At 44.8% G+C, this 57,671-nt stretch carries 59 protein-coding genes and 1 pseudogene (2 of these 60 running past the window's edge); 5 read left to right on the top strand and 55 right to left on the bottom strand.

Annotated elements, in window-relative coordinates:
- From DWZ03_RS13625 to DWZ03_RS13605, 5 genes are all read left to right on the top strand, one after another.
- A protein-coding gene (locus tag DWZ03_RS13625; RefSeq protein WP_057281211.1) for a UDP-N-acetyl glucosamine 2-epimerase crosses the window boundary here: on the top strand, positions 1–688 show its 3' portion. The gene continues 407 nt to the left of window position 1, outside the view; 688 of the gene's 1,095 nt are visible here — the last part of the coding sequence; its start codon lies beyond the left edge, outside the window; its stop codon occupies positions 686–688.
- A 299-nt stretch (positions 689–987) separates the two neighbouring features.
- Positions 988–3,573: a DUF5686 and carboxypeptidase-like regulatory domain-containing protein gene (locus DWZ03_RS13620; protein WP_057281212.1), complete on the top strand. Its 2,586-nt coding sequence runs from the start codon at positions 988–990 to the stop codon at positions 3,571–3,573.
- Positions 3,574–3,585: 12 nt separating this feature from the next.
- Complete coding sequence (locus DWZ03_RS13615) at positions 3,586–4,857, top strand: replication-associated recombination protein A (protein ID WP_005828284.1); 1,272 nt, start codon at positions 3,586–3,588, stop codon at positions 4,855–4,857.
- Positions 4,858–4,947: 90 nt separating this feature from the next.
- On the top strand, positions 4,948–5,904 hold the full coding sequence (locus tag DWZ03_RS13610; protein ID WP_120130271.1) for a D-2-hydroxyacid dehydrogenase: 957 nt from the start codon (positions 4,948–4,950) through the stop codon (positions 5,902–5,904).
- A gap of 100 nt (positions 5,905–6,004) precedes the next feature.
- On the top strand, positions 6,005–7,090 hold the full coding sequence (locus tag DWZ03_RS13605; RefSeq protein WP_117719853.1) for an endonuclease/exonuclease/phosphatase family protein: 1,086 nt from the start codon (positions 6,005–6,007) through the stop codon (positions 7,088–7,090).
- A gap of 99 nt (positions 7,091–7,189) precedes the next feature.
- On the opposite strand, the gene DWZ03_RS13600 is transcribed toward DWZ03_RS13605, so the two are convergent.
- The 55 genes and pseudogenes from DWZ03_RS13600 to DWZ03_RS13330 all read right to left on the bottom strand — a co-directional run.
- On the bottom strand, positions 7,190–10,591 hold the full coding sequence (locus tag DWZ03_RS13600; protein WP_120130270.1) for a TonB-dependent receptor: 3,402 nt from the start codon (positions 10,589–10,591) through the stop codon (positions 7,190–7,192).
- A gap of 108 nt (positions 10,592–10,699) precedes the next feature.
- Positions 10,700–12,976: a PAS domain-containing sensor histidine kinase gene (locus DWZ03_RS13595; RefSeq protein ID WP_044467298.1), complete on the bottom strand. Its 2,277-nt coding sequence runs from the start codon at positions 12,974–12,976 to the stop codon at positions 10,700–10,702.
- 192 nt (positions 12,977–13,168) lie between these two features.
- Entirely contained in the window at positions 13,169–14,488 is a 1,320-nt protein-coding gene (gene nhaA / locus DWZ03_RS13590; protein ID WP_005828276.1) for a Na+/H+ antiporter NhaA, read from the bottom strand.
- Positions 14,489–14,527: 39 nt separating this feature from the next.
- Positions 14,528–16,309 (bottom strand): translation elongation factor 4, encoded by a 1,782-nt coding sequence (gene lepA / locus DWZ03_RS13585; protein ID WP_120130269.1) that lies wholly within the window; start codon positions 16,307–16,309, stop codon positions 14,528–14,530.
- 124 nt (positions 16,310–16,433) lie between these two features.
- Complete coding sequence (locus tag DWZ03_RS13580; protein ID WP_005828272.1) at positions 16,434–16,634, bottom strand: winged helix-turn-helix domain-containing protein; 201 nt, start codon at positions 16,632–16,634, stop codon at positions 16,434–16,436.
- 150 nt (positions 16,635–16,784) lie between these two features.
- The gene (locus DWZ03_RS13575; protein ID WP_120130268.1) at positions 16,785–17,255 is read right to left on the bottom strand and encodes a C-GCAxxG-C-C family protein; all 471 of its coding nucleotides are present in this window, start codon (positions 17,253–17,255) and stop codon (positions 16,785–16,787) included.
- Positions 17,252–18,016, bottom strand: a complete 765-nt coding sequence (locus DWZ03_RS13570; RefSeq protein ID WP_120130267.1) for an exodeoxyribonuclease III — start codon at positions 18,014–18,016, stop codon at positions 17,252–17,254. The genes DWZ03_RS13575 and DWZ03_RS13570 overlap by 4 nt, the downstream gene beginning before the upstream one ends.
- 32 nt (positions 18,017–18,048) lie before the next feature.
- Positions 18,049–19,314: an Nramp family divalent metal transporter gene (locus DWZ03_RS13565; protein ID WP_009036937.1), complete on the bottom strand. Its 1,266-nt coding sequence runs from the start codon at positions 19,312–19,314 to the stop codon at positions 18,049–18,051.
- Between the two features lie 126 nt (positions 19,315–19,440).
- On the bottom strand, positions 19,441–19,686 hold the full coding sequence (locus DWZ03_RS13560) for a TIGR03905 family TSCPD domain-containing protein (RefSeq protein ID WP_005828266.1): 246 nt from the start codon (positions 19,684–19,686) through the stop codon (positions 19,441–19,443).
- Positions 19,686–20,423, bottom strand: coding sequence for a YebC/PmpR family DNA-binding transcriptional regulator (locus DWZ03_RS13555; protein ID WP_005828265.1), 738 nt, complete (start codon positions 20,421–20,423; stop codon positions 19,686–19,688). Before DWZ03_RS13555 ends, DWZ03_RS13560 begins: the two co-directional genes overlap by 1 nt.
- Positions 20,424–20,468: 45 nt before the next feature.
- Complete coding sequence (gene pheT, locus DWZ03_RS13550) at positions 20,469–22,931, bottom strand: phenylalanine--tRNA ligase subunit beta (protein WP_120130266.1); 2,463 nt, start codon at positions 22,929–22,931, stop codon at positions 20,469–20,471.
- Positions 22,932–23,083: 152 nt separating this feature from the next.
- On the bottom strand, positions 23,084–23,179 hold the full coding sequence (locus DWZ03_RS20040) for a smalltalk protein (RefSeq protein ID WP_005828262.1): 96 nt from the start codon (positions 23,177–23,179) through the stop codon (positions 23,084–23,086).
- 32 nt (positions 23,180–23,211) lie between these two features.
- Positions 23,212–23,712 carry an HU family DNA-binding protein gene (locus DWZ03_RS13545; protein ID WP_035448274.1) on the bottom strand — a complete coding sequence of 167 codons (501 nt, stop codon included), beginning with the start codon at positions 23,710–23,712 and terminating at the stop codon, positions 23,212–23,214.
- Positions 23,713–24,185: 473 nt separating this feature from the next.
- On the bottom strand, positions 24,186–25,436 hold the full coding sequence (locus DWZ03_RS13535; protein ID WP_005836416.1) for a DegT/DnrJ/EryC1/StrS family aminotransferase: 1,251 nt from the start codon (positions 25,434–25,436) through the stop codon (positions 24,186–24,188).
- 106 nt (positions 25,437–25,542) lie between these two features.
- A complete protein-coding gene (locus DWZ03_RS13530) occupies positions 25,543–26,142 on the bottom strand; it encodes an MBL fold metallo-hydrolase (RefSeq protein ID WP_057087886.1) in 600 nt (199 codons plus the stop codon).
- A gap of 67 nt (positions 26,143–26,209) precedes the next feature.
- The gene (locus DWZ03_RS20390; RefSeq protein ID WP_005836411.1) at positions 26,210–26,719 is read right to left on the bottom strand and encodes an IS66 family transposase; all 510 of its coding nucleotides are present in this window, start codon (positions 26,717–26,719) and stop codon (positions 26,210–26,212) included.
- Positions 26,716–27,009, bottom strand: coding sequence for an IS66 family transposase (locus DWZ03_RS20385; protein ID WP_080597350.1), 294 nt, complete (start codon positions 27,007–27,009; stop codon positions 26,716–26,718). The genes DWZ03_RS20390 and DWZ03_RS20385 overlap by 4 nt, the downstream gene beginning before the upstream one ends.
- Positions 26,904–27,803, bottom strand: coding sequence for an IS66 family transposase (locus DWZ03_RS20380; RefSeq protein ID WP_230321222.1), 900 nt, complete (start codon positions 27,801–27,803; stop codon positions 26,904–26,906). The genes DWZ03_RS20385 and DWZ03_RS20380 overlap by 106 nt, the downstream gene beginning before the upstream one ends.
- Before the next feature lie 160 nt (positions 27,804–27,963).
- A complete protein-coding gene (gene tnpB / locus DWZ03_RS13510; protein WP_202188089.1) occupies positions 27,964–28,275 on the bottom strand; it encodes an IS66 family insertion sequence element accessory protein TnpB in 312 nt (103 codons plus the stop codon).
- A 14-nt stretch (positions 28,276–28,289) separates the two neighbouring features.
- Positions 28,290–28,712, bottom strand: a complete 423-nt coding sequence (locus tag DWZ03_RS13505; protein WP_005836402.1) for a hypothetical protein — start codon at positions 28,710–28,712, stop codon at positions 28,290–28,292.
- Positions 28,713–28,834: 122 nt separating this feature from the next.
- A complete protein-coding gene (locus DWZ03_RS13500; RefSeq protein WP_005836400.1) occupies positions 28,835–29,560 on the bottom strand; it encodes an MBL fold metallo-hydrolase in 726 nt (241 codons plus the stop codon).
- The gene (locus tag DWZ03_RS13495) at positions 29,536–29,751 is read right to left on the bottom strand and encodes a hypothetical protein (protein WP_005836398.1); all 216 of its coding nucleotides are present in this window, start codon (positions 29,749–29,751) and stop codon (positions 29,536–29,538) included. The genes DWZ03_RS13500 and DWZ03_RS13495 overlap by 25 nt, the downstream gene beginning before the upstream one ends.
- Positions 29,748–30,782: a 3-deoxy-7-phosphoheptulonate synthase gene (locus DWZ03_RS13490; protein ID WP_005836396.1), complete on the bottom strand. Its 1,035-nt coding sequence runs from the start codon at positions 30,780–30,782 to the stop codon at positions 29,748–29,750. The genes DWZ03_RS13495 and DWZ03_RS13490 overlap by 4 nt, the downstream gene beginning before the upstream one ends.
- Positions 30,783–30,784: 2 nt before the next feature.
- A complete protein-coding gene (locus DWZ03_RS13485) occupies positions 30,785–31,966 on the bottom strand; it encodes a Gfo/Idh/MocA family protein (RefSeq protein WP_005836394.1) in 1,182 nt (393 codons plus the stop codon).
- Positions 31,967–32,112: 146 nt separating this feature from the next.
- Positions 32,113–32,649, bottom strand: a complete 537-nt coding sequence (locus tag DWZ03_RS13480; protein ID WP_230321224.1) for a 3-dehydroquinate synthase family protein — start codon at positions 32,647–32,649, stop codon at positions 32,113–32,115.
- On the bottom strand, positions 32,610–32,984 hold the full coding sequence (locus DWZ03_RS20375; RefSeq protein ID WP_034523154.1) for a hypothetical protein: 375 nt from the start codon (positions 32,982–32,984) through the stop codon (positions 32,610–32,612). The genes DWZ03_RS13480 and DWZ03_RS20375 overlap by 40 nt, the downstream gene beginning before the upstream one ends.
- Before the next feature lie 47 nt (positions 32,985–33,031).
- Complete coding sequence (locus DWZ03_RS13470) at positions 33,032–33,982, bottom strand: aldolase catalytic domain-containing protein (RefSeq protein ID WP_005836391.1); 951 nt, start codon at positions 33,980–33,982, stop codon at positions 33,032–33,034.
- 7 nt (positions 33,983–33,989) lie between these two features.
- Positions 33,990–34,241: an acyl carrier protein gene (locus DWZ03_RS13465; RefSeq protein WP_005836390.1), complete on the bottom strand. Its 252-nt coding sequence runs from the start codon at positions 34,239–34,241 to the stop codon at positions 33,990–33,992.
- 15 nt (positions 34,242–34,256) lie between these two features.
- On the bottom strand, positions 34,257–35,789 hold the full coding sequence (locus DWZ03_RS13460) for a class I adenylate-forming enzyme family protein (RefSeq protein WP_005836389.1): 1,533 nt from the start codon (positions 35,787–35,789) through the stop codon (positions 34,257–34,259).
- 1 nt (position 35,790) lies between these two features.
- Positions 35,791–36,849, bottom strand: coding sequence for a 3-oxoacyl-ACP synthase III family protein (locus DWZ03_RS13455; RefSeq protein WP_005836388.1), 1,059 nt, complete (start codon positions 36,847–36,849; stop codon positions 35,791–35,793).
- Positions 36,850–36,865: 16 nt separating this feature from the next.
- Positions 36,866–37,612 (bottom strand): SDR family NAD(P)-dependent oxidoreductase, encoded by a 747-nt coding sequence (locus DWZ03_RS13450; protein ID WP_005836387.1) that lies wholly within the window; start codon positions 37,610–37,612, stop codon positions 36,866–36,868.
- Positions 37,613–37,617: 5 nt separating this feature from the next.
- A complete protein-coding gene (locus tag DWZ03_RS13445; RefSeq protein WP_034523153.1) occupies positions 37,618–37,848 on the bottom strand; it encodes an acyl carrier protein in 231 nt (76 codons plus the stop codon).
- A 36-nt stretch (positions 37,849–37,884) separates the two neighbouring features.
- A complete protein-coding gene (locus DWZ03_RS13440; protein ID WP_005836384.1) occupies positions 37,885–38,520 on the bottom strand; it encodes an acetyltransferase in 636 nt (211 codons plus the stop codon).
- 14 nt (positions 38,521–38,534) lie between these two features.
- The gene (locus DWZ03_RS13435) at positions 38,535–39,143 is read right to left on the bottom strand and encodes a sugar transferase (protein WP_005836382.1); all 609 of its coding nucleotides are present in this window, start codon (positions 39,141–39,143) and stop codon (positions 38,535–38,537) included.
- A gap of 88 nt (positions 39,144–39,231) precedes the next feature.
- Positions 39,232–39,612 (bottom strand): acyltransferase, encoded by a 381-nt coding sequence (locus tag DWZ03_RS20415; RefSeq protein WP_207805212.1) that lies wholly within the window; start codon positions 39,610–39,612, stop codon positions 39,232–39,234.
- Positions 39,613–39,627: 15 nt separating this feature from the next.
- Positions 39,628–40,602 (bottom strand): hypothetical protein, encoded by a 975-nt coding sequence (locus tag DWZ03_RS13425; protein ID WP_227980183.1) that lies wholly within the window; start codon positions 40,600–40,602, stop codon positions 39,628–39,630.
- A 199-nt stretch (positions 40,603–40,801) separates the two neighbouring features.
- Positions 40,802–41,839 (bottom strand): glycosyltransferase, encoded by a 1,038-nt coding sequence (locus tag DWZ03_RS13420; RefSeq protein WP_227980182.1) that lies wholly within the window; start codon positions 41,837–41,839, stop codon positions 40,802–40,804.
- Positions 41,840–41,937: 98 nt separating this feature from the next.
- Positions 41,938–43,671 (bottom strand): thiamine pyrophosphate-binding protein, encoded by a 1,734-nt coding sequence (locus DWZ03_RS13415; protein ID WP_005836375.1) that lies wholly within the window; start codon positions 43,669–43,671, stop codon positions 41,938–41,940.
- 5 nt (positions 43,672–43,676) lie between these two features.
- Positions 43,677–44,507: a hypothetical protein gene (locus DWZ03_RS13410; RefSeq protein WP_005836374.1), complete on the bottom strand. Its 831-nt coding sequence runs from the start codon at positions 44,505–44,507 to the stop codon at positions 43,677–43,679.
- Positions 44,508–44,541: 34 nt separating this feature from the next.
- Positions 44,542–45,378 carry an SDR family NAD(P)-dependent oxidoreductase gene (locus DWZ03_RS13405; RefSeq protein WP_005836373.1) on the bottom strand — a complete coding sequence of 279 codons (837 nt, stop codon included), beginning with the start codon at positions 45,376–45,378 and terminating at the stop codon, positions 44,542–44,544.
- A complete protein-coding gene (locus DWZ03_RS13400; protein ID WP_005836371.1) occupies positions 45,375–46,544 on the bottom strand; it encodes a polysaccharide pyruvyl transferase family protein in 1,170 nt (389 codons plus the stop codon). Before DWZ03_RS13400 ends, DWZ03_RS13405 begins: the two co-directional genes overlap by 4 nt.
- 24 nt (positions 46,545–46,568) lie before the next feature.
- Complete coding sequence (locus DWZ03_RS13395; protein ID WP_005836370.1) at positions 46,569–48,032, bottom strand: lipopolysaccharide biosynthesis protein; 1,464 nt, start codon at positions 48,030–48,032, stop codon at positions 46,569–46,571.
- A gap of 61 nt (positions 48,033–48,093) precedes the next feature.
- Positions 48,094–49,086 (bottom strand): glycosyltransferase family 2 protein, encoded by a 993-nt coding sequence (locus DWZ03_RS13390; protein ID WP_005836369.1) that lies wholly within the window; start codon positions 49,084–49,086, stop codon positions 48,094–48,096.
- Positions 49,087–49,393: 307 nt separating this feature from the next.
- Positions 49,394–49,861, bottom strand: a complete 468-nt coding sequence (locus tag DWZ03_RS13380; protein WP_034523150.1) for a hypothetical protein — start codon at positions 49,859–49,861, stop codon at positions 49,394–49,396.
- Positions 49,862–50,135: 274 nt separating this feature from the next.
- Entirely contained in the window at positions 50,136–51,188 is a 1,053-nt protein-coding gene (locus DWZ03_RS13375; RefSeq protein ID WP_120130265.1) for a DegT/DnrJ/EryC1/StrS family aminotransferase, read from the bottom strand.
- 3 nt (positions 51,189–51,191) lie between these two features.
- The gene (locus tag DWZ03_RS13370) at positions 51,192–51,587 is read right to left on the bottom strand and encodes a hypothetical protein (RefSeq protein WP_051013209.1); all 396 of its coding nucleotides are present in this window, start codon (positions 51,585–51,587) and stop codon (positions 51,192–51,194) included.
- Positions 51,588–51,654: 67 nt separating this feature from the next.
- Complete coding sequence (locus tag DWZ03_RS13365; protein WP_227980181.1) at positions 51,655–52,134, bottom strand: 3-hydroxyacyl-CoA dehydrogenase family protein; 480 nt, start codon at positions 52,132–52,134, stop codon at positions 51,655–51,657.
- 78 nt (positions 52,135–52,212) lie between these two features.
- Positions 52,213–52,665 (bottom strand): 3-hydroxyacyl-CoA dehydrogenase NAD-binding domain-containing protein, encoded by a 453-nt coding sequence (locus DWZ03_RS13360; RefSeq protein WP_005836364.1) that lies wholly within the window; start codon positions 52,663–52,665, stop codon positions 52,213–52,215.
- Positions 52,666–52,702: 37 nt separating this feature from the next.
- On the bottom strand, positions 52,703–53,200 hold the full coding sequence (locus DWZ03_RS13355; protein WP_005836363.1) for a hypothetical protein: 498 nt from the start codon (positions 53,198–53,200) through the stop codon (positions 52,703–52,705).
- 10 nt (positions 53,201–53,210) lie between these two features.
- Positions 53,211–53,729 (bottom strand): hypothetical protein, encoded by a 519-nt coding sequence (locus DWZ03_RS13350; RefSeq protein ID WP_005836361.1) that lies wholly within the window; start codon positions 53,727–53,729, stop codon positions 53,211–53,213.
- Between the two features lie 22 nt (positions 53,730–53,751).
- Positions 53,752–54,156 (bottom strand): annotated as a pseudogene (locus DWZ03_RS20460) (acyltransferase family protein); the annotation flags it as partial.
- Positions 54,157–54,253: 97 nt separating this feature from the next.
- A complete protein-coding gene (locus tag DWZ03_RS13345; RefSeq protein WP_005836359.1) occupies positions 54,254–55,342 on the bottom strand; it encodes a DegT/DnrJ/EryC1/StrS family aminotransferase in 1,089 nt (362 codons plus the stop codon).
- A 17-nt stretch (positions 55,343–55,359) separates the two neighbouring features.
- Positions 55,360–56,430, bottom strand: coding sequence for a polysaccharide biosynthesis protein (locus DWZ03_RS13340; protein ID WP_005836357.1), 1,071 nt, complete (start codon positions 56,428–56,430; stop codon positions 55,360–55,362).
- A 4-nt stretch (positions 56,431–56,434) separates the two neighbouring features.
- Positions 56,435–57,442, bottom strand: coding sequence for a glycosyltransferase family 2 protein (locus tag DWZ03_RS13335; protein ID WP_005836356.1), 1,008 nt, complete (start codon positions 57,440–57,442; stop codon positions 56,435–56,437).
- 217 nt (positions 57,443–57,659) lie between these two features.
- Positions 57,660–57,671 carry the 3' end of a UpxZ family transcription anti-terminator antagonist gene (locus DWZ03_RS13330; protein WP_005828187.1) on the bottom strand. It continues 477 nt past the right edge of the window, so only the last 12 of its 489 coding nucleotides appear in the window; its start codon lies off the right edge, out of view; its stop codon occupies positions 57,660–57,662.

Below are 57,671 nucleotides of genomic sequence, written 5' to 3'. Positions count from 1 at the left end.
GAACCGCACCATCGTGGACGCCATTTCCGACTATCTCTTCACCGCCGGCATGGTGGCCAACCGCAACCTCAACCAGGAGGGCATGATACCCGAATATATCCACTACGTGGGCAACATACTGATTGACACCATCCGTTTCAACCGCCACCGCCTGGTGCAGCCCATGTGGTTCTCCAGCCTCGGCCTGCGGAAAGGGAACTACCTGCTGCTCACCCTCAACCGCCGCGACCTGCTGGAGAAGAAAGCCGTACTGCACTCCCTGCTCCAGACCGTCATCGAGAAGGCCGACGGCATGCCTATCGTCGCCCCGCTGCACCCCTACGTGCAAAAGGCGGTGAAGTCGCTGGAAGTGAATGCTCCCAACCTGCACATCCTGCCTCCGCAGAGCTACCTGCACTTCGGATTCCTCATCAACCAGGCACGGGGCATCGTCACCGACTCGGGAAACATCGCCGAAGAAGCTACCTTCCTCGACGTCCCCTGCATCACCCTCAATACCTATGCCGAGCATCCCGAAACCTGGCGCATCGGTACCAACGAACTGGTAGGCGAAAATTCCTTCGCCCTCTCCGCCTCGCTCGACAAGCTGCTGCACGGAGAATGGAAGCACACCACCCTGCCCGACCGCTGGGACGGACGAACGGCGGAACGCATCGTACAGACACTACTGAACGGCAACAATTCATAATCCTCCATAAATTCTATCCCAAGCTTGCAAACGTCTATCCCAAACCTACGGACGCTTATCCCAAGCTTGGGTCTTTCTATCCCAAGGCTTGGGATAGAACTTTCTCCATACGTTGTGCAACTTTATCCTTTATATCCGGCAACTTTTCTATAAGGATTCTGTACGTTTTTTATCTGTATCCGGCAAACAAGACATACGACTTTCACGTTCATTTAACCATATCTCCCGTTTCTTTAGTCTATATTTGCTTCTTGATTAACCTTAATTTGTTAACTTTGCGCCCGAATTATCTGTAACTTATGAAGCAAAGATATACAATTTACGCCCTTTTCCTGCTGTCACTGTTCGTCTCCATCAGCGCATCCGCCCAGATAAAGGGTGTCATCACAGACTCCCTCACGAACGAACCGCTGATGTACATCACCGTACAGTATGAAGGGAAAGGTGTAGGCGGCATCTCCAACGCAAACGGTGAATACCAGGTGGAAACCCGCAAAGGCTGGGATGAGCTGACGTTCTCCGCCGTAGGCTATATCACCAAGAAAGTAAAACTGAAACCCGGCACCCGGGTGCTGAACGTCAAACTGCAATCGGATGACATCATGCTCTCCGAGGTCGTGGTGAAGCCCAAAAAGGAGAAATATTCCCGCAAGAACAACCCCGCCGTGGAGTTCATGAAGAAGGTCATCGAGAACAAGAAGGCACTGAAACTGGAAGAGAACGACTACTACCAGTACCAGAAGTACGAAAAGATGAAGATGTCGCTCAACGACGTCACCCCTGACAAAATGGAGAAAGGCATCTACAAGAAATTCTCCTTCTTCAAAGACCAGGTGGAGGTATCACCCAAGACCAACAAAATGATTCTACCCATCTCCATCAAGGAGACGGCCAGCAAGACCATTTTCCGTAAAAACCCCAAGAGCGAAAAGACCATCATCGAAGGTATGAACTCCACCGGTATCGAAGAGTTCTTCAACACCGGAGACATGCTGGGGACCATCCTTACGGACGTATTCTCCGACATCAACATCTACGACGACGACATCCGCCTGCTGCAACGCCGCTTCGTCAGCCCCATCGGCCGCGGAGCCATCAGCTTCTACAAATACTATCTGATGGACACGCTCATGGTGGATAAGCAGGAGTGCGTGCACCTCACCTTCGTTCCGCAGAACCCGCAGGACTTCGGCTTCACGGGGCACCTCTACGTGGTGAAGGACTCCACCTATGCCGTGAAGAAATGTACCATGAACCTGCCCAAGAAGACAGGTGTCAACTTCGTGGAAAACCTCGACATCGTGCAGCAGTTCGAACAACTGCCCGACAGCAACTGGGTGCTGACCGACGACGACATGACCGTGGAACTGCACTTCGTGAAAGGTATTCAAGGCCTGGAAGTGCAACGGACCACCAAATACACCGACTATCAGTTCACGGAGATAGAGCCCCGTCTCTTCCGCCTGAAAGGAAACGTCATCAAGGAGGCGAACATGCTTGCCAAGAGCGACGAGTATTGGGCGAAAGTGCGCCAAGTGCCCCTCACCAAGAAGGAGAGCACGATGGACGTATTCATGAACCGCATCGAACAGATTCCCGGCTTCAAGTACGTCATCTTCGGGGCGAAAGCCTTGATTGAGAACTTCGTGGAAACGGGCAGCAAGAACCATCCCAGCAAGTTCGACTTCGGTCCTATCAATACAATGATAACCAGCAACTACGTCAACGGCACGCGCTTCCGTCTGAGCGGTATGACAACCGGTAACCTCGACCCGCATTGGAGCCTGAGCGGTTACGGCGCCTACGGAACCAAGGACAAGAAATGGTTCTACTCCGGGCAGGTGGCCTACTCCTTCAACAAACGCGAATACGTATTGTGGGAGTTCCCGAAGCACTACATCGCCTTCAAGTACACCTACGACGTGATGTCTCCCATGGACAAGTACCTCGCCACGGACAAGGACAACTTATTTGTCGGCTGGAAATGGACCACGGTAGACCAGATGTCCTACATGCGCGATGCCACGCTGACCTACGAGCTGGAGACCAATACCGGCTTCTCCGTCCAGGCCATGGCACGCCACCGCAACGACCAGCCTGCGGGGCAACTGCAATACTGGAAGAACAACGGAGAAACACCCGGACAGTGGGATGAAAAGAATACGCTGGTGCACGACATCACCACTACCGAGCTGGGTGTGACCCTGCGTTACGCTCCCGGCGAAACCTTCGTCAACACCAAACAGCGCCGCGTGCCCGTATCGTTGGATGCGCCCACCTTCACCCTCTCCCACACCGCCGGATTCAAGGGCGTGCTGGGTGGAGAGTACAACTTCAACCTGACGGAAGCCAGCATCCGGAAGCGCTTCTGGCTCGGCTCGTGGGGCAAGCTGGACGTAACGGCACGTGCCGGTGCGCAATGGAACACCGTTCCCTTCCCCCTGCTGAACCTACCGATGGCAAACCTCTCGTACATCACGCAGAACAACGAGTCCTTCAACCTCATCAACAACATGGAGTTCCTGAACGACCGTTACGCCTCCCTCAACCTAAGCTACGACATGAACGGAAAACTCTTCAACCGCATCCCGCTCATCAAGAAGCTGAAGTGGCGTGAGATGTTCCGCATCCGTGGCCTGTGGGGCACGCTGACGGACAAGAACAACCCATACAAGAGCAACAATCCCGACTTGTTCCTCTTCCCCATGCGCGACGGTGTACCCACCAGCCACGTCATGGGCAAGACTCCCTATGTGGAAGCCAGTGTAGGTATCTACAATATCTTCAAGCTGCTCCACATAGAATATGTACGCCGACTGACCTATACGGATATACCGGGAGTGAAGAAGGGCGGTATACGCTTCATGATATTAATGATTTTTTAAGAGTTACATACTATGCAACCATTAGCAGAACGGCTTAGACCAAGAACATTAGATGAATATATCGGTCAGAAACATTTAGTGGGACCGGGTGCAGTGCTGCGTAAGATGATTGATGCAGGACGTATCTCTTCGTTTATCTTATGGGGCCCTCCGGGAGTGGGAAAGACAACCCTGGCACAGATTATCGCCAACAAGCTGGAAACCCCTTTCTATACACTTAGTGCCGTGACCAGCGGTGTGAAGGATGTACGCGACGTGATAGAGCGTGCCAAGAGCAACCGCTTCTTCTCGCAAGCCAGTCCCATCCTCTTCATCGACGAGATACACCGTTTCAGCAAGTCGCAGCAAGACTCGCTGTTGGGAGCCGTGGAGCAAGGCACCGTGACGCTGATAGGCGCCACCACGGAGAACCCTTCGTTCGAGGTCATCCGCCCGCTACTATCCCGCTGCCAGCTCTATACCCTGAAGTCACTGGAGAAGGACGACCTGCTGGAACTGCTGCAACGCGCCATCACCACGGACACCGTGCTGAAGGAACGGAAAATAGAACTGAAAGAAACCACTGCCATGCTCCGCTTCAGCGGAGGAGACGCCCGCAAGCTGCTCAACATCCTCGAACTGGTGATAGATTCCGAAGCCACCGATCCTGTCCTCATCACGGATGACATGGTGACCGAACGCCTTCAACAGAACCCTCTTGCTTACGACAAGGACGGCGAGATGCACTACGACATCATCTCCGCTTTCATCAAATCCATTCGCGGCAGCGACCCGGATGGCGCCATCTACTGGCTGGCACGCATGGTAGAAGGCGGTGAAGACCCTGCCTTCATAGCCCGCCGCCTCGTCATCTCTGCCTCCGAAGACATCGGACTGGCCAACCCCAACGCGCTGCTGCTTGCCAACGCCTGCTTCGACACGCTGATGAAAGTGGGATGGCCCGAAGGACGTATCCCCCTGGCAGAAGCCACCATATACCTCGCCACCAGTCCTAAGAGCAATTCAGCCTATATGGCCATCAACAATGCCCTGGAACTGGTACGCGAAACGGGCAACCTCCCCGTCCCCCTGCACCTACGCAATGCGCCCACCAAGCTGATGAAGCAGTTGGGCTACGGCGAGAAGTATAAGTACGCCCACGACTACCCCGGCAACTTCGTCAAGCAGCAATTCCTGCCCGACGAACTGAAAGACCGCCGCATCTGGGAACCACAACTCAACCCTGCCGAGCAAAAGCATAAGGAACGGATGCAGCAACTCTGGGGAGAGGAAAAGAAATGGTAAACTATCAATTCAAATTAAAAATTGAAAATTAGAGATTAAAAGTCGGATACAGAAAATCCCCACAACAAATAACTCATAACTCATAACTCCATGAATATAGTAGTATTAGACGGCTATGCCGCCAACCCCGGCGACCTCTGCTGGGACGAATTGCAAGCCTTGGGCGAGTGCACCATCTACGACCGCACCGCCCCTGCGGAAGTATTGGAACGCGCTGCTGGTGCAGAAATCTTGCTGACCAACAAAACTGTACTCACCGCTGAACACATGGCGGCACTGCCCGAACTGAAGTATATCGGTGTGCTGGCCACCGGATATAACATCGTAGACACCGCTGCCGCCAAAGAACGCGGAATCATCGTCACCAATATTCCCGCCTACAGCACCGACTCCGTAGCCCAAATGGTCTTTGCCCACATCCTAAACATCACCCAGCAAGTGCAACACCACTCCGAAGAGGTGCACCGGGGCCGCTGGACAGCAAGCAAGGACTTCTGTTTCTGGGACACGCCGCTCATCGAACTGCGCGAAAAGAAGCTCGGAATCGTAGGCCTGGGTCACACCGGCTTCACCACCGCCCGCATCGCCATCGGCTTCGGTATGAAGGCATGCGCCTACACCTCCAAGACCCACTTCCAGCTTCCTCCCGAAATCCGCAAGATGGAGCTGGACGAGCTGTTCCGCGAATGTGACATCATCAGCCTGCACTGTCCCCTCACCGACTCCACCCGCGAGATGGTAAATGCAGAACGGCTCCGACTGATGAAGCCCACCGCCATCCTCATCAATACCGGACGCGGCCCGCTCATCAACGAACAAGACCTTGCCAATGCACTTAACAACGGCACCATCTATGCCGCCGGCGTAGACGTACTCTCGCAGGAGCCTCCCCGTGCCGACAATCCGCTGCTCTCCGCCCGCAACTGCTATATCACTCCGCACATTGCCTGGGCAAGCACCGCCGCGCGCGAACGCCTCATGCAGATTATGCTCGAGAACATCAAGGCCTACCAAGACGGCAAGCCGGTGAACGTAGTGAATAAATAACAGACATTACAGCATCTCTTCGCTGTATATCCCGGTGGAAGAGATACTGTAACAAGCTCTGCATGGCAGGGTACCATAACAAAACAAACAAGCAAACAACATGGGAAAGTCTGCCGTAAAAGGTCTGTTCTACATCTGTCTGATAGCAGCGACATTCGTCTTGGCCACCATCACCATAGTAGCAGCCTTCTCAGGAAATGTAGCTCCGGTCGATTCCGTCATCATGCCATTACTGGGGCTGGCAGTGCCCGTACTCCTGATTGTCAATCTGATAACGGCACTCTGCTGGGCATTGGCCCGTAAGCGCTGGGCACTGGTTCCGCTGGTGGCATTCTTCTGCAACTGGGGATATCTGACGTCTGTCTTCCAGCTCCACCTGCCGAAAGACAAGACCCCGGCAGGCAAGTATCTGAAGATAGCCACCTACAACATACACAACTTTGGAGGTGAGATTACCGGTTATTCCTGCAAGGAGATAGCCCGGTACATGCAGCAGGAGGGCGTGGATGTGCTGTGCTTCCAGGAGTTCGGAGACAACAGTGACTTCCCCACAGACAGCATACGGCGCGTACTCTCGCATTGGTCACACGCACTCATCCCTTCTGAAGACTCCGTCAAGGGCGTACTGCCTATCGCCGTATTCAGCCGCTATCCATTGGCGAACCACCGTTTCATCACTTACCAGCACAGCTCCAACTGTAGCATGATGTGCGATGTAGTGATGGGTACGGATACCATACGTCTGATAAACAACCACCTGCAGACCACCAGCGTTAGCCAGAAGCGCAGGAAGTGGGAACGCGAGCTGGCCACCGACGACACCCGCCGCGAAGTCCAGGCAGCCAAAGATGCCGCAGGCACCCTGCACGAAAACTTCATGAAGCGGGCCACGCAGACTTACGTCATCAGCCACTACGCCAAGACCAGCCCCTATCCCGTGCTGCTATGCGGCGACTTCAACTCAATACCTTCCTCCTACACCTACCATCATTTGAGGAAAACCCTCAAAGACGGATTCCGCACTGCCGGAAACGGATACATGTACACCTACCGCTATGCTAAACGCATGTTGCGTATTGACTACATCTTCCACTCCCCCAGCCTAAAGGGTATCGAATACTACTCTCCAGACCTGGATTTGTGCAGCGACCACAATCCAGTGATTATGGAGGTTGAAATACAATAAAGTAAAGAAAGCCAAAAACAATAAGGGCTGTCCCGGAAATCCCGGAACAGCCCTTGCCTTATCATATTCCGCCATTCAACGGAGGTTATCTGCACCCGATTAGTTGAACACGTAACGGATACCGACTTGCAGTTTCCAGCATTCGCTGTAGTTCTGATAGGTGTCGTAAGTCTTGGTAGGATATTCACCGTTCACCTTATACATGGAGAATACCGGAGTCAGGTCAGTGGCGCTCTTCACCCCTTCATACTTCAGGATTCGGTTGCTGTTGGAAACGGTGTTGGTCTTGGAGATACCCCATTTGGAGTTGATGAGGTTACCCACGTTCATGATGTCGAAACTCAACTGGAAGCAATGCTTGGTCTTGCCAATCTTGAATTCGAAGTCCTCCAGCAGACGGAAATCGAAACGGTGTACCCACGGAGCGCGAGCGGCATAAGCCTCAGCATACTGTCCTTTGTGATTCTTCAGGTACGAATCCTGCTCTACGAATTTCCAGAAAGCAACGCGGTCTTCCTCTGTCTTGAAGTTGATTTCACTATCATCTTTCGGAATATACATCAGGTCGTTGTTGATGCCGTCGCCGTTCATGTCGTTGGTGTAGCAGAAGCTGTAACCGCCGGAAGAATAACCGGAATAGAACAGATTCAGGTGTGTGCCGCGAAGCAGGCCTTTGTGTCTGAAGGGAATGTAGTAGCCCACAGAAGCAATCACCTTATCGGGAACCACATACTGTGACCGTTGTGCATCCACATAATTGGAACCATCAATCGTGTTCAATCCCTGCCAAGTGGAGATAGGGTCGCTGCCCGGAAGACCGGAAACTTCTTTGGACTCCGTGTGCGTATAGGCCAGCATCAGCATCAAGTCATCCACCGGCTGGGCATTCACCGTGATGTTTGCCGTATAGCCGTAGCCTTTGGATGTATTGTCGAGTACCACGGCATTCTTGCCATTGTAATGCACGAAGTCGCCTGCATATTTCACATTCTTGTCGGGGTTGTCATAAAGAGAATAAGAGTACACCATGCGGTTATCCGCACCATTGAAACGTTGCATACCCGTATGCAGCAGTTCCGTAGTTGTCACGTCTTTTCCATCAGCGCCCTTGACGGTGGTCAGCTTATTGTACTTCCATTCGTCGGGGTTCTTGATATTGATGTTGTTGATGGTAACGGCATTCACATTCTTCGTGAACATGAACTCTCCCGTCACGGTCAAGGGGAAAGATACGGGTACCTGATAGTCCACCGCGATAGACGACTTCCACACCTGCGGCATCTTGAAGTCCTGAGCCACACCGGAAATCTTGCTTCCCGCCACGTGTTTCTCAATCGTGGTGGGGAGGTTGAACTTGTCGATTATCTGGTTCATGTCCGTAATCATGCCGCCTGCCAACTGGTCCAGACGGGAATCATGGCCCACCACCTTTCCATTGTCATATTGGGTCTTAAAGGTAACGGAGTTCTGTACCATAGAAGCATTGGTCGGCATATTGGTGAAGAAAACCAACGGCAGACGTCCGGTAAACACACCCGTACCTCCACGTACTTTCAGCGACTTGTCCTTGAACACGTCCCAAACGAAACCTATACGGGGAGAAATCTGCCATCTGGAATCCGGCCACTTGCCAGTGTCGATGTGCTGCCCGTCGAAGTCAAGCTCATAGATGGCATCGTTTCTCTGGAGGTCGTCGTTGTCGAACATCAAGTTGTCGAAACGGATACCGTAGGTCAGTTTCAGACTGTTGCCGAGGTTCCATTCATCCTGGGCATAGAAACCAAGCTGGTTGAAGGTAACCTGAGCATTGGGGTTGGCCACACCGTTGAAGCCATAAGTCAAAGCGAATGATTCGGGAGCTGCGCCACTCAGGAAATCTTCCAGACTGTTATAGCGGTAATATCCCGTACCGTTACGCATATAGGCGTTGTTGGCAAACTGGTGCTCGTAGCTAAGACCTGCCGTCAGCTTGTGGTTACCGGTGAAGAAGGTGAAGTTATCGGTAATGTTCGTAATCTTGTTCTTCACACCGTTGTTGTAGGTGAACAACTCGTAACCGGCGCTCATATACGGTTCCAGAATCTGGTTTCCGTTCTCGTCCTTGCCTGCCATGATGTCGATGAAGGGGAAAGGAGAAGAATTGGTGCCGCGCATGTCCTCTATATTGGTGTAGGTGAACAGCAACTGATTGGAAATCTTATCGGTGAAGCGGCTGTTCAAATCTGTCGCCCAAGACTGCACCTTGTTGTCCATGGAATACATGCTGTTGGCAAACGCCATAGACTGCGTACCTACGCGATAAGTATTGTTCAAGCGATATCCCGTATCGGAAGAGTTACCGTTCGGGGCATTCCAAGCCGTATTCTTCGTATTGTTGTAGCGGAGGCTCAAGCGATGGCGGTCCGTGATGTTCCAGTCGATGCGGGCCAGCAGCTTGGTGTTCTCCTCGTCGGCAGGGAAATTGGTGTAGGAGCCTGCATCATAGCCGTATTTGTCCTTCAGATGGTTGTACACCTTCTCCATGTCCGACTTCAGTGTACGGGACACCATACCTTTCGCATCTTCACCGTCCTCGCGCGCGCGATACTTTATAACCTCTCCCGGAGTCTTCTCTTTTTCGTAGTTCACAAAGAAGAACAACTTGTTCTTGATGATGGGACCACCCAGCGTGAAGCCGTAGGTAGTCTTGGACTCATCGGAACGTGCTCCCAGGTCCTCGCCGTTGATGCGGTTACCGCGCATGTCCTGGTTGCGGTAATAGGTATAGGCAGTACCTCTGAACGTGTTCGTACCACTCTTGGTAATGGCGTTGATGCCGCCGCCTATGAAGTTCGTCTGGCGCACGTCGAAGGGAGCCACCACTACCTGCACCTCTTCGATGGCATCCATGGAGATAGGGTTGCCGCCGCCGGGAAGGTTGGAGCTAAGTCCGAAGTTATTGTTGAAGTTGGCACCGTCGATAGTGAAGTTCGTGGAACGTCCGTCACCGCCGGCAAAACTCATGCCATTAGCATAGGGAGAAAGGCGGGCAATGTCACTGATGCTGCGGTTCACGGTGGGAAGCTGCGTCATCTGTGCAGACGAGATATTGGTAGTGGCACCCGTCTTTTCAGCGGTGAACTTGGTCTTGGCAGCCGTCACAATCACTTCGTTCAGCAACTCGGAAGATTCACTCATCTCTACGTTCAGGTTGTATACCTCACCCAGCTGAAGGGTGATGTCCTTATAAATAACCGTCTGATAGCCGATGTAGGAAATCTCCACCCGGTAGGGACCACCGGTGCGCATACCCTGGATGGAATAGCGTCCGTCAACGTTGGTCACGGTTCCGTAGCGCGAACCGGAAGGCTGGTGAACAGCCTGGACAGTGGCGCCGATAATGGGCTCATTACTTGCATCCGTCACCTTACCTGCCATAGAGGCAGTGGTGACCTGCGCATCTACACCCACGGTGGCCAGTAACAGCAGCACCGTCAGTATAATTCTTACTCTCTTTAACATAATGTCTTTTAAATTAGTTTCTTAAAACGTTATATTTCTTAAAACATTGGCAAAGATACACAAAATTATATATAAAGGCATTACAACGCGATTACATTTTTTAAGGATTTATTCAATACAAGGCAGTACCACTGTGAAACGGCTTCCACGGCCTTCCTCGGACTGGAGTTCGATGCGTCCTCCCATCTTTTCGACAATGAGCACACAGATGGACAAGCCCAGCCCGACGCCTTGGGAAAACTCGCTGCGCTTGTAGAAACGCTCGAAAATCATCTTCTGCTCGCTGTGCGGAATGCCTATGCCGGTGTCTTCCACATAAAGATGTACCTCGCTCATGCCGGACGGACAGCAATACCCCAGCCGGATGCTGCCTCCTTTCGTAAACTTGTTGGCATTGTTCAGGAAGTTGGTGAGTACCTGTGTCAGTCGCATGGGGTCTACATTCACCTGCACATCTTCGGGAGGGAAATCCTTGAGGAACTGCAACGGCGGCCGGATAAGCAGGCTATGCGTCTGATAGACGTCATCGAGCAACCGGCACACGCTCTCCCGCTGAAAGGTGAACGAGAGGTTACCCGACTCGATGCGCGACAGTTCCAGCACATCGCCCACCAGCTTCAGCAGCAGTTTGGTATTGGTGTTGATAATGTCCACAAACTCCTGCCGCTCTTCGTTTGAAAACTCCGGCTCATTGGCCAGCATGTCCGAGAAGCCGACAATGGCATTGAGCGGAGTGCGGATCTCGTGGCTCATGTTGTTGAGGAACGACTGTTTCAGTTCGGCCTGCTCCGCCAGCTCGCGGGATTCTATCAGCTCCTGCTCGTGGTCTTTCAGTTCCTGGATATTCTGCAGCAATCCGGCTATGATGGGTGCGTGTCCGGGGGTGTGGATGGTATTGTAGCTGAACTCCCACCACTGGAACTCACCGGTGAAGTTACAGCGATACTGCCCCTTGTGGTGCGTGCGTTCATGCCTTGCCGCTATGTTCTTGCGGAAGGCGGGTAAGTCGTCGGGATGGATGTAGGGAGTGATTTCATCGAGCAGAAGACGGCCGGGGCGATGATGAATAAGCTCGCAAAACTGCGAGTCGCAGGACACGGAATCTCCCTCCAGTCGCCAGGCGTAGGTAGAATTTCCTTCGATGGCCAGGCAGAGGGTCTCATGCTCGTAGAGGAGGTTTCGCAATGCCTCACGCTTGCGCCTGCGTTCGCGCAGCAGGCTGAAGGAGAGCAAGACTATCACCGTCAGCACGAAGACTGCGCCCAAGATGGAACCGATAAGTATAGGATAGCGGTAGCGCTCCGAAAAAGGGATATACATCACAGTGTACTCTGCCGGAATGCTCTCGAGCGGGATGCCATACTTCTGCAGCACATGCCAGTTCAGCACGTACTGCTTGGCGCATTCCGTCACCTGCTGCCGGGGCATCCGCCCTTCGAGGCGTTCCTTGATACCGGTCGCCATGTATCTTATCTGGCTTTCCAGTGGAGTGAAATATCCTCCCAGCAAGTAGTCGGCAAAGCCGAAGCCCTCGTTGATGGTCTGAAACGTGGGATTGTCGAAGAGCATGCCCACACGCTTGGTGGTATAGTCTCGCTTGGTGTAGAGCAGCAACGTATTGTCGCCGCGTCCCAGCCACATCAGATGGCGTATCGCTATGGAGTCGCTCGTCATGCGCACAATCTTCGTGGTGTCCAGCAACACGTCTATGTTCTGCCGTTTCAGTATAGGGCTGATAGTCTCCCTCTCGCGCACACGGTGATAGGAGGAACCGGCAAAGTAAGCACCCTCGGTAGAGGTCACGATGGCGAACCCCTGCCCACGACACTGCTCATTCAACGCATGCCATATCTTGCGGTCCAGAAACACTTGTCCGTTCATCAGGCAGATGCGCGACTTTCCCATGATACTCTCTATCATGCGTATGGTACGCAAGTAATCGGGCGTGTCGGCATAGCCCGTGATGTTGGGGTATTGCAGGAGCAGAGATATGTTGGGATAGTTCACACCGCTGAACACAACGGGTATTTCATGCGCCAACGGGTGTCTGCATGCCATCAGCGCATAGGCAGCCTGGTCGTCGAGCACGGCTATCAACTCGGCTCCCCAGGCAGAAAGGTCGTCCACGAAACCGGCCATACGGAGGTTTTCTGCCTCCTCCATGTAGCGGTCGCAGTCCAGATAGTATTCGCGTACATCGCAGTCCAAGCCGAGAAGGCTGAACTCTTTTTGCAACAGTTCCAGAGCCTTCGCAGCAGGCGGATAGCCCGGCTCGAAAGAGTGTATCAGCGCAATACGCCGTGTCTCCGCATGGGCAGGGTGTGCACACACGAGGCAGAGAGAAAGAATCAATATGTATCCGGCAACTGCCTTTATGTGCTTCATATCCGGAAGGTCCTTTTCGACTTGTATCAGCAAAGATACGAATGTTTTTTAAGAATAATGGACTATTTCTTCTGTTTCTGTAACAAAGAATACGTTTTCTTAAATCATTGACACATCCCAACTTATCTTTCAGAGGATTTACCGAATATCCCTAAAGAACCGATTCTTCGTCCAGTATTCCAAAGTGGAGATCTATTTGTTCTTAACCTTCGGCAACACCGCATTCAGTACCATATATCCCAACATACCGGCAACAATCGTTCCCAGCAATACACCAAATTTCGCCTGGTTCAGCAGATCCGGATATTCTCCTGCAAAAGAAAGGTTGGCAATAAATAAAGATACCGTAAAGCCAATACCCCCCAACAAGGATACTCCGGCAACACTTCTCCAATTCATTCCCGGAGGCATTGAGGACAAACCACTCTTGACCGCCAGCCAGGTAAACAGAAAAATACCGATAAACTTGCCAAGAAGCAATCCTGCAGCCACCGCTATACTAACAGCTCCAACAACGCCACCGCCTCCACTGAACACCACACCGGCATTGGCAAAGGCAAAGAGCGGCAATATCACAAAGTTTACCGCACCATGCAAATTGTCTTCCAAGGATTGCAAAGGACTAATTACATGATCAGAAGCGCGCTCCACTTGTTTTAGAGTGGCAATCTGCTCATTGGTCAATATAATATTATCTGATTTGGTAACCGGAAAATCACCGATAATGTCGCGGATGCGTTTAATGTATTTCCCGGCATCCAAACGGGGACGGGCCGGTATTACAAAGGCCAGTATCACTCCGGAAATAGTGCTGTGAATGCCCGACTGAAGGAACAAATACCAAATAATTACCCCGATAAGCAGGAAGAATATCTTCTGTGTCATACCGAATTTCCCCATATAGTAAAGGAAGAAATAAAGGACAGCAGCTACAATAAGATATCCGTATGCCACTTCGGAACTATAGAAAATGGCAATAACCAGAATGCCGCCAATATCATCGACCACTGCAAATGCCGTCAGGAAAATTTTCAGACTCAAAGGCACCCGTTTACCCAGCAGACTGAGTACACCCAATGAAAAAGCAATATCCGTAGCCATCGGTATAGCCATACCGCGCGTTTCCGGAGTACCCTGAACGACCAAAAGTGAATAGACAATGACCGGCACCAACATACCGCCACATGCCGCTACAAAGGGTAAAGAAGCCTTACGAAAGGAAGAAAGTTCACCCACCAGCAGTTCCCGCTTTATCTCCAACCCCACAGCCAGAAAGAAAACAGTCATCAAGCAGTCGTTTATAAACTCAATCATTTTCAACGGATGACCGCCATGGGAGAACAAATTAAAGTCTCCGATGCGCAGATGCAGTTCCTGCAAAAGAAAGCCCTGATACAACGGAGCCATTGGTGAATTAGCAATAACGGCCGCCAAAATAGCCATCAAAAACAACAAGATACTCGCCGCTATATTCAGCGACGAGAAGTTTTTCACAGTACGCAAAATAATCATAAAGAAGTATATTTGATTTAAGATTTCATCCTTTCGACATCAATCCAGCTTCAGGACTGCCAGGAAGGCTTTCTGAGGTACTTCCACATTACCAATCTGTTTCATACGCTTCTTACCTCTCTTCTGTTTCTCAAGCAATTTTCGTTTACGGCTCACGTCACCGCCATAACATTTGGCCGTTACGTCCTTACGCACAGCCTTAATCGTTTCCCGGGAAATAATCTTGGCACCGATAGCAGCCTGAATGGCGATATCGAACTGCTGTCTCGGAATCAGGTCTTTCAACTTCTCGCACATCCGGCGTCCCAATTCGTAGGCATTGTCAAAGTGTGTCAAGGTAGAAAGAGCATCCACCGGCTCACCGTTCAGCAAAATATCCAGCTTCACCAGTTTGGAAGGACGAAAACCGTTGGGATGATAGTCAAAAGAGGCATATCCCTTAGAGATACTCTTCAATTTATCATAGAAATCGATAACTATTTCGCCAAGAGGCATGTCATAGTATATTTCTACACGGTTACCTGAAATATATTCCTGCTTCACCAGCTCGCCACGCTTGCCCAGACAAAGAGTCATGATAGGGCCAATGTAATCAGTAGTGGTAATCACCGAGGCACGGATATAGGGCTCCTCAATACGGTCTATCATGGTAGGGTCGGGCATGCTGCCGGGGTTATGCACTTCGGTCATATTTCCCTGCTTGTCATAGATATTGTAGGAAACGTTGGGCACGGTGGTGATAACGTTCATGTCAAATTCGCGGTCAAGGCGTTCCTGCACAATCTCCATATGGAGCAGCCCAAGGAAACCGCAACGGAAACCAAAGCCCAAAGCTAATGAAGACTCAGGCTGGAAAGTCAGCGAAGCATCATTCAACTGCAACTTCTCCAAAGAAGAACGCAAGTCCTCGAAATCTTCTGCCTCGATGGGGTACACACCGGCAAAAACCATCGGCTTCACCTCCTCAAAACCGGCGATGGCCTCTTCGCAAGGACGGGCAATATGCGTAATCGTATCACCTACTTTCACTTCCTTAGAGGTTTTGATACCCGAGATGATATAGCCCACATCCCCCGTACGCAACTCCGGACGTGGCATCATTTCCATTTTGAGCACTCCGATTTCATCCGCATCATATTCCTTGCCTGTATTGAAGAATTTCACTTTATCCCCTTTACGAATCACACCGTTCACTATCTTGAAATATGCAATGATACCACGGAAAGAATTGAAGACAGAATCGAAAATCAACGCCTGCAACGGAGCTTCCTCGTCACCCTCCGGATGAGGGATACGCTCAATGACCACAGCCAGAATCTCTTCCACTCCCATGCCTGTTTTGCCGGAAGCACGGATAATCTCATCACGCTTGCAGCCCAACAGTTCAACGATTTCGTCCTCCACTTCCTCGGGCATGGCGCTTGCCATGTCACATTTGTTGATGACGGGGATAATCTCCAAATCATGCTCAATCGCCATATAGAGGTTTGAAATGGTCTGCGCCTGCACTCCTTGCGAAGCATCTACAATAAGCAACGCTCCTTCACAAGCGGCGATGGAACGTGACACCTCGTACGAGAAGTCAACGTGTCCCGGAGTGTCTATCAAGTTCAGAATATACTTTTCGCCTTTATATGTATACTCCATTTGTATGGCATGGCTCTTGATGGTGATACCTCTTTCCTTCTCAAGGTCCATGTCATCCAGCATCTGTCCGTTAGTTACTTGTATAGTATTGGTAAATTCCAGCAGACGGTCTGCCAAAGTTGATTTACCGTGGTCGATATGGGCAATAATGCAAAAATTTCGTATATTCTTCATTGTCAATAACTATCTATTAATTGGGTGCGCAAAGATAGTGAAAACAGAGCAAATAAAAAAAATGCGTTGATAACATATTCATGTACCAACGCATCTTTTTATAACATTCCAATCAATTCCTCGCTTAGTTCAGCTTTACAAACAATTCGCCTTCCACTTCAGAAGTAGAGACCTTGTCTTCTCTTAACAACCAGCCCAATCCCAGGAAGAAGTCCTTGTCGATCAGTTTAGTTGCTTTCTTGATTTGCTTGTGAGTCAAGCCATCTGTGCCATTCAGTGCAGTCCAAATCTGTCCTGCAACATTACCAGCTTTTTCTTTTAACATTTCTATTTGCTTTTAGTTAAACGTTATCCTCATCTCCAAAGATAGAGATGTCGGTGTTTTTATATCGCTGCAAAGATAGGTATATTTATGTTATACAACACGTTATTAGGCACTTTTTTTCTTACTAAGGGGTAAAAAAGTTCTTTTTTCTTACTTTGAGGACGTTTTTTCCAGGTATTCGGTCCAAATTTGGGCAGCTACCTCTACCATCTTGGCACACGGGCGTTTAGCATAATACTGCTCGGTACGGGCTTCCGGAACGGACGAACCTTCCGGTTTTCTCAATCCCAACAGTTCAGCACATATCAAAGAGCCGTTCCGTTTCTTGAACTCAGCAGCCAGCTCCTGCACCAACGCATAGTTTGCCGCCTTACCTTCACGGTCCTTGCCTTCCACAGCTCCTTTTTCCAATCCGGCCAATAGGAACATGCCGCATGCAGCACCGCATGTCTGCCTCATACGACCTATGCCACCACCAAAAGAAGCGGACATCCGGAAAGCCTGCTCTTCTGTAAAACCATACATATCTGCAAAAGCTCCCACTACCGATTGCGAACAGTTATAGCCACTCTTGAAAAGCTCCACAGCTTTTTCGATTCTGTCTTTTGTTTCCATAATCATTCTGTAATTTCCAACAACATCGGGCAATGATCCGAGTGGACAACGTCACCCAATATTCTCGCTTCCTTCAACATCGGGCGCACCGGCTCACTCACCATGCAATAATCAATACGCCACCCTTTGTTCTTGGTACGTGAATTAAAGCGATAGCTCCACCACGTATATTCCTGCTTGTCGGGATGAAGCCAACGGAAGGAGTCTATGAATCCCGCATTGAGAAAGCGCGTCATCCACTCCCGCTCTTCAGGCAAAAAGCCGCTGTTGGTGGCATTCCTGACAGGGTCATGAATATCTATTGCCTCATGGCAGATATTATAATCGCCGCAAAGAATGAGTTTAGGACGCGTACGTTCCAGCTCCAATACATATTCCTGGAATTTCTCCAACCAGACCATCTTGAAGGCCTGACGTTCATCACCGCTGGTACCGGAAGGATGATAAACACTCACAACAGACACATCACCGAAGTCGGCACGGATAAAGCGCCCTTCGTTATCATATTCTTCAATGCCCATGCCGTACTCCACATGGTCCGGTTCTTGCTTGCTCAGAATAGCGACTCCACTATACCCCTTCTTCTGTGCAGAATATAGATAATGCTTATACCCCAAAGCATCCAGCGCCTCTGCCGGATACTGTTCCGGTTGCAGCTTTGTTTCCTGCAAACAAAGCACATCCGGCTGCTCTTGTGCCAGCCACTCGGGAAAACCTTTTGTCACGGCAGCCCTCAGCCCATTTACGTTATATGTAATAATCTTCATACTACTTATTTGATTTCTTAAAAATGAATTATTCAAGATGTCAACTCGGATACCAGCAGCATGATATTCAGCACAGTGACCACCGCAGCAATGGCATAAAGTACAAATGTACTCCATTTGCTGTTTACATACTGCCCCATCACTTTGCGCGAAGAAGTCAATCCTACTTGCAGGAAAACCGTGAACGGCAGCTGGATGCTCAGTATCATCTGTGAAATCAGCAGTCCTTTGAACGGGTCTCCGATAAAGAAAATCAGCAGCAGTGCAATGCCCAGCGACAGAATCACACCCACCTGCGAGTGACTGTCTTTGATATGATAGGATTCTCCGAAAATACCGGCAAAGATAGAACCTGCCGCCATACCGCTGGTTATCGTGGAAGATATACCCGCCATCAGTAATGCCAATGCAAAAACCACGGCAGCACTGCTCCCCAGCAACGGCTCCAGCAAGGATTTGGCCTGCTGCAACTCTTCCACCTGAATACCGCTTTTAAAGAAAGTTGCCGCTGCCAGCAGTATCATGGCACTGTTGATGGCCCATCCCACAATCATAGAGAACAGCGTGTCGAACAATTCATATTTCAACACCTTACGGATGGATGCATCATCTTTCTTATTATATTCATGGCTCTGTATCACTTCCGAGTGCAGAAACAGATTATGCGGCATCACCACCGCACCGAGCACACTCATGATAATCAGCATGCTCCCATGCGGGAACGAAGGTGTCACCCACCCTTGTGCAGCCAGCGGCCAATCTATCTTCACCAGAAACAGCTCATAGATAAAGGAGAGCCCGATGACCGAAACAAAAGCAATGATGGAACGTTCTATCTTCTTGTAGGAATTAGTGAAAAGCATGACGACTACAAATACGGTAGTCAAGACAGAGCCCCATATGATGGGAATGTCAAACAGCATCTGCAAAGCGATGGCACCTCCCAATATCTCTGCCAGCGAAGTCGAGATGGAAGCCAATACCGCTGTGCCCAATATGGGACGCGACACCCAGGAAGGAGTATATTTGGTAGCGGCTTCGGACAAGCACAAGCCGGTTACAATGCCAAGATGCGCCACATTATGCTGCAATACAATCAGCATGATAGTGGATAAAGTCACGACCCACAGCAATGAATAGCCAAATTCAGACCCTGCCGCAAAATTAGATGCCCAGTTCCCCGGGTCAATAAAGCCCACAGTCACCAGCAGTCCGGGACCTATATATTTAAAAACGTCCAGACCGCCCAGATAGCGTTTGTGGTCTCTCCGTTTCAAGTCTTTAAAAATATTCTTCATTGTATCTGTTCAATTAAGAGCGTAAAAATACTCAAATAATAACAAATACCTCCATGTTAGGTTCAAAAAAAGCCCCTGGCATCTTTCAATGTCAGGGGCTCTCATCCATTCTTTCAGGCAGGAGGCTCAATACCCCATCTCGTGCAATGCCTTGCACAATTGGTCGGGGCAGGAAGTGGAACGTCTTCCGCAGCGAATTCCTTCCAAACGGGCAATCACCGCATCTACCGGCATGCCTTTCACCAAACGTGAAAGTCCTTGCAGGTTTCCATTACATCCACCCCAAAATGCCACTTCTTTCACAATACCATCTTCCACATCCAGTTCGATGTTACTGCTACACGTACCTTGCGTCTTGTATGTATATGTCATTATTCTCCGCCTTCTTCCGGTTTCATGTTAGTATAAACCGTCTGTACATCATCAAACTCTTCGAGACGCTCTATCATTTTGTCGATGGTTTCGCGTTGCTCGGGAGTCACATCCTTCATATCGTTCGGGATATAGGTAAACTCACCGCCGACATCTTCAAAACCGCACTCTTCCAAATGTTTCTGGATAGCTGCATAGCTTTTCGGATCACCATAAATAGTGATAGTACCTTCTTCTTCATCCTCTTCGTAGTCTTCCTCTACGTCATAGTCTATCAAGTCAAGAATGAGTTCCTCCATATCGATACCGTCTTTCTTCTTGAAAGTGAACACACACTTGTGGTCAAACAAGAAAGCCAGTGAACCCATTGTTCCCAAGTTACCGCCGAACTTGTTGAATACGGAACGCACATCGGCTACTGTACGGGTAGTGTTATCGGTCAGTGTATCCACAAAAACAGCTACACCGTGAGGACCGTATCCTTCATAAGTCATACCCTTATAGTCGCTCTGGTCCTTACCCATCGCATTCTTGATAGCACGTTCAATATTATCCTTCGGCATGTTTTCACGCTTACAAGTAGCGATAACCGAACGCAGTGTCGGGTTGTTTTCCGGCTCCGGACCACCGGCCTTCACCGCAATAGCAATTTGTTTACCCAGTCTTGTAAAGGTCTTTGCCATGTGACCCCATCTTTTCAATTTGGCAGCTTTTCTATATTCAAACGCTCTTCCCATTGGAACTGTATTTTAAATTATGAATTATAAATTCTGAATAATGAATCAACGCAGCTTGGCATTCAACTTGTCCTCCAGGTTCTTCACCAGTTTGGACATAATCTTGTCAATCTGCTTATCGTTCAACGTGGCATTCTCATCCTGCAGCAAGAAGCTCACCGCGTAACTCTTCTTACCGGCTTCCAGATTCTTACCCTCATAAACGTCGAAGAGAGAAACCTCCTTCAGCAGCTTTTTCTCCGTCTCGTAGGCAATCTTCTCAATTTCCGCAAACTGCACTTTCTTGTCAAGCAGTAACGCCAAGTCGCGTTTCACGGCAGGGAACTTGGAGATTTCCGTATAGCTCACCTTCACATTGCGGATGGCCTTCAGCAATTCTTTCCAGTTGAAATCGGCATAGTAAACCTCGTTGTCAATATCGAATGCCTTCAGCAGCTTCTTTGTTACAATACCGAAAGTAGCCAACCGCTTTCCACCCCTTGTCTGTACGGATAAACCGGCAGCATAGATGTCATCAGTCAGATTGCCGACAACCAAATCATGCATGTGCAGCCCCAATCTGGCAAAGACATTCTCAACGTATGCCTTCAGCTCATATACCGAGCTGTTCTCATCCGGATGAGCCCATGAGTTTACAACCCTCTTGCCAGTCACCCACAAACCAAGATGATAGTCTTCGGAATAAGCGGCAAGCACTTTCTCCGGATTCTTCTTTTCCTCGTTGAAGTGATAACAATTACCGAATTCAAAGAATTTCAGGTCTGCATTCTTACGGTTGGCGTTGTGCGAGATGCTTTCCAATCCACCGAAAAGCAGTGTCTGACGCATGGCATTCAAGTCTGCACTCAACGGATTCAGCAACATTACCAGATTCTTCGACGGATAAGACTCCAAGTTGTCATAGTAAGCGGCACGCGTCAACGAGTTGTTCAGAATCTCATTGAAACCACAGCCCACCAGCTGCTCGGCAACCAGGTTTTGCAGTTTGTTGGATTTATCATATTCACCCTTGGTAGTCAGACAAGACTTCAAGGTAGTCGGAATCTCCACATTATTATATCCGTAGATACGCAGAATATCCTCTATTACATCGCAATCGCGCTGCACGTCCACACGGTAAGGAGGAACATCCAGTGTAAGCCCTTCGGCTGTCTCGTCTACAATCTTCATTTCCAGACTTGTCACGATGCTCTTGATGGTATCCACCGGAATAACTTTGCCAATCAGTGAGTTCACTTTCTCATAGGCAAGTTCCACACGGAAATCCTTGGCAGGAGCGGCGCACACATCTTTTATTTCAGAAGAAATGGTACCTCCGGCAAGTTCCTTTACCATCAAAGCTGCCAGCTTCAGGCAGTAAATAGTGGCATTCGGGTCAATACCTCTTTCAAAACGGAAAGAAGCGTCTGTGTTCAACGCATGGCGACGGGCTGTCTTGCGCACCCATGTGGGATGGAAGTAAGCACTTTCAAGGAACACATCCTTGGTGGTTTCCGTAGAACCGGAATCCAGACCGCCGAATACACCGGCAATACACATCGCCTCTTCCTTGTTGCAAATCATCAAGTCGCGTTCGTTCAATTTACGCTCCACGCCATCAAGAGTTACAAACGGAGTACCTTCCGGCATGGTCTTTACAATCACCTCACCGCCTTTAATCTTATCTGCATCGAAGCAGTGCAGCGGCTGGCCGAAAGCATGGACGATATAGTTGGTAATATCCACCACATTATTGATAGGACGCAGGCCGATAATACGCAACTTGTTCTGCAACCATTCGGGGCTTTCTTTCACTGTAACCCCTTTCACCGTAACGCCGGCATATCGGGGACATGCCTCGCTGTTCTCTACAGTTACTTTAATATCCAAGTCGTGATTTTCTACCGCAAAAACGTCTACCGAAGGTTTCTTCAAGGTAGCCGGCTTACCGTTCTGTATCAAGTAGGCATACAAGTCGCGTGCCACCCCATAATGTGAGCAAGCATCGGCACGGTTGGGAGTGATGTCCACTTCCAGCACGTAATCGCTCTTGATGTTATAATAATCCTTGGCAAGCATACCCGGAACAGCTGTTTCCGGTAGTACGATGATGCCCGCGTGGTCCGTACCGATACCTATTTCATCTTCAGCACAAATCATGCCGACAGATTCCACGCCACGCAGCTTTGACTTCTTGATGGTAAAGCATTCGTCACCGTCATACAGTTTTGTACCCAACGTGGCTACTACCACTTTCTGTCCGGCAGCTACATTCGGAGCGCCGCATACAATCTGCACGGGTTCACCTTGTCCCAGGTTCACCGTAGTGACGTGCATATGGTCTGAGTTGGGATGAGCTTCGCATGTCAGCACTTCGCCGATGACCAGTCCTTCCAGTCCGCCTTTAATGGTTTGCACCTCTTCCACACTTCCCGTTTCCAGTCCGATGGAGGTCAGTGCCGCAGCAACTTCATCCGGTGTCAAATCGAAATCGACATACTCTTTCAACCAATTATAAGAGATATTCATATCATTATATTTTTATTGTTTCCAAAAGTGACCTGCAAAGGTAATAAGATTTTTTGGTTGGCAGGGAATTATAAATGAAGAAAATAACAAAAAGGCGATGAAGTGCTTTTCCTTCACCGCCTTTCTCCTAATATTCTATATAAATCTACAATTTATACATTCATTGCATTGGCGCCTAAAGCTCCCAATATGGCGGAAGCAACAGCTATCACTACCTTCAAAATCTTGTCCCAAACGTTCTTTTTCATAGTTTTAATCTTTCTAAATTAGTAAATACATCTTATCCTAATGGGTTCTCGCCTTGGTCACCGTCAGAACCACCACCGGAATTGCCACCATCACCGGCATCATCCTTACCGTCAGTCACCACTCCCGTCCATTTCTCAAACTCCACACCCTGAATCAGGGCACGCGTAGTGCCGATAGCAGCTGGGCGCGTGTATTCCGGAGTAAACTGGCAGCGTAGAGCAGTCACCTGATTGGGATTCACGTCTTCAGATTTTGCCACTCCCTTACCTCGCGTACGGGCCTTCATGGTGAATGTGCCCAAACCATCCAGACGCACCGTACGGCTGTTCAGCAACTGACTCCTCATCACCGTCATCAGGTTACGGATCACATTATGTACGTCACCCGGAGTCAGGGAAGACTTCTCGGCAATCACCTCAGCCAGCTGTTGTGCATCCACGGCTCTTCCCACTTTCTTCAAACTCAGATGCCAAAGTTTGGCACCCTCTTTTGTCGCCAGAGACGACTGTCTTGCATAATAAAATAAAGGCATACTTTCTTTCTCCTTTTTACATTTTTAATTCAACATGGTTTTTAATCTCGTTTTGTTGATCAACAATGCAAAGGTGAGGATATATTTGCCTGTAAACAAAGAAAACAGCCTCGCTGAAGCTGTTTTCTGAGATAAGTTCATAAAGTATTGATTTACAATCTAACAGATTAGGCAAGCCAACTTAATCAAGATATCCTACGATGATGATTGCCTGTACTGCCATATAGGTCGAAGATACTATGACATGGGGAATCTTCAGCTCATTCGCCATAATCTGATAAGATGTTTGCGATGCGGTAGTCCAATATTCTCATGAAGCATCAGGCGGTGAATATTTGGCACGCTTGCAGAAATTGAAGAAGCAGAAGACTAGAACGGAACAGACAACGTATAGATGAAATCCGCATTGACAAACGTATTGGCAACCGACAGCGTTGTCAAGGTCGTAGTTAAAAAAGCTGTATTTTCATCTATTATTTTACTATGGCCTCTTTTATACACTCCACGATATAATATACATCTTCATCAGTCACCCACGGCCCGGCAGGAAGGCACATACCGATTTTAAAAATAGCTTCGGATACCCCATTGATATAAGCCGGAGCATCCTTATAGACCGGCTGCTTGTGCATCGGTTTCCAAACCGGGCGTGCCTCTATTTTTTTGCCAAGCATAAAAGCACGCAAAGCCTCCACATTCTCGTTGGGCTGGCAATCTGTTGTAGCACAATCTACGGCATGAATCACACCTGCAGCACCACCTACGGCAGTCCTGACAACATCCTTATAAGCATTTTCCTGCCCTTTGATGCGAAGTGAAGAATCCAGAGTGATTGTACAAAGCCAGAAATTAGAGTCATAATCAGCCGAAGGAGCTTCATGCAGCAATACCCCCTCCACATCCTTAAGCAGTTCCTTATAGAGAGCCTGCACATGTCGGTGATGTGCAATATGCTTATCGGCAACGGTCATTTGACCACGACCAATACCTGCACATATATTACTCATGCGATAGTTATACCCTATCGCCTCATGCTGGTAATAAGGATAAGCCTCACGAGCCTGCGTGGCATACCACATGATTTGATTCTTGCTTTCGGCATCTTTACAAATCAACGCACCACCGCCACTGGTAGTAATCATCTTGTTACCGTTAAAGCTCAGCACCCCGAACTTGCCGAACGTCCCCAGTACTTGTCCCTTAAAACGGGAGCCAAAACCTTCGGCAGCATCTTCCACCACTGGAATAGCATACCTATCGGCTATCTCCATGATACGTGTACAGTCATAGGGCATGCCGTACAATGCCACAGGAACAATAGCTTTTGGCTTTTTTCCAGTCTTGGCAATGCGGTCCTTGATGGCTTCTTCCAACAGTTCCGGAGACATGTTCCAAGTTTCTTTCTCAGAATCCACAAATACCGGAACAGCCCCCAGATAAGTGACCGGATGCGAAGACGCACAGAATGTGAAGCTTTGTACAATCACTTCGTCACCCTGTCCCACTCCGCAAGCCAACAGAGCCAAATGTACTGCCGCCGTACCGGCCGAAAGTGCCACCACTTCCTTGCCTTCGCCTACAAAACGTTTCAAATCCTCTTCAAAAGCATTCACGTTAGGACCGAGAGGAACCACCCAGTTCGTATCGAAGGCTTCTTTTACATATTTCTGTTCAATACCCTCCTCGCTCATATGGGCAAGGCAGAGATAAATAGTTTTATCCATAAATATATATGTGATTATTTAATGATCAGACTTCGGATTCCTCACATAGTGGGGAATAAAAAGAAAGGAAACGGCTTTATAAATCTTTTCCAGATATCGGGATAATTTACTCATAAATGTTTCCATGACCGGAATACAGACTGCAATCCTTTGTTAATTCCATGATACGTTCTTTCAAGATCCGTGCATCTTCCCTATCGCTATTAGGGAATGAGGCAATGAGTTTAACACCAGGGATATATGAATCACCCGAGAAAACATTGTTCTCGACTTTATAGGTAAGGCAGCTTTTATCATGTCCGGGAGTTTCAAACACTTCCACGAAAATTCCCGGAAATATTTCCACTTTATCATTCTCATGTAAAACCGTCACATTATCTCCCATCCATATTACAGGATCATTGTGATAACGGGAAAAATTAAGTTTATCCGAACCTAAAGCCTCCTTGTCGAAAGAGGAAGTGTAAACTGTGCAATCAGGATACAATCGTAATAAATCTTTTATACCATAAATATGGTCGTAATGAGTATGAGTCAGAAACAAGGCTTGTACCGTTCCGCACTTTTCCTGAACACACTGCTTTATAGGAGCAATATCCCCAATATCTATCAATACATGCCCATCTTTCCCCTCAACAGACAGTATATACGTATTGGAGGTGAAAACAGAATTGACAATCTGAGGATGTTTTTCGTAAGCACTCACTGTACGGCTAGCCTGGTTTTCACCGCCTCTAGCCTACTTTGAGTTATTTTTTATTTAAAAATTATGTTTATTTCGCTATATTGATAGGTAAAAGTGCGGCGTAATTCGTTGCGCCGGCCACCAACTTCCTTAAAACATCCGCAATGTATTTAACAGGCCTTAGCCCATTCATTTTGCAAGTCTCAATAATTGAGTATAATAAAGAAGTATTCTTTGCACCCGGTTCTGCCCCGCAAAACAAATAATTGTTACGACCCAGGCAAATAGGCTTCATCATCCGTTCAGCTGTATTGTTGTCAATCTCTGCTTTACCATTATTCACATAGCAGCATATTGACTCCCATTCGGCAACAGCATACCGGATCGCCTTGATAAAGAGATTGGATGCAGCATCTTGGGTCGCATCAAAAATTGGCTTTATTATTTGCCAAAGTTTATCAAGAACAGGTAATGCTCTTTGTTGCCGTTCCTTTCTACGTTCATCTTCTGATAAAAAGTGTATTTTGCAATCAGATTCTATCCAGTAAAGTTCGGAGATCAGGTTCACTACTTCGACAGAGCGTTCATCCGTATTCAAGCATCTACAAATTTTCGCCGCACATGCGCCATACATCCATAACGGGTAACTCCCTTTCGATGCCGGTCAAAAAGTTTATAAACATTGTAACCATCCGTGGTAATATTACCAAAAAAATCTTTGAAATGGTTCTCGGCAACTGCCATACTGCGGCTACCCCGGTCATACAGGTAATAAGCAACCTTCAAGGCCGGATTCTTGCTGCCCCAGATATACTGCTTCTTGTATTCCATCTTTCCCGTTTCCTTGTTTTTGATTCTGACCAGTTCAGTAGTCCCATCACAGAACAAAAACTGTCTTTGCTCAAAAGAAGATTCCGCAACGGGGTTTCCTGTTTGCCCAACAGATCTGTGTGTTTTTGTATCCAACTCAGTACAGTGGAAGAGGAAAACTTTGCACCGGCATCTGAAAAACGAGCTACACCCCGCTCCGAAGAGAGGCTATACTGATATTTATCTACCATGATCTGTGCTATCATATCCATACCTACATGATGTCCCGGAAGAACATTCTCAAAGGGGTGCAAGGCTTCATCACCTTCAAACGGGGCATAATAGTTACTGATAGCGCCTTCGGAGTCAATCAGTCTGGGAATTTCGAAAACATGCTTACACACATTCCAATCCATTTTATACAGTATCCAATGACGAACATTGATTGGGCGGGCATCAGCAGGGACTTGATCACGGTTACAGTAGTGCATCACGGTAGATTCTATCTGAGTGGCATTCTTGCCATAATCCGAACGGTGGGGTTTGGACTTTGCTGCCTGGCCCACAAGAGCATCAGATGATCTCATAGTATCAAGGAGGGCATGTCCCTCATGAGGAGGAAGCCCAGGGGGATTGAAACCATCAAAATCATCCTTATCTTCTTTCACGCTTCTTTCCTGTAGCTTCTTCAGGCTTTTAACCTTTCCTGAACTCCTACCGTAAAGTTGCCGTTTTTGTCTTTCAAGTTCAAACAGGTCATCCGCACGAGTTTGCTGCAAAGCTTTCAAGGCTTCCCTCAGATCAGACTTTTCCTGTTCAGAGTTAGCCAAACGGAGTCTCCAGACGGGAACGTTGATGGCGTAACTCATCATCCTTGGAAAGTAATTGAGAGATTAATATGTTGATAATATCTTTGTCTTGCATGAAGTGAATATACTCATTTTTAATAAATTATGCAAATAAAAAACTGCGCTGTTTATCTGACAACCAACATATTAATCAACACTCAAAAGAGCGTTTTTTGTATTCATTTTAACCAACCAAAAGCCCTTTACGAACAGTGCCTTGAAGAAGCACTACAAGCTTATCCCAACTGATTTCGTATTGGTTTAAATCGGAATTGAAAACAGGAAGAAGGAAGCGTTCACGGTTCAGTTTCTGCCAGTAAAGCACATATCCATTATACTCATGGCGCAGAATCTTTATATTACGACGGTCTTTTCCAAGGAAAATAAATACATCACCCGACTCAGGATCCTTATGCAATTTACGGCGTACCAACTCCGAAAGGGTGGCGATACCTTTACGCATATCAACAAAACCTTCACAAAGGTAGAAATTCATGTGAGAGCTCAAACCTAACATACGCGTGACAAACTACTTAAAAGGTTAGTAATATCTTCCAGGTGGGAATCTGGTTTATGAATCTCAATGCCATTGGAAAGTTTCAAATGAAACTCGCTAACAGTGCAAAAAGCAATGGGGGGATTTACTGGAGCAGTCAATGCTGGAGCTCCGGTCACTTTGATAGCACTAATACGAATATCAGCCATTTCACTTTCGCGTAAACGTTTCTTGTTATCACGATACCAACGGATAAAATTGCGGTACTCAACACCTTCGCGCAAGCAGAAGCTATCAATAGATACGTTCAAAGGCGCTGCCTCGGTTTGATAGCGATATAAAAAATCGCTGTAGAATTCAGACATGTTCATGACTTGGAATAATTTTAAGTTTAAGTCACGAAAGTAAAAATAGAAGATATACAAATCAAGAGCCATACAGTGAGTGCTTACATATCTTAGTTTTTAAATCAATTGCAAACAAATTATGTACAAAGCACCAACTGCCACCATGGCAGCAAGCAATGTAATCTTCATCTTCTTACTCATAGCACCAATATTTAAAGGAATTCTGCTTCCCCCAACTTAAACGGCTCCCCGTGCCCAGGGAAAACCATCATATCTTTGTCTAGTGACCGCAAATATGGCTTGGTTTCCTGCTTATAGGCTCTTCTGTCACTCCCTGGCAGATGCACTATGGTCGGTGTATGCTGTATAAGGGAATCGCCTGAAAAAAACGCTGTCTCACCCAAGAAATACAAGGCACTCCCCGGGCTGTGCCCAGGTGCCGGATGACATCTCAAAACCAGTTCACCTACTTTCAACCCACAATCACCGTCAAATGCCTCGTCTGCACGAAGCATATACCGCTTAGCGGTAGCCAGAAAGTTCTCTCTTCTGTGTCCACCGTCAACCGCATCACGTAGCGTCAGTATATACCCCAGTGTCTTAGGGTCATTCCCTTTCTCAGTGGCAATAGCTTCTGCACAGGCGCGATGGCAAAACAGTCTCGTCTCTATCTTCGACTGTAACCACTTTACCCCCGTCGTATGGTCATAATGCTCATGCGTAAGGACTATTTCCACGCTCCTTGTCCCCAGTTCCTGAAATACTCGGAGCAACTCTTCATTCTCATTTGGGTCAAATACAATCCCAGTGTCCCCTGATGGAATAAAGAACATATTGGAATCCACCAACTCATAGGGGAACCGATAGATTGACACCTCGCGTTCCTCTATAAAAGCCTTATAAGAGTTCATACTCAGTGTTCCTCTATCATCACCCATCCATTTCGGGTGTGTTCAAAGGCATCATACAGCACCTGACCGGCTTTACCATAGTCCGACGCTTCAAACCAGAATGTCTTGTCTTCACACTCGTATGGCTTGATGATGACAGGGTACGTCACTTTTCCCAATGCCATTTTCGCCTCCGGGTAGTTGTCAAAACAGAATATCTTCTTCGGTCGCTCGCTCATTTCAGTCCCTCTAATTTTTCGTTAATGTCATATATTAGTTGTTTGGACTTCTCCCAACCAAGGCATGGGTCAGTCACAGACTTTCCATACACTCCTCCATCAATGGGCTGGTTGCCATCTTCCAGATAGCTCTCTATCATCAGCCCCTTCACCAATTTTTTAATCTTGGGGTATTCCTTCATCAGGCCCAGCACCTCCATTGCGTTGTCTATCTGACGCATATACTGCTTGTCGGAATTGCTGTGGTTGCAGTCCACCACCACCGCAGGATTTTCAACATTCCTTACTGCGAAACGGTCACAAATCTCCGACAGGTGCTCATAGTCGCAGTTTCTGGTTGCGGCACCGCCTTCTTCCAGATAACCTCGAAGTACGCCGTGTGCATACTCATTGCCCTTTGACATCACTTCCCATCCATTGAAAATAAAATGGTGCGGATGCTGGGCGGTCTCAATGGCATTCAGCATTACGTTGATACTGCCACTTATGGGATTCTTTAGGCCAACAGGAATATTTAGTCCACTGGCCACCAGCCTATGCTGCTGGTTCTCTACCGAACGTGCTCCAATAACAGCATAGCCCAACAGGTCTGCCAGATAGTGAATAGTTTCAGGGTACAAGAGCTCATCCGATGGGAACAATCCAGTCTCTTCCACTACTTGCCGGTGTACGTTCCGCACAGCCGCCACACCCATCGACAGGTCTTCACCCTGCCCGATATAGGGTTGGTGAATCATACCCATATACCCTTTACCAATGGTTCTGGGCTTGCTGGTATAGACACGAGGCACAATAAGAATATTCTCGACCACCTCTTTCTGTATCTCTGCAAGGCGTGCAGCGTACTCCAGTACGGCATCCATCCTGTCTGCAGAGCAAGGACCGATATTCAATAGCAGTCTTTTTGACTCCCCGGAGAATATCTTTTTTATCTCTTTATCGTGCTCCAACTTCTTTTTGGCCATTCCCTTACTCAACGGGTATATCTTAGCCAATTCTTCCGGTGTAGGAAGTTTCTTCAGGAAATCCATAATCAGAATGCGTTTAGTTCCACTTTGTTGCCAAGTTCTGCTGACATATAGGCTGCATAAATAATCTTTATGGTATCATATGCCAAAGTGAAACCCGACTGAGGCTCACGGTCATAATACACGCACTCCATAAAATCACGCATCTCGTCAGTATAGCCTCGTATTATCTCATCCTCCAGGAAGGGGTTGTTCCATCCTGTCTTGGAAGGAAGCATCTCTGAAATATAGACATCATCCAAGTTGTCCTCATCCAGGAAGTAAGTGCTCATCAGGTTGGACATGGTGAGGTTGCAGTTGATGGCAGCATCGTTACAATACAGTTCCACATAGTTCTTCGAACCGCCAAGCAGGGTGTCGGTAGCTATCACCACGGCCTTGGTGCCGTCGGTAAAGTCCAGTATGATAGTCCCGAAATCTTCTACGTCATGCGGTCTGGCGGCAATATGCCGGTGCTCGTATTCATTCAATTGGGGTGTGATCCGATCCATCACGCCCAGCACGCTCTTTACTTTAATCTCTACTCCACGGGCTTGGGCTTCCTGCTGTTTCAGCCAGAGGATGGCCGAAAGAGGATGTGCACCGGTACGAATCATGGTGCCACCGCCGGTCTTGCTCCATTCTCCGGCCACGGGCGAACTGGATCCCTTCAGGCTCTCCTCTCCTTTCATGAACAGGATACGGCTCTTCTTGGCCTTGATAATCTCTGCGGTCTTTCTCACGGCAGGGGCATACACGAAGTTCTCTGCATACATGAACTTCTTGCCGGTTTTCTTGATAACAGTGCGCAGGTAGCGTATCTGCTCCAACATCTTCAGATACATCACGCGTTTCGGCACCTTGTCACCGATAGGCTCTTCATCGCCGGGAGTTCCGAAATAGCCCGTCAGCGGCTTTTCGCATATCACGTGCTTGCCTGCCATCATAGCCTTCTCTATCATCTCCTCGTGAGCGTAGGGAGGCGTACAGATGTCTATGACATCTATCTCAGGGTCGTTGATCATATCGTCAAAGCTGTACGAAATCTGCTCAAAGCCATAAAGACGCTGGGCTTCCTCCAGCTGTTCCTTACGTCTTGCAACGATGGTCTTCAACCTGACAGGCACACCTAAAAAGCGCTTCAATGCCATAATGTGCAATTCCGTAGCGCGTCCGGCACCCGCCATTCCAATGGTTACTTGCTCCATATTCAGATATTTAGTGTTTTGATAATATTCATTAACTCTTTCTGTTCTAGTCTTCTTTCCTCCCATTTACTGTACTCGATAGGGAATACGAAGTCTATCCTGCTGTCGTCATTCTTCTTGTCGTTTTTCATGGCTTCCACCATATTCTATACGGTATAGGGTACGTCGTAGTAGAGTTGGTAGGCATCCACCGCAGCGCGTATCTCATCAACAAGCCCGGAAGCACACAGTTCCAGATGACAAGCTATCTTAGCCTCCCATACCAGTCCCGTTGCAACAGCAACACCATGTGAAATACTATAGTTGGAGAGTTTCTCAATAGCATGGGGAACGGTATGTCCCATGTTCAGCACTTTCCGGAGTCCTTTGGTCTCGTACTCATCCTGTTCCACCACGTCGCGTTTCATCTTGATGCAACTGGCCACCATCTGGTCTATACGCTCCTTGATTGTGTTCTGTCGTATCATCTCCACAATACCGGCATTAGCTATCAGGTCGCTCTTGATGACCTCTGCCATGCCTTCTGCAAAGATGTCTGCTGGTAGGTTGGTTACCACTTGTGTGTCTGCCACCACTAATGAAGGTTGCCAGAAAGCGCCTATCAAGTTCTTCCCTGCCTGCAGGTCAACAGCTGTCTTGCCACTTATTGAGGCATCAACCATAGAGAGTAGCGTAGTAGGCATTTGAATAAAATGGATGCCTCGCATATACAGTGCAGCGGGCACTCCCGTAATGTCCCCCCTATCACACCACCACCAATGGAGAGGAAAATGTCCTTTCTCGTAAAATGACAGGAAGCAAAATACTCCAAAATACCTGACAGAGTATTTATGTTCTTGGAACTCTCTCCGTATGGGATGACGTATTTACATACATCATATCCGTATTGTTCCATTGCCCATACCGCCTTTGCAGCATACAGGGCATCTACGGTATCATCCGTGATGACCCCCACCTTCCCTCCTTTACAGAATGGCTCTACCAGCCGGGGCAAGTCAGCAATGACTCCCTGCCCCAACAGGACATCCTACTTCCTTGAGGTGTTTACCACTATCGTTTCCACGCTTACTTGTATATCTGGAACTTATACTGCTCCACAAAATTAGTATCTTTTTTCTTTGTGGCGGCAATAGCATCCCTCGGATGGGCATTGGCCAGTCCGGCAATCAGATACGATGTATTGTAGCCCCAAGTGGGCTCCTGGTCTTTCATGACCAACATATCACTTCCCACCAAGTCCAACACGGGCTCCACATGATACTTCTTGCCGTTAAAATAGCCAAGCAATGCCTCCAGGTGACAGTTGCCAGCACCTCGTCCCATGCCATAATAGGTGGCATCCAGCATCTTGGCATTCAGGTCGTGTGCCTCTATGGTGTTGGCGAAGGCACACTGCTGGTTGTTGTGGGCATGGATGCCTGTCAATTTGCCGTAGGGTGACAAATGGTCTTGGAAGTGCCTGGTCAGTTTACGGACTTCCTTGGGATAGAGCGCTCCGTAACTGTCCACTATATACACGCCCATCACTGGTGTCTGGGCCAGTGCATCCAAGGCTTTCGACAACTGCATCATCGTACATTTTGAGATGGCCATAAGGTTACAAGTCACCTCATAGCCTTGCTTGGCGGCAAATTCTATCATCTCGATAGCTTCCGAAAAGGTCTCTATATAGGTAGCCACACGAATAAGGCTCAGCGGACTATCCGACTTCTTGTGGATATCGTTCTTGAAGTCACAGCGTCCAACGTCTGCCATGACACACAGTTTCAGCCCCGTCGGGTTGTCACCCACAATGCTGAAGATGTCCTCGTCCGAGGAAAATTTCCACTTACCGAACTTACTGGGATCAAACATCTTCTTGTCTGCACGATAGCCAAACTCCATGTAGTCAACACCTGCAGCCACATTGGTTTCATAGACCTTCTTTACAAACTCATCGGTAAAGAAGAAGTCGTTCACCAGTCCCCCGTCACGGATAGTGGCATCTACTATTTTTATTCCTTCTATATTTCTCATGACGGTCTTAATGCTGTTCGTCTATCTTGGCTTGGATAAAATCAATCAACTTGCCTACTATCCTCAGTTTAGGATTCTCTATGTCCTCCACCTCAAACTCAATATCATACTCGTCTTCGATGGTAGAGATAAACTGAATGAAAGCCATAGAGTCAATATAGCCTGCCTCAATATAGTTGAGAGTCATAATATCGACGTCTTCAGGTACGGTGTATTCGCGCTGAATATATTCTGTCACGAATTCTTTAATATCTGTCATAGTCGTAATTTCTTTTTATTTGTCTATTCCTACATTTCTTATATGGTCTAGTATGCGGTTGCGCTGCAGCTTACCCATTGTGTTCTTCGGTAGCATATCCACAAAGAAAATCTTGTGTGGCTGCTGGAAGTCTGCCAGGTTCTTGGCGCAATAGGTTTTGATGGTGCGCTCTGTCAGTTCGCAATCTTCCTTCACCACCACAGCCAGTGCCACTACTTCACCAAGCCTTTCGTCAGGATAGGAGAAAGCTGCGCATTCTTCCACAGCGGTCAACTGGTTCACTACGGCATCCACATCATTTGGATATACGTTGATGGCTCCTGTGATAATCAACTCCTTCTTGCGTCCGGCAAAGTAGAGATAGCCATCCTCGTCCATATAGCCTAAGTCACCAGTACGGAAGAACCCTTCGGTGGTAGCCATATCCATCATGTTTTTCAGCTTATAGTAGCCCTTACAGGTCAGCTTCGACTTCACGGCAATCTCTCCCACTTCGCCCACAGCGCATTCGGTATCCTCGTCGTCACGTAGTATCTTCACTTCCGCTTCATCAAAGGGCAGGCCAACACTCTTTTGCTTGTTACGGGCCTTCTGGAAGCAAATATCAGTAGCCGTAGATGTCTCTGAGGTGCCATACATCTCGTGAAACTCGCACTGCAAACGGTCTATCAGTTCCAGCTTCACCTTCTCCTCCAGCAGGGCTGATGAAGAAACGATTGTGTGGAAGCTGTCTATACTTTCGGTATTCTCCTGCTTCAGCAGTTCAAGTATCTGCGCCAACTGGGCAGAAACCGCAATGGTAAACGTCGGTTTCTGTTCTGCGGCACACTTCAGCCACAAGGCCGGAGTGAATCGTGGCAGCAGGATAGAGGTCGCACCCAAAAGCAACGGCATAATCACCAGGCGCTCTGCCAAGGAGTGGTACAGCGGTGTAGCAGCCAGTATTCTGTCTTCCTTCACCAGTCCATACACTCGGATATGAGCCAGCGAGCGGTCTATTTTGTTCTGCTGAGAAATGTCAATTGGCTTCGGTGTTCCCGTAGAGCCGGAGGTCATGGTCAGTATCAGACTCTCATCGCCCTTGATATTCTCACAGGCAGGACGTGTAGTAGGCATCGTTGCCACCTCACTGAAAGGGAATGCTCCTTCAAACTCTCCGTCTAGGCATACGGTGATGCCAGGCACGTCCACTCCACCTTTCTTCTCGCATTCGTTCAGGAAACTCTTGCGGGCTATCAGGTGTTTCATGTCGCCCGACTTCATGGCCACCTTAATTGACTCCAAAGGGAGTGTAGGGTTCAGCGGAACCAGACATACGCCCAGGTCTGCCGCACTGAAAAACAGCGCAACTGATTCTATGCTATTGTTCATGGGGATGGCCACATGGTCACCATACTGAACACCTTTCGCAACAAGGTAGTTCGAATAGCGGCTCACCCGATTTGCCATCTCTTGATAGGTGGCTGTTTTTCCGTCGCACCAGATAGCCTGCTTATCAGGCATCTCTGCTGCGTTCTTATAAAACAAATCTGCTAACTGACTTCTCATATTAATCGTATATTTGCAGTTCGGGTATCACTAAGTTTTCTGTCTCAAAGCACAAGCTTCCCCATGAAAGACCCACGCCAAACGAACAGCCCACATTGGTATGCTTTCCGTTGCGCAGTTTCTCTGCGCAACCTATCACCATCGTAAAGGGTATACTGCAAGCACCTGTGTTTCCGAAGTCTTTCATCACTATGGGTGCCTTCTCCGGGTCTATCTTCAGCTTTTTGATGATTTTCTTCACCATATAGAAGTTGGCCTGATGGAAGAAGAAGTAGTCAATCTCGTCCTTTTCCTTACCTGCAAACTCCAGCACTGCATTGGTGCTCTTGGGGGCAGTCTTCAGGGCAAAGGAGAACACATCCATTCCCTTCATAAAGGTGTGCAGACGGTTTCGCTTCACATTCTTTTCATACTCCACCAGTTTCAGACTCCCTTCTGTCACGGGATTCCTGCGACCTCCGTCAGGAACAAGAATGGCATCAAACTGTTTACCTATGGTGCCCAGTTCACAATAGATGGGTGCCGCTGTTGGATCATATTCTAAAGCAGTAGCAGTGGCCACATCGCTGAACAGCGGGTAGCCGGTCTTGTCGTAGTAGCAGCTCTCCGCAGAACCCTGTATACCATTGAGTAACAGTACACGCTTGATGCACCCTGTCTGCATCAGTGAACAGGCATTGGTCATGCCGTATGTCCAGCCTGTGCAGCCCAGAGTCATGTCGAATGCCATGCACGATTCCGGCAGGTCAAGCTTGCCTTGCAGCACACAAGCCGTGTCCGGCTGGATATAGTCTTTGGAAGGGGAGCCAAAGATGAGCAGGTCTATGCTTTCTTTCTCCCATCCCAACTCTTCCATCAGTTTCTCAGCGGCTCGCTGGGCAAAGTCAGCACACGTCTGACCTTCCTTAGCTACATGGCGACGTTCCACGCCTATACTTGGTATAATGTTTTCGAACTCGTTCTCGTCAAAGTAAGGATATTCGCTGTTCTCCTCCACCTTCGATGGTGCACAGGCTGCGATGCCCTTGATTCTTACGTTGTTTATTTTTATTTTTGCCATAATAGTAATCCTTGTTTCAACAACTGACGGATAACCCTCCGTCAATAATTACATTTGTTCCCGTAACCCACTTGGCTGCATCTGAAAGGAGGTATGCTATTCCCAATGCAATGTCTTCAGGCTGTCCATAGCCGAGAGGATATTTTTTTGCATCTTCACTCAACTGTTCATCAGTAATGCCACCACTATGAATAAGGGGAGTGTCAACAGTGCCCGGACACACTGCATTTACCCTGATTCTCTGGGCACTCAATTCCAGTGCAGCATTCTGGATGAAAGCACTAATGGCACCTTTAGATGCACTGTACATCGTATTACCGGGTGTGCCTTTTCCAAGTGCAGCCATGCTGCTTGTGAATACAACAGAAGAGCCCTTGCCTAATATTCTTTTCTTAAGTAGTCTTTGCAAAAGTAGAATAGGGGAAACCGTATTTACTTGTAGCAATCCTTCGAGACTATCTTCCTTAATAAATTTAATAGGAGCTATTATTGTAGTTCCAGCATTGCTCACAAAGCCTTGTACTGGAGGAAGGCTTGCAACAAAGTCATTCAGTTTCTCCGTTTCAGACAAGTCGAAACAAATCATCTGATGTCCTTCACCCTCCAGCGTATCAAGCGTTTCTTTCAGCCTATCCTCATTACGGGCTGTAATGACAACCTTTGCTCCAAGCTTAGCACATTCGATAGCCGTTGCACGGCCTATGCCGGACGAAGCACCGGTCACCAGAATGGTCTTCCCTGTTAGAGAATATGGATTATACATATTGTTTATGCTTTGGCTTTTATAGCGTTGAACAAGTCCTCAACGGTATTGGAATTCCAGATTTCATCACCCTTGATGGTAATATCATATTCCTCGTCCACCATAGCTATCACGCTCAGAGCCACAAGCGATGACCACTCGTCCAGTTCCTTAAAAACGGTGTCTGCCTTAATCTCGCTGGCATCGGTGTCGTCAAACTGCTCTGCAAAATTCTCAATAAATTCGTTTAATTCCATAATTTTCAATAATTCAATTATTATTACTTGTTTTATTTAATATTTCAACAGTTTGGCTGGATTACCGAAAACGGTAGTTCCAGCCTTGACCTTTCTAACCACAAAGCTTAATGCAGCTACCACTGCATCTTTCTCCACTACTACATGGTGGTTCAATATGGCATTGGTATGTATAGTTACATTTTCTTCTATTCGTACGCCTCCAACAAGAAATGCCCTGACATCAATGCGGCAATAATCACCAACCCTACAGTCGTGACCAATTCCAGCAAACGTCTGCACCAAACAATTCTCGCCTATAATCGTATCTGATCCTATGTGGGCGTGACTATCGATGATACACCCATCACCAAGTTTCACATTTTCTCCCAATTGGGCTGTCTCATGTAGCAAGGTAATGAACTTCCCCCCCCTGTCTTTTATCATTTCGCAGAGCGTTCTCTTTGTTTTCACATTACCGATAGAGCAGGTAAATACATCATCTTCTGAAGGCTGATAGTTCTTTATTGTATCTAAGACTGGCGGATACCCCTCACAACCATCCAAGGAATTCAGATTGTCATCTATGAATCCTTTTATGTCATACTCTGTTCCATAACCAATGGAATGCTTGGCTGAATGGTAAATATCCTTACCCATTCCTCCGCCGCCTATTATTACCAAATGTTTCATTATGTTATTCCATATTAGTTTGTTCCATCAAATGTCTCTACTGTAGCCTGACCTTTCTGGGATATTCCTTCTCTTTTGAAAATTTTGACAATGGTCATAAAGAATATTTTCAGGTCTAAGCCAAAGGTCAGATGATCCACATAATACACGTCATACTCGAAGCGCTCGGTAAAAGGCAACTCATTACGCCCGTGTATCTGTGCCCATCCGGTAATGCCTGGTCTTACCTCGTGACGGCGCATTTGCTCAGGCGTATAAAGCTCCAGATATTCCGGCATCAGAGGTCTGGGGCCTATCAATGCCATATCACCTTTCAACACATTAAGCAGCTGTGGCAATTCGTCTAATGATGTTGAGCGTACTATTTTTCCCACTTTGGTAAGCCTGACCTCATCAGGTAACGGTTCGCCTTTTTCGTCAAACTCATCCTTCATTGTTTTAAACTTGATCACCTTGAATATCTCAGCATCCTTACCGGGTCTGGCTTGAATAAAGAATGCTCCAGCCCCTTTGTTGGCAAAATGAAGCCAAATGGTCACAGCCAACAATATGGGGCTAAGACAAATCAGAGCGACCAAACTGATAATAAAATCAAATGGACGTTTAAAGAAGTGCTTATACATATTTATATTTTTTCTCCGCGTTCAATAATTTGCCCTCCATCACTTATCACAACGCCCGTCTTAATAACTACCGCAGGATTGCCGGCTATTATGGAGTTGGGGGGGCATTTTTGGTTACAACAGCACCTGCGGCTACAACGCAATGATCTCCAACGGTTACACCGGGCAGAATGATACTGCGAATACCAATCACACAATTCTTTCCAATCCGAGTGTCAAATAACCTTCCTTTCCCATTTTTGCCTCTGCAGTGATCATGTGCCAGAATAATAGCATCTCTCAACACCCATGTATTTTTACCAATATGAACACCTTGGGGGTTAATGTTTTTATCCAGAACTGCGGTCCGTGCTATTACTGCATTCTCACCTATATCCATCTTAAAATGCCATTTAAGATATTTGGGGTATAAAGATGTCATCTTACCCCATAACCAAGCACGAAGATTAAAAGAATTATTTTTATCCATTTTTTTATATCCATTTCAGGCTTTCAATGTTCCTGCAATATTGACTCTTTCCTTATTAAAAATATACAATGCAAGATATACTCCTATGTAAAAGATTAAATTATGATAATAAGTCAAATCAGCAAAAAACAGCAATCCCGTGTATAGAGATGTACACACCTTTACAAAGATGTCCGCTTTGATTATTAGCATGCCAAGGAATAGTAGCAATAGTGTCGTTCCTATCAAACCGTAACAGTATAATAGTTTCATAAAACCCGTAAAATAGACTCCATCAGGTAAATTATCCAAGCCAAAACCTGTTAAAAAATCAGATACATTAAAATCACCAAAATATGTATCCCACCAAAACAGCCTCCCATTAATGGCATTATAATCATCACCTGAGGTTGAAGTAAAACGGTTTATAATATTATGTGTAAAACTAATATTGTCTAATAAAAAAAACACCAAAAAAAGTGCGATAAGGATTACAGGTAAACTCCTGATAAAGTTTTTCTTAGTTTTTTGCCTTGAAAGAGCCCAGGCCCCCCAAATAGCAAACACTGAAACAAATCCCATTCCTGAAGTACTTGCAAATATACCAAGAGAAATAAAAAGAGCATTCTTCGTCTTTGGTCTATGGGTAAACAAACAAGACCCAAGACCGATTGTACAATATTGTGAATACTGTGCAGGTTCTAAGAAAAATGCACATGGCCTATACATTCCCTCAACAGCTCCGGTAGTAATCGCATTGTTGTATTGTTCCAACAAATCATTTGCAAAAAAAGGAAGGAGGTAAAAATGGAAATGTATGCCTGTCAGGATATGAACGATTTGCTGGAAGATTACACAGAATGCAGCGACAATTGCGACCTTTTCCAGTACTTTTCTTAATAAAAAAACATTTACTATACCTGTACAGATTGCCGATATAATAATTATCACACTGCCGCAAAGAAATGCAAGTTGTAAAGAACTCTTAAACATCACATATGTCAAGTACATGAACAATGGTAATAACATATAAATTGGCACTCTCATATGCCTATTGGCTAACTGCAAGAGAGAATACAACATTGCAATTGCTGTCAAAAGCGTAGGAATCCGTATTCCAGTACCAGGCACACTGTACATCATTACTAACGGGAGAAATAATAGATAATAAGTGAACCACTTACTGGTTTTAACAGGTATAATCATCTTATTAACTAATCAGTTCTTTTAACATGCTTTCAAGTCTCTTTGCCTCATGCTGTATATTGTAACAATCTGGAACTATTGCATTGGTTCTATCATAAGATTCACAGCACGAATCTAAAAGATTAACACTTTCAGCAGCCCAATATGCAGATTTTTCGCTAAGCGGTAAGAGCTTTATTCTATCAGAAATCACTGCCTCTTTTGGTATAACGACTTCTGAGGAAACAACGGCAAGGCCTGTTGCTTGAGCTTCAACAAGTACTATTCCTAAGCCTTCAAATACTGACGGCTGTAACAAAAGATCCATTCCTTGCATCAATCTATTGACATCCTCTCTTCGTCCAAGCCATTTTACTGATGAACATATCCCTTGCTCGTTTATTTCTACTTCCATTTTTCCTCTCAAAATTCCTTCTCCAATTATCCAAAGCTCACTATTCGGACGAAGTTTATGAATTTCAGCGAAGACTTTAAGCATGAACAAAGGATTCTTCTGGTCTACAAGTCTACCAACAAATCCTATTACCGTCTTGCTCTGACAGTCCAATTCTTTTCTTATACAATCTCTATGTTCTTGTTTAAAAGCGAACTTCCCAACATCAATAGCATTATATATAAGCTTCGAATTAACACCCTTCCCAAACATATAATCTGAGGACAACTGGGAATTTGTGAACATCACAAAACCACAGAATCTCGAAAGAATTTTTCCTAAATTGTGTGCCATCAAATACATTCTTCCGCCTTTCTGTAGTCCATTATTATGAGCATGTAAAATTACCTTATATCCCCTAAGTTTTGCAATAACATCTGGTATGAGGTTAGACATTGTAAATAGTTGATGATATAATATATTTGTGCCAGACTTCTTCTCTTCACCAAAAATACGCCACAATTTGTTTATATACCCAAGAGGATGTCTTCTTACCCAAGGAACAAAAAATATTTTTCCACCTCTTTTCGTTATCCGTTCTCTATATGCACATTCATCCCCGTCAACAATATAATCAAACACACAATCATCAGACATGTATTCGCTCATATTGAGGGTATATACCTCAATCCCCCCTAAAACGTTTCCGGTAAAACCGTATATTAATACACGCATTAATCGAATAATACTAAAAGATTATATTACTTTTATCTATGTAAGAATTTTTTTATCGCATATTTAGTCCTACAATCTAGGAACTTGTTAACGAACCCAGCTATCAGCCTTTCTGGTGTCATTTTTATATTATTTCGAATAAGTTTTTTCAAGGAAGAACCATCGAGTTCAGGGTTGGTAAAGACCTCCATTAAAATTGGATTTTCACTTTCCCGCAAAAAAAGTGAAAGTTTTTCTTCTAATTCGCCTTTATTATGAACAGCTATGTATTGAAAATTAGATAAACCAATAGCATCTTGTATTTTTGTATGATGTCCAGCCGCTATATGCTGTTCAAGTGTGGATATTTTTTTCTTCCCAATATTAAAATGGAATTCGCCCCCCGCAAAATTATTAATGAGTAAAACTCTAGTGTTATTTTTAAAGTCATGGATAGCTGCATTTAGATCATACAAATAGCTCAAATCCCCTATAACAAGCAGCGAGAGACTATCAAGCACTTCGGCTTGGCCAATAAAAGTAGAGAGAGCTCCATCTATTCCATCTGCACAATTGTTACCTGTTGCAATAGTATTTTGTGGGAGCTTACTCATATTTGTGAATTTCATACTATTCAGAACACTTGCATGAACATTACTGCCTTCGGGCAAAGATTCCAAAACCTTTTTTGCAACATAATAATTAGTAAATTCATCTATAGAATTATCTCGGCTTTCATTCAAAGCCCTCCACAATTTATCATACTGCTTATCGTTTGTCGTGATATTATAGGAAACTTTGTCAAAAAATTCCTCTGGAGTAAACTCGAATATTTTAGTAAGCGACCTGCTTGTGTCAAAAATACGACCTTCAAAATTGATTTCCCAGTGTTCAATTCCCATTCCCGCAAAACGTGAGACAATGTCTGAGAAATATTTTGTTCCAAATGTAATAATAAGATCTGGTTTCAAACTTAGCAGTTCCTTCTGATTAAGTGTTATTGACAACAACATTGTTTGAATAAAGTCTTTGTCTGCAACATTTGAAAACGCATCAAATGATACCGCACAATTATATTTCTCATAAAACTTTCTTATACTTGACCTTAAACACCCTGTAAACTCCTGATACTGACCACAAACAACAAGAATTCTTTTTTTTGCTGCAAGTACATTTTTCCACTCATTAATTTGTGACCAATCCTCAATTCTATTTATTTTTCGACACACAGGCATATTACCATCGTAAAAGATGGATAGTTCATCAATGCTACTGGGCTCTAGAAAGTTTATTTGAATAGGGCCTCTTCCATGATGATCCATTTCTAACAATGCTTCATTAATACAACGATTGCAGAACCATTCATCCATGGAATCATTCACTTCGGGCAAATCTACAGCATATCGACAATATGGTGCGAACATATCAACTTGGTTTATTACTTGACTAACACCATGAAATCTCTGATATCTTTGCTTGTCTGAAGTTAATGCTACCAACTGAATATTTCTCTCATAAGCCTCCTTCATAGCCGGCATATAATTGCATGATGCAGTAGCTGATGTACAAGCAAAACCAACGGGTTCATCTAATGCCTCAGAGAGTCCAAGAGCAAAAAATGCGGCACTTCGCTCGTCTACGATAGAATAACACCTAAAAAAGGGATCCATTTCAACAATATGTACAAAGGCCACATGTCTCGTCCCTGGCGAAAGGACAAAATGTCGTATATTATTTTGTTTTAATAATGATACAATCTGCTGTACCTGTTTTATCTTTGTCTTCATAACCTCTATTTTACTAAGATTGCATAATTGGGCTTAAAATTCATTGTCGTATATTCAAACGAACGACCGTCTACAACATATGTGTTGATGTTATTCCTCTGCATCCAAGTATTAAGACGCCCCCAACAAACACCGTCGGAGTATTTTACAATTAATTTGAAACCGTCAGGAAAATCCCTGAAATTAAATATATTTGTATCCAATGCCAATAAGTATTCTGGAATACATAAAACCGATTGCTTTCCTCCTATAAGTTGTCCTACATATTTTGAAATAACACCATATTTATACTCTGGTGGTATAAATTCATAGTCTTTATTACCATATTGAGGATTATAACATAAAACTTTTTTATCCTTCGCGCACAAATCTATAATTGAAAATAGATTGGTATAATCAATCTTTTTTTCTTCGTTTACCTCCTCCTTTATTTTTATAAGAGAAGGTCCATGATGTTGAATAGCATTACATACTACACCTTCAATTGTTTCCACATTATCGATTAGGATAGATGCATCAACGCACCTATTCAAATAGAACGAACTATCCAAATTCATACTATTCAGTGCCAATACAATCACTTGCACTCTTTGAAGCCATGCTTCCGTGAGTGCAGTATATGTATTAGGTAAGTAGGCCTCCTCCACTATAATAGCAACTGGAGAATGGCTAATCTTTGACATTCCATATGCGTTAAAAACAGCACTTCTAACATCTTCAATATAATACCATTCTATATTGGAAGGGTATGATATTTTTTCTTTTATCTGTGTAGTTGTATTAACAAATCTTACTACACCTTTAGCGTTTAAACACGAAATAATGCTATCAATCATAAAAAACCTATTTGATGTTCATGTTTTTCCTATACTAATCGATTACACTCTGATGTCTCCCAAAATCACAATGAATAGTCTCTCCACTAATACACGATGCTTCATCACTGAGTAAGAAGCAAGCAACATTAGCCATTTCTGCCGGATGAAATATACGGCCGTTTGGGCTGTCATCAGTTTGAAAATCTCCGTTTTCACTATATCCTGTCATTTCAGATGAGGTTACTCCTGGGGCAATTGCATTTACTCGTATACGTTCATTAAAACAATAATAACGACACAATGCACCAACATAGCTTTTTAAAGATGACTTAGTAAGGCCGTATGGTATAGAAGTACAAAAGCTTCCACGTTCCGATGTAACGAATAGAATATTAGCAGAGCCTATCTTTTCATTTTCGATTTTTTCAACGAAATATTTAGCAAGAAAATATGGTGCCTTAAAATTAACTTTGAACTGAGCATCAAAACCACTCTCCGTTACATTTTTAAAAGAGCCCTCATGTAAAGATATACCCGCATTACTCACAAGGCTATCTATACCATTCATTCTTAAGAACGCTTCATTTAAAAAAGATGGTATGTCAATAATACTAGAAACATCAAACTTAATATATTGACAAGATTCGCCTAATTCCCGGCAAGCTCTGCGGAGAGTTTCTTCTTGCCTTCCGCAAATCAACACTTTTGCTCCTTCAGATACGCATTTTTTGGCAATCCAATAACCTATTCCCTTGCCACCACCAGTTATTAAAATTTTTCTTCCTTCAAGACGTCGTGTCGTAAAATTTTTTACCGCAATACTAATATGTGGCCGTGGTATTCCCCGAAAAATGTATCTAAACGCCCTTTTAACAATTGCCGTATTCATATAATATTTCTAAAAATCTGTTTGCAAAAATTGTCATACTCTTGTCTATAAGTCGATAAAACTTCATCTACAAGCGAATAATTTATATTATTATTATCAATATGAATTGTATTATATCTATCGGATAAATTTAGTAATGCCAACAAATCTGTTATTCTTGATGACTGAGATTGTTTATGCACATATTGCCTATCAAACACATAAAAATTTTTATGAAATAGTAAAGCGAACACTGTGGCATGGAAGGAATCCGTCATCACATATTCCGCCCCATCAATCATAGAAAGAAACTCCCATGGTCCACCATCTATATGATTCTCTATGTTTTTTTGCATGTAACCGAAACTAACAACACGATATCCTGTCTGTTGTGCCAACTGCATTGTGGAGTCAATAGCTAAAACCGAAGGATGGTCAAGAAAAAAATACAATATATATTTATTCCCTTGATTTAAAGTATTCGCGTTTTTTTTATATAGCTCTCTCCACATATCTTTATTATGAAGAATTACTGGATCTGCGAGACAAGTCGCATCTCGATTAGAAAGTTGTTTTACCATCTTGACTGCACTTGGCTCTCTTACTGAAATCGCATAGTATTCTTTAATAAATTTTGCATATCTTTTTTTATTATAAGGTGCAATTACACCTCCTCCAAAACTAGCAGCCCAGGAAACCCTTTTGTATTTGGGTGCAAAGCGCAAAAAGTAATGATTATACAAATTGATACGATTTGCCTTCCATACCTGATCGCTTCCAGAAAGAAACAATAAAAAATGCTTTTTCCTTGCTTCTCTTTTCAATTTAGAATAAGAATAATTTACAACATTTAAAAAAGAATCATTAAATCCTGTAATCAAAGATTCTGACTTATCTGTTATTCTCAATGCCCCCCGTCTTTCCGATGTAAATATTGAAAGGATTATTCTAAATGATTTCGGATTCAATAAACATAATGAAAAAAGACTCCATGCAGTAGAGATATAGCCCAAAATTCTAACTCTTGGAGGCTTTCTTTCAATAATTTCACAATCAAAACCTTTTAATCCAAGATATTTTTGAGTCGCAAAACATTGAAGAGCTGATCCATAATTAAAGTCATGAAAAGTAACTAAACCAATTTTTGCATAACTCTTACTATTCTCTATAATTATTCTTGTATTCATTGGGTTACATATAATCTGCGTATATTATCTCTTGATGGAATACTTATGTTTCTTTGCAATAACATACAAATAATTGAACGCCTCGATTTTAAAAAGCCAAGAAAAAGCAATGTAACATATGGCTCCTGTAAAAATTTGCATCAGAAGAACCAAAATATTATTCAATTCTATTTTCCCCACGATTAAAACCGCTACAACCATTATTAGCCCTATCATGCCGCAGGATAATAAATCACTCAATTGAGCCTTCATTTTATATCCTATCAAGTTCTGCGAATAGAAACCATATAGAATCACGGCTATTATCTGTGTCATCAACATACTAACTGCTATGGCAATTGTAGTATCGAACAATACGATCGAAGAAAACAGAAGTATCAATCCACATATCTTCGCTATTATCTCCACTTTCAGATAGATATCCGAGCGACCTATTGCCTTGATTCCTTGAACGGAACAACTTTGCGTGGGCTGTAACCACCAGGAAAAACACATTATCTGTATAAAAGGTACACATGGCAACCATTTATCAGTCAGCAGCAAATGTACAATGGTGGGCGCAGTAATGGCCAGACCAAACAGAATCGGAGTCATAATATATGCACTCGTCTTTGCTGAACGTCTTGTAATCTCCTTTAGCCTTATGCGATCATCCTGCTGGTTCGATAATGCAGGGAAAAGAACCCGGTTTATTGTGCTGTCAACATTGGATGCTATAAAATGTGGAAATTGTGTTCCCTTGTCATAATAACCTAAATCGTCAGCACTGTATCTCTTTCCTATTATCAATTTACAAAGCTCCGAATAGCCGGTAAACATAAGCCCCGTTGCGAGAAGCTTCCATCCATAATTTATCAATGGTAAAAGCCGAATAAATGAGAATTGCAATTTGGGCAACCATTTCACGATAGTCATCAGAAACACTGTATTAAACAGGATGTTGGAAATAACCTGTACTACCAATGCCCAAATGCCATAACCTGTATAGGCCATCACAATTCCAATAGCCCCAGACAATATTGTGCTACCGAAGGTGGACATGAACGACTTTTTAAAATTAAGATCATGCGACACCTTAGCCAACTGTATGCTATTGTAAGCAGACAGCGGTATCTTCAAGGCCAGCACCCTAAGTACAGGTGAAAGCAAGGGAATATCATAATAATTGGCGACTGTAGGAGCAATAACAAATAGCACAGCAAACAAAAGAAATGATACCACGATATTGAACCAAAACATAGTTTGATAATCAAGATCGTCTGCATCGTTCTTTTGTATGAGGGCGAAACTAAAACTGGATGTTACAAATACGTTGGCGACATTGACAAATACCATCACCAATGCGATAATTCCATAGTCAGCTGGCGAAAGGAGTCTTGCCAGGATGATGGTGACAACAAAAGTCACTGCCTGAGCGCATATTGTCTCCAAATACACCCAGAACAGCCCAGAAAAAACTTTTCTTCTTGATACTTGTTGCTCCTCCATTTAATTTAACTTATTTACTTGATTGCGATAGAGTTTCCTTTTTAATTCAGACTCATGCAACTCAACTACGGAGTGACAAAATCAAGTTATAAAACGCAGGCACATGATAGAAAACGCCCCATATCGTCCGCTGCATTTTAGGCATCATTTCAAAATAAGATGTCTCCTTGGCATATTTGAAATTTTGCACAAAATCATCCCTAAATTTCTTCAATAGCTCTTTCTTCTTCAGTTCTTTAATTTTTCCACTCCTCTTCACGTTAGAGTATGCCCACAAGGCTGTACTGGCAGTTCGAAACGCTGGGTAGTCAGAGAAAATAGGCCAATTCTTACTTATATACGATATATAAAAATCATTAGCATAAATTGTATCAGATATTCTCCTCTCAGTAACTTCTGCACGCGAAATACTATTAGGGGCCATATATGCGTAGTAAAGAGGTTCCGTAGTGCATACATATCTCTTACACTTTCCCACCATCTGCAGCATTGTCAACGTATCTACAACCTGACGTCCTTCAGGTATATCAACTTCATCAAACCATGATTTATTGAATAACTTTACTGAAAGATTATTTGTTATATGCCTCTTCATCAAGAAATCTTCCCTTATATTCAGCTCCGAGTCTAGCACAATGACTGCTGGTTCTACCTTTAGTCTGTTTTCTATCTCGCTCTCATCAATATAGCACAAGGCCTCTCCCTGGGCTATATCAGCTCGATAGGATTCTTTGAGCTCGACCAACCGTTCAATCATCAACTCTGAGATATAGTTATCGCTATCCACAAGTGTCACATATTCTCCTATAGCTTTTTTCACTCCATTGATAATTCCACAGGCAATTCCTTTATTAACCTCGTGATGCAGAACTGCAATCTGCGGATATTTTGCAGCATACTCATCAGCTATCTTACCGCTGTTGTCCGATGACCCATCATCAACAACAACAATTTCCAAGTTCTTGTATGTCTGTTTTACAAGACTGTCCAAGCACTTACCTACCAAGTCTTCCATATTGTACAATGGAACAACTATACTTACTTTTTTATCCATACTCATTTATATATTAACTTCCAGAGTTTTGATAATCCAATAGTTATCAAGAATGCTGCTATTCCAACAATCCATTTATTCTCAACGACTTGAGCAACAAAAAACAAGATAGGGAAATGTAAGACATGTAACTCATATGACAATCCACCAAGGTTTGCGATTTTATTATTTGTAAAAATACAGTTTTTCTTAATTGACAGGCAATAGCGAATCAATGAACATGACAACAATGTCATCACGGTAAAGATTTGCATCGTAATAGGGCTTTCACCATAATTGTTTGACGTAGAGAACATGGTTATAGCCCTTACCCCCCGACATTGTTTGCCCTCATCATAGAAACCACACAAATTATAAACAGTAAAACAGCAACAATAGCAGATATATGTCCTGTCTTCAACAACGGTTTCTTTTCCTTAGTTCTTATTGCAAGAATTCCTCCAACTGAAAACGCATCAAACATTCCCCAAGGCATCGTATATGCTAATATTGCATTACCTGTTATTTGCGGTATAACACACCGATACACAATACTGAACACGAGCATACACCAGAAAATCCTCAATAACCTATCATTCTTAGTATATTCAATCACTCTTGTCCAAACTATGAATAAATAAAAATCTAATATTAGATACCCAAAATGGTAACTTGCAGGCACTCTTGTCCCAACATCACCTTTTATTGCCCAATAGAAGTTCTGAGCATATACAAAATAACTCCAAAAATCTCCTGGAACATTTTGGTTTAAAACCCAGTAATAAATGGTCAGCAATATTACTACTGTAAGATAAAACGGAGAGAGCCTTTTCCAACGCTTTATCGCAAGTGCTTTTACGTTAATATTATCTTTCTTTTCTTCAATTAGCTTCCTTGTAAAAAAAAGGAGGTGATTGACAAATAGATAGTTACCCCCATTCTATGGGGCAAAACAGCCCTGCATGATGAAATAAAAAGACTCCTATAAATAGGTAAAACTTCAAGCTATCAATATTCAGGTTCCGCATATCAAGCCGATATTTTTAATGTTCTACACCATTATCTATCTCCTACTCCAACCACCACCCACAAGGCAGTGCTACATATTTACTGTAAAACTCCAGTACTCCTCTCAGCTCCGGCTGCTTACCGAAAACTGAGTAATATGTGTTAGGAAGGTGAACACCAGATACGTAATAGCCCTTCAATCTCCACTCTTCCATAAAAACACGTTTATTTTCAGCCAACACTCCATATACCCAATAATTGGGCTTGGTTCCAGCTACAACGGAAACTGGCTTTACCTCTTTCTCATCTAATAGCACATCCCATTTTCTTGCCTGTTGTTGCTGCTTTTCAAGTAATTCATCAATTACTTCCATTTGTATACAACCCACGTAGGAATTGATTTCAGAGGGTGTGGCTCCATAACCAGGCAATGCTATATCACACAACGGGCTTATTTCCTTCATATCATCTCGGAATCGAGGACGGTCAATACCATAATCACGAACAAGCACAGCCTTATCATAAAGAGCCTTATCCTTGAATGACACAGCTCCACCATCAATGGTATTGGGCAATCTGACAGTCTGGAATGAATAGACAGTTACATCTGCACTAAGATTTCCCACTTTTTTTCCTTTGTATTCAGCCCCAAACCCCTCTATGGCATCTTCTATTACATACAGGCCATATTCTTTTGCAAGTGCCAAAACCTCATCCACATAGCCAACATAGCCGCAGAAATGATTAACCAGTATAGCCTTTGTACGTGGAGTGATCTTCTTCCTCACGTCCCCTACATCAAGCATACCGGTAGCAGGCTCAATGTCAGCCCAAATCACCTTTACATGCTGTGTGGCAAAAGGTTGGTTGGAAGCCAGACATGTCATCGGAGAACCAATTACCTCATCTTTTGGCTGCAAGCCCAACGTTGTAATTGCCAGCTGGTATGCCGCATTAAAACTATTGGTGGCAAGTATTTGGCTATTGTAAATATACTCACCTAATCTCTTTTCAAATTCATGTCCCCACTTGCCATACGCCAAAGCACCCGAATGTAGAATATAATCTAGCTTAGGTAATTTCTCAGGCATGTAGGGTTTAAACAATGGAATCATTTATTATGTGATTTTTCTTAAAACTCTTGCAGGTATACCGGCAACAACCTCACCTTCAAACACTTCTTTATTGGCAAAAGATATTGCTCCAACAAAACCATCATCATGAACATGAACACCATTGAGTGTTACAGCATTAGGAGCAAGCCAAACATTATTGTCCAATGTGGTAGAGCCCATCAACAATGAACAAGCTGTGATAAAACAGTTCTCGCCGCACTTGCAGTTATGGGCAAAATGTACGTGATTATCCAACTTTGAATAAGGACCAACCTCAGTAACTCCTTCAAATAGAGCATTGCCTACAGTCGTATTATTACCCACATAAGCATCATGACATAAATGGATTACAGCTGAGGGGTGTATATCGCAATTATCCCCTATTATTGGTATACCCACGTGCTCTGCTATATAGAGGGCATATACAATATATGCGAAGCAAGAAACGCAAGCAAATATCTGCCTCCTAACTTTTGTTGTTAATCAGCACTCGGATAGCATCATCATAGTCACCGTCACGCAGGTACTGCTTCATCTGCAAGGCAAACGGGAAAGTATATTTTATCTCGTCACGGTAGATACCCAGCTTGATGTCATACACCATCATGCGGTTGTCACCACTACCGTTCTTGATGAACTTATACAGACCCTCACCCGACTTGCGACCCAGTTTCTTCTGGTCAATCAATTTCTGCACATAGTCGGGCAGTACAAACTTCTCGTGTACATAGTCGTTCGTATTCTCATAAATATTGTCCACAATGGCTTTATGCACATCCAGCCCAGCAAAATCTGCCGTAGTGATAGGAGGCATAGTGCGACCAGTAAACGGACCAAGCAGGGCGTCAACATAGTCAATGCCACCATTATCTGCATAGCGTTCTGCATACTGCAATGCCTCATTCATTACATAGAAGCCTATGCGGTTGCCAAGGAATGCAGGCAAGTCTTTGCTCTCTCTGCAACGGTATGATGCAGCACGTTGGTCAGATAGTCCTTCAAATCTCCATACAGCGCCATATCACTATAGGGTGATGCCGTCAGCTCGCAGAGCGGAAGCTAATATGTGGATTCCGAAGAACTGCCCTCGAACATCTTCAGGATAGCATTCTGCCAGACGGGTAATTGACAGTCCGGAAGAACCAATGCCAGCAATAGCGTCTTTCCTCAACGCCTTTCCTATCTTTGTGTGGAGGTAAATCTTCAACTCCAAATTCTCCGCAGCACTCTCAAACACAAGGTCGGACTTCGATACACACTCTTCAAGCATCGAGTAGTCAGTCGGTATCAGGTGACCCACAATGCTACCTGCCTTCACTGTCTTTCCGGCCTTCAAAGCGGCCTTCTTAGACTTCTCTTTGTCACGGCTTATCATGTAAACCATGGCGTCGCCAAATGATGCAAAGATACCGGATACATTCGTATCCATTGTGCCGTTTGCGCCAACGACGGTAACTGTTTTTATCTTTAAATTCATATTCAAGTATAACGTAGTGCGCTATACTCGAATAGAATTAAAAAAGTTTATCTTTATATTCTAAGACCCCATCAACATGACAGTTAAATAACATAGTGTTTATGCTATCGTGCCCGGGTTCAAGTATCAGCGCCTGTTTGGGTATGAGCTGCCAACCGTATTTACTATAAAACTTTACTAGTTCATTTTTACAGAATAATAGTCCTAAAGTTTTTCTTTCTTTAATCAGTTCATTAACATTAAGCATAAGCATTCCCCCCCCCCCCATTCCGGGCTTGGCAGAACAAACGCAGCCCACACCCAAAAAGGATGCAAGTGAGCCGTTCAGCATACCCGTAACTGGAGAAAGTGTCATATAAGCCATATCTTTATCACCATCTTTCAGGAAGACATGTTCATCTTCATCGTGCATATTGTCCACAATCCACCTAACCTGACTCTCCAAAGAATAAGACCAACCGACGGACTTCATGGCAATAGCACGAAGAAGGTCCCTAAAGAGGATATCTCTGTGCTTAATAACTTCTAAATTCATCAAGTATTGTTTACTTAATTATCTTTTTAAAAACAGGCATAGCATACCTACTCCACAACAATGTAACTATACATGTTGCAATTAGTGCTGCTATAACCATCAAATAATCATTCTGAATAAGATGCTTTACAAAAACTTTTATCGGATAATGAAAACAGTAGAGCTCATAAGTCATACCACCTAATGCCACCAAAGGTGCTGATGATAAAATTGGATGATGGCGTGTTGTATCAATACAGAACCTTAATATCCCAACAGATAACAACGCAATGACAAAATGGATGTTTCCTGTCAGAATGTTGTGCACATATCCTCCTGAGCTATGCCACAACTGATAAGATTCTCCTATTGAACAACCTGAAAGAAATGCATTGTAAATGGTTAATCCTACAATGCCTAATATTCCCAGAGTAATCTCCAGCAACATCACGACATTGCTTTTCCCTTTCTCTTTGATGTTCAATGCCAACAAACCACCTAAAGCCCAACAGTCCAATTGTCCAATAGGTATCACATAGGATGCAGCCATATTTGCCCATTAATATGAAAGATGTTCGCCATGCTATACCAAAAATGACAGAGATCACAAAGGCTACCTTTAAGTATTTTCTCGGAACCATCCGCATGATGACCACCCACAACAGGAACAGCCATACATCCAGACCAATATACCAGAAATGACCAAGGAAACCATCAAGATCATATGTTGCATGATCAAAAAGAACCCGAAAATTCTGTAACGAAAGAATATACCAGAGAGACTCTGGGTTGACTCTACGGGTATGAGCAAATAGAACAACTGTAAAGAGAAATACTATTGTCAAATAAGCCGGATAGAGACGTTTTATTCTATGCAAAAAAACTTCACCTACGGCAATTTCGCTCTGCTCAGTTTTTAAGAACTTACTAGTAAGGAAATAGGAGGCTATGACTAAAAAGGCTTCTACTACCAACATATTTGCATCCAACGACTTACACAATGAAAGACGAAAATTCCAAGGAAGAAGAGGAATCTCAAGCCCTCAACGGCAGTGAGATTTCGGGATGACATTTTTACCAGCCTTTTTTGATTACTTCAACTATCTTTTCTCTATCTTCTTTGCTTACCCACCAGCCACAAGGAATGTGAACGAAGTGACTGTACCACTCTTCCATATTTGGCAGCTCTCGTTTTGACTCCTTGAAGATGCTATGGGTATCACTGCGATGATGTAGCTGCGAAGCGCTAATGCCGTTTTCTTCCATCATGCGACAGAAGTCATCCCTTCGCTCTACCTTCATGGTATAAAGCCAGTATGAGGGTTCTGTATTATTGTTGTACTTCACCATCTCTATTCCGGGGATACCTTTCAGCGCGTCATCATAATACTTACCATTAGCAATGTACTTGCCTATGGTTTCTTCAATATGCTTCATCTGACAGAGGCCAATGGTGGCGTTTACATTGTTCATAGCATACTTATACCCAACCTCAGTAATGTCATTCTCCAGGCGGCTCTTATCCTTGGAAAGACCGAACCAACGCAGACGCTTGGCACGCTCTAACTGTAAGCCATCTTTCATAGCCAGGAATCCTCCGTCAACAGTGGTCATGTGCTTAATGGCCTGTAGGGAGTAAATGGTGTAATCGGAATAATTTCCCACTATCTTGCCATTGTACTTGCTGCCCATTGCATGGGCAACGTCCTCGATAATGGGGATATTGAACTCCTTGGAGATTTTGTAGAACTCGTCCATGTCGCACACCATACCGGCATAATGCACCAACACAATTGCTTTGGTCTTTTCAGTAATCAGAGAGCGAACGCTATTCGGGTCAAGCAGACCGTTCTGAGGATCAACATCTCCCCAAACCACTTTAGCGCCTACCATAGCAATGGTGGTGTTGGTAGGTTCTGCGGTCATAGGAGTACTGATAACCTCGTCTCCCGCCTTAATACCCGCAAGTATATAAGCTAGATGTAATGCATCAGTTCCTGAATGGACGGAAATAATATTAGGATTGCCTATATATGCCTTAAATTTATCTTCAAAGTCATACACAGGCTGGCCTGTAGCCACATAGCCGCTATAGATTATTTCTTCAAGAGCGGGCATCAATTCCTCGCGTGGAGGAAAATAGGGTTTTACTAAAGGTATCATAGTCGTTTAACCGATTTTTATTTCCCTGCTTTCTTAGCCAACTCCGCTTCATACTCCTTCAGCTGCTCCTGAACATAATCCAGCGAGAGCAGCATCTTCTTCATTCCTTCGAGGTCAAGGCGGTGGGTATTGTCCGAGTTATACTGCTCACAATCCACACGATGACCGAAGTTATCAATATACTGGTCGTAGTTGAGGTTGCGCATGTCAGCTGGCACACGATAGAAGTCACCCATATCCTCTGCCTTTGCCATCTCCTCACTGGTACAAAGGGTCTCATACATCTTCTCTCCATGACGGGCACCAATTACCTGAATGTCGTTATCTGCATGGAAGATTTCTTTTACAGCCTGAGCCAAAATTTCAATAGTGGCAGCAGGGGCTTTCTGTACGAACAGATCGCCAGGATTGGCATGAGTGAATGCAAACACGACAAGATTGACAGCTTCGTCAAGAGACATCATAAAGCGAGTCATTTCCGGCACTGTAACGGTCATGGGCTTGCCTGTCTTAATCTGTTCGATGAATAGCGGAATAATACTTCCACGACTGCACATCACATTACCGTAACGGGTGGCACAGATTACAGTGCCACTCTCACGAGTACGGGGATCGCGGCTCTTGTTGATAGCCAGCTTCTCCATTAAAGCCTTGGTCATACCCATCGTATTGATAGGATAAGCGGCCTTGTCTGTAGAGAGTACCACTACACGCTGCACTTTATTTCGCACGGCTCCCTCCAATACATTCTCAGAACCGAAAATGTTGGTACGTACAGCCTGCATAGGATAGAACTCACAAGCTGGAACCTGCTTCAATGCAGCAGCACTGAAAACATAGTCAACGCCATGCATGGCAGCATCAATAGCATCAAAGTCGCGTACATTTCCTATTATGAAATGAACCTTTGCTGCTTCATTGGGATGCTGTGCCTGAAGGCGGTGACGCATCTCGTCCTGCTTCTTTTCATCACGCGAGAAAATACGAATCTCCTTAATATCACTCGTAAGGAACCTACGGAGAACGGCATTTCCGAAACTGCCAGTTCCGCCTGTTATCAACAAGACTTTGTCTTTAAATACACTCATATTATCAATAATTTGTATTACGATTCATCCATTTTTCATATAATCCCATAATGCATATATACAATTGGGGGCTAATACTAAAAAGCTTCAACTTGATTTTATCCTTTTTGTCGAATTGAATATATAAATTCGAATTCAACAGCTTCGGGTAATATGTACGGAAGCATTGCCTACATTCCTCCTTAATCTTCTTCAATATATTTTCCTCTATATCGTCACCAGATGTTCTGATTTTATCATACAGGAACAAAGAGTCCATAGACTTACGATACAACATATAATCTCCTAATTCAGGTGCATGTTGAGAAAAAAATGATTCTAATAGAATATTACGTTTTTTTCTATCTTCATACATTTTATCTATTCTAGCCCCCCTACTTACACTATTAGGATATTGAACGGCATTATATAGCACATCCTCAATTTGGCGAAAAACTGAAAATTTTGTAAGGACAAGAGGCATTACCTGTATATCAATACTTAGAAGATCTTGCGAGAAAGGTATATCTTCAAACAGTTTCTTTCTAAACAAGGCACTTGCCATAGTGTTGTTTACTGACTTTTCAATAAAATATGCATGGAATATCTTGCTTTTGTCAGTAATCAGAGAATTTTTCATCTTAAATTCACTTTTTAACGACCCATCTACTCCTATATAGGCAATACCACTTTGAACTATGTCTGCATTTACCTCTTTCTGTGCCTTGACCAATGTACTAAGAAGATTAGGCTCTACATAGTCATCGCTATCAACAAACGTAACGAAATCGCTTATCGAATGGTCTAACCCCTCTTTAATAGTGTATGGCAATCCTTTATTCTCTCTAGAAAAATATCTAATATTCCCATAGCGCCTAACATAATCCTTGCAGATTTCCGGTGATTTATCATTGGAACCATCATTTATTAGAATCACTTCGAAATCCTTATAATCCTGGCCTACTATTGAATCAAGACAACGGGATACAGTTATCTCCATGTTATATACAGGAACAATTACACTTACCTTCATATCGCACTTTTTATATACTATCTGGCCATTATATTTATTCTTCCTTAATATACCTGTAAGCACTCAATTTAGGGCATCCCCCTTTGAAAGGGCACATAACTGTGACCTAAACCGAGTTTTGTTAATTAATTGGTTTTGAATTTAACATTAGCTTGCAACAAACTTCTTTTTAAACAAGCTACATGAATGGTTATCAAATGGGAACATTGTGAGACGCTTAGTCTTTCAC

The organism is Bacteroides sp. AF29-11 (assembly GCF_003602895.1).
Lineage (GTDB): Bacteria > Bacteroidota > Bacteroidia > Bacteroidales > Bacteroidaceae > Bacteroides > Bacteroides uniformis.
The sequence above is the reverse complement of the archived record's forward strand: the minus strand, read 5'-3'. Positions and strand labels throughout refer to the sequence as shown.

Coding starts and splice junctions, on each gene's coding strand:
- nhaA (WP_005828276.1), bottom strand. CDS start 14,488: ATGATTATTTTGCGTACTGTGAAAAACTTCTCGTCGCTGAATATAGCG.
- DWZ03_RS13575 (WP_120130268.1), bottom strand. CDS start 17,255: ATGATTATGGAAACAAAAGACAGAATCGAAAAAGCTGTGGAGCTTTTC.
- DWZ03_RS13620 (WP_057281212.1), top strand. CDS start 988: ATGAAGCAAAGATATACAATTTACGCCCTTTTCCTGCTGTCACTGTTC.
- DWZ03_RS13580 (WP_005828272.1), bottom strand. CDS start 16,634: ATGTTAAAAGAAAAAGCTGGTAATGTTGCAGGACAGATTTGGACTGCA.
- DWZ03_RS13400 (WP_005836371.1), bottom strand. CDS start 46,544: ATGAATACAAGAATAATTATAGAGAATAGTAAGAGTTATGCAAAAATT.
- DWZ03_RS13465 (WP_005836390.1), bottom strand. CDS start 34,241: ATGACAGATATTAAAGAATTCGTGACAGAATATATTCAGCGCGAATAC.
- DWZ03_RS13500 (WP_005836400.1), bottom strand. CDS start 29,560: ATGGGTGATGATAGAGGAACACTGAGTATGAACTCTTATAAGGCTTTT.
- DWZ03_RS13340 (WP_005836357.1), bottom strand. CDS start 56,430: ATGAGTGTATTTAAAGACAAAGTCTTGTTGATAACAGGCGGAACTGGC.
- pheT (WP_120130266.1), bottom strand. CDS start 22,931: ATGAATATCTCTTATAATTGGTTGAAAGAGTATGTCGATTTCGATTTG.
- DWZ03_RS20380 (WP_230321222.1), bottom strand. CDS start 27,803: ATGATGAGTTACGCCATCAACGTTCCCGTCTGGAGACTCCGTTTGGCT.
- DWZ03_RS13415 (WP_005836375.1), bottom strand. CDS start 43,671: ATGAAGACAAAGATAAAACAGGTACAGCAGATTGTATCATTATTAAAA.
- DWZ03_RS13565 (WP_009036937.1), bottom strand. CDS start 19,314: ATGAAGAATATTTTTAAAGACTTGAAACGGAGAGACCACAAACGCTAT.
- DWZ03_RS13595 (WP_044467298.1), bottom strand. CDS start 12,976: ATGAAGCACATAAAGGCAGTTGCCGGATACATATTGATTCTTTCTCTC.
- DWZ03_RS13440 (WP_005836384.1), bottom strand. CDS start 38,520: ATGAAACATTTGGTAATAATAGGCGGCGGAGGAATGGGTAAGGATATT.
- DWZ03_RS13460 (WP_005836389.1), bottom strand. CDS start 35,789: ATGAGAAGTCAGTTAGCAGATTTGTTTTATAAGAACGCAGCAGAGATG.
- DWZ03_RS13545 (WP_035448274.1), bottom strand. CDS start 23,712: ATGCCTTTATTTTATTATGCAAGACAGTCGTCTCTGGCGACAAAAGAG.
- DWZ03_RS13600 (WP_120130270.1), bottom strand. CDS start 10,591: ATGTTAAAGAGAGTAAGAATTATACTGACGGTGCTGCTGTTACTGGCC.
- DWZ03_RS13535 (WP_005836416.1), bottom strand. CDS start 25,436: ATGGATAAAACTATTTATCTCTGCCTTGCCCATATGAGCGAGGAGGGT.
- DWZ03_RS13395 (WP_005836370.1), bottom strand. CDS start 48,032: ATGGAGGAGCAACAAGTATCAAGAAGAAAAGTTTTTTCTGGGCTGTTC.
- DWZ03_RS13335 (WP_005836356.1), bottom strand. CDS start 57,442: ATGAAGGTAAGTGTAATTGTTCCTGTATATAACATGGAGATAACTGTA.
- DWZ03_RS13360 (WP_005836364.1), bottom strand. CDS start 52,665: ATGAATTTAAAGATAAAAACAGTTACCGTCGTTGGCGCAAACGGCACA.
- DWZ03_RS13605 (WP_117719853.1), top strand. CDS start 6,005: ATGGGAAAGTCTGCCGTAAAAGGTCTGTTCTACATCTGTCTGATAGCA.
- DWZ03_RS13345 (WP_005836359.1), bottom strand. CDS start 55,342: ATGATACCTTTAGTAAAACCCTATTTTCCTCCACGCGAGGAATTGATG.
- DWZ03_RS13390 (WP_005836369.1), bottom strand. CDS start 49,086: ATGGATAAAAAAGTAAGTATAGTTGTTCCATTGTACAATATGGAAGAC.
- DWZ03_RS13610 (WP_120130271.1), top strand. CDS start 4,948: ATGAATATAGTAGTATTAGACGGCTATGCCGCCAACCCCGGCGACCTC.
- DWZ03_RS13480 (WP_230321224.1), bottom strand. CDS start 32,649: ATGCCTACTACGCTACTCTCTATGGTTGATGCCTCAATAAGTGGCAAG.
- DWZ03_RS13470 (WP_005836391.1), bottom strand. CDS start 33,982: ATGAGAAATATAGAAGGAATAAAAATAGTAGATGCCACTATCCGTGAC.
- lepA (WP_120130269.1), bottom strand. CDS start 16,309: ATGAAGAATATACGAAATTTTTGCATTATTGCCCATATCGACCACGGT.
- DWZ03_RS13485 (WP_005836394.1), bottom strand. CDS start 31,966: ATGGAGCAAGTAACCATTGGAATGGCGGGTGCCGGACGCGCTACGGAA.
- DWZ03_RS13420 (WP_227980182.1), bottom strand. CDS start 41,839: ATGAGCGAATACATGTCTGATGATTGTGTGTTTGATTATATTGTTGAC.
- DWZ03_RS13450 (WP_005836387.1), bottom strand. CDS start 37,612: ATGTATAATCCATATTCTCTAACAGGGAAGACCATTCTGGTGACCGGT.
- DWZ03_RS13445 (WP_034523153.1), bottom strand. CDS start 37,848: ATGGAATTAAACGAATTTATTGAGAATTTTGCAGAGCAGTTTGACGAC.
- DWZ03_RS13375 (WP_120130265.1), bottom strand. CDS start 51,188: ATGATTCCATTGTTTAAACCCTACATGCCTGAGAAATTACCTAAGCTA.
- tnpB (WP_202188089.1), bottom strand. CDS start 28,275: ATGAATTTCTACCTTTGTGAAGGTTTTGTTGATATGCGTAAAGGTATC.
- DWZ03_RS13505 (WP_005836402.1), bottom strand. CDS start 28,712: ATGGCTCTTGATTTGTATATCTTCTATTTTTACTTTCGTGACTTAAAC.
- DWZ03_RS13555 (WP_005828265.1), bottom strand. CDS start 20,423: ATGGGAAGAGCGTTTGAATATAGAAAAGCTGCCAAATTGAAAAGATGG.
- DWZ03_RS20415 (WP_207805212.1), bottom strand. CDS start 39,612: ATGGATAAAAATAATTCTTTTAATCTTCGTGCTTGGTTATGGGGTAAG.
- DWZ03_RS13560 (WP_005828266.1), bottom strand. CDS start 19,686: ATGACATATACATACAAGACGCAAGGTACGTGTAGCAGTAACATCGAA.
- DWZ03_RS13410 (WP_005836374.1), bottom strand. CDS start 44,507: ATGATTGATAGCATTATTTCGTGTTTAAACGCTAAAGGTGTAGTAAGA.
- DWZ03_RS13435 (WP_005836382.1), bottom strand. CDS start 39,143: ATGTATAAGCACTTCTTTAAACGTCCATTTGATTTTATTATCAGTTTG.
- DWZ03_RS13425 (WP_227980183.1), bottom strand. CDS start 40,602: ATGTACTTGACATATGTGATGTTTAAGAGTTCTTTACAACTTGCATTT.
- DWZ03_RS13405 (WP_005836373.1), bottom strand. CDS start 45,378: ATGAATACGGCAATTGTTAAAAGGGCGTTTAGATACATTTTTCGGGGA.
- DWZ03_RS13490 (WP_005836396.1), bottom strand. CDS start 30,782: ATGGATTTCCTGAAGAAACTTCCTACACCGGAAGAATTGGCTAAGATA.
- DWZ03_RS13355 (WP_005836363.1), bottom strand. CDS start 53,200: ATGAATTTAGAAGTTATTAAGCACAGAGATATCCTCTTTAGGGACCTT.
- DWZ03_RS13615 (WP_005828284.1), top strand. CDS start 3,586: ATGCAACCATTAGCAGAACGGCTTAGACCAAGAACATTAGATGAATAT.
- DWZ03_RS13570 (WP_120130267.1), bottom strand. CDS start 18,016: ATGAAGATTATTACATATAACGTAAATGGGCTGAGGGCTGCCGTGACA.
- DWZ03_RS13350 (WP_005836361.1), bottom strand. CDS start 53,729: ATGGCTGCATCCTATGTGATACCTATTGGACAATTGGACTGTTGGGCT.
- DWZ03_RS13495 (WP_005836398.1), bottom strand. CDS start 29,751: ATGAGCGAGCGACCGAAGAAGATATTCTGTTTTGACAACTACCCGGAG.
- DWZ03_RS13455 (WP_005836388.1), bottom strand. CDS start 36,849: ATGGCAAAAATAAAAATAAACAACGTAAGAATCAAGGGCATCGCAGCC.
- DWZ03_RS20040 (WP_005828262.1), bottom strand. CDS start 23,179: ATGAAAAAGAACGTTTGGGACAAGATTTTGAAGGTAGTGATAGCTGTT.